61 protein-coding genes and 1 pseudogene (2 of these 62 running past the window's edge) are annotated in these 54,096 nt (G+C 63.5%); 34 read left to right on the top strand and 28 right to left on the bottom strand.

Annotation, left to right across the window (positions count from 1 at the left end; all coding sequences use genetic code 11):
• The 3 genes from ACVWVY_RS31850 to ACVWVY_RS31840 form a co-directional block, all read left to right on the top strand.
• Window positions 1-1,230 carry the 3' portion of an NAD(P)H-dependent oxidoreductase gene (locus tag ACVWVY_RS31850; protein WP_456630091.1) on the top strand. 132 nt of this gene lie to the left of the window's left edge, so 1,230 of the gene's 1,362 nt are visible here — the last part of the coding sequence; the start codon falls outside the window, past its left edge; the stop codon is at window positions 1,228-1,230.
• A gap of 88 nt (window positions 1,231-1,318) precedes the next feature.
• On the top strand, window positions 1,319-1,750 hold the full coding sequence (locus ACVWVY_RS31845) for a nuclear transport factor 2 family protein (RefSeq protein ID WP_456630090.1): 432 nt from the start codon (window positions 1,319-1,321) through the stop codon (window positions 1,748-1,750).
• 166 nt (window positions 1,751-1,916) lie between these two features.
• Window positions 1,917-2,531: a helix-turn-helix domain-containing protein gene (locus ACVWVY_RS31840; protein ID WP_456630089.1), complete on the top strand. Its 615-nt coding sequence runs from the start codon at window positions 1,917-1,919 to the stop codon at window positions 2,529-2,531.
• Between the two features lie 150 nt (window positions 2,532-2,681).
• Here ACVWVY_RS31840 and ACVWVY_RS31835 read toward each other — a convergent pair whose 3' ends face one another.
• Window positions 2,682-3,167, bottom strand: a complete 486-nt coding sequence (locus tag ACVWVY_RS31835; RefSeq protein WP_456630088.1) for an RES family NAD+ phosphorylase — start codon at window positions 3,165-3,167, stop codon at window positions 2,682-2,684.
• Window positions 3,164-3,598: an antitoxin Xre-like helix-turn-helix domain-containing protein gene (locus ACVWVY_RS31830; RefSeq protein ID WP_456630087.1), complete on the bottom strand. Its 435-nt coding sequence runs from the start codon at window positions 3,596-3,598 to the stop codon at window positions 3,164-3,166. The genes ACVWVY_RS31835 and ACVWVY_RS31830 overlap by 4 nt, the downstream gene beginning before the upstream one ends.
• Window positions 3,599-4,432: 834 nt before the next feature.
• Here ACVWVY_RS31830 and ACVWVY_RS31825 point away from each other — a divergent pair.
• The 4 genes from ACVWVY_RS31825 to ACVWVY_RS31810 all read left to right on the top strand — a co-directional run bounded on the left by ACVWVY_RS31825 (window position 4,433) and on the right by ACVWVY_RS31810 (window position 7,572).
• On the top strand, window positions 4,433-5,095 hold the full coding sequence (locus tag ACVWVY_RS31825) for an SRPBCC family protein (protein ID WP_456630086.1): 663 nt from the start codon (window positions 4,433-4,435) through the stop codon (window positions 5,093-5,095).
• The gene (locus ACVWVY_RS31820) at window positions 5,095-5,457 is read left to right on the top strand and encodes an ArsR/SmtB family transcription factor (protein WP_456630085.1); all 363 of its coding nucleotides are present in this window, start codon (window positions 5,095-5,097) and stop codon (window positions 5,455-5,457) included. Before ACVWVY_RS31825 ends, ACVWVY_RS31820 begins: the two co-directional genes overlap by 1 nt.
• 124 nt (window positions 5,458-5,581) lie before the next feature.
• On the top strand, window positions 5,582-6,976 hold the full coding sequence (locus tag ACVWVY_RS31815; protein WP_456630084.1) for an amidase: 1,395 nt from the start codon (window positions 5,582-5,584) through the stop codon (window positions 6,974-6,976).
• Window positions 6,976-7,572 (top strand): YdeI/OmpD-associated family protein, encoded by a 597-nt coding sequence (locus ACVWVY_RS31810; protein WP_456630083.1) that lies wholly within the window; start codon window positions 6,976-6,978, stop codon window positions 7,570-7,572. Before ACVWVY_RS31815 ends, ACVWVY_RS31810 begins: the two co-directional genes overlap by 1 nt.
• A gap of 484 nt (window positions 7,573-8,056) precedes the next feature.
• Here the strand turns inward: ACVWVY_RS31810 and ACVWVY_RS31805 are convergent, their stop codons facing one another.
• The 8 genes from ACVWVY_RS31805 to ACVWVY_RS31770 form a co-directional block, all read right to left on the bottom strand.
• On the bottom strand, window positions 8,057-8,554 hold the full coding sequence (locus ACVWVY_RS31805; protein ID WP_456630082.1) for a peptide deformylase: 498 nt from the start codon (window positions 8,552-8,554) through the stop codon (window positions 8,057-8,059).
• Window positions 8,555-8,567: 13 nt separating this feature from the next.
• Entirely contained in the window at window positions 8,568-9,746 is a 1,179-nt protein-coding gene (locus tag ACVWVY_RS31800) for a VWA domain-containing protein (protein WP_456630081.1), read from the bottom strand.
• Window positions 9,743-11,971: a DUF5682 family protein gene (locus ACVWVY_RS31795; protein ID WP_456630080.1), complete on the bottom strand. Its 2,229-nt coding sequence runs from the start codon at window positions 11,969-11,971 to the stop codon at window positions 9,743-9,745. Before ACVWVY_RS31795 ends, ACVWVY_RS31800 begins: the two co-directional genes overlap by 4 nt.
• 4 nt (window positions 11,972-11,975) lie before the next feature.
• Window positions 11,976-13,055, bottom strand: a complete 1,080-nt coding sequence (locus ACVWVY_RS31790; RefSeq protein WP_456630079.1) for an ATP-binding protein — start codon at window positions 13,053-13,055, stop codon at window positions 11,976-11,978.
• Entirely contained in the window at window positions 13,052-14,467 is a 1,416-nt protein-coding gene (locus ACVWVY_RS31785; protein WP_456630078.1) for a DUF5691 domain-containing protein, read from the bottom strand. The genes ACVWVY_RS31790 and ACVWVY_RS31785 overlap by 4 nt, the downstream gene beginning before the upstream one ends.
• Window positions 14,460-15,851 (bottom strand): SWIM zinc finger family protein, encoded by a 1,392-nt coding sequence (locus ACVWVY_RS31780; protein ID WP_456630077.1) that lies wholly within the window; start codon window positions 15,849-15,851, stop codon window positions 14,460-14,462. The genes ACVWVY_RS31785 and ACVWVY_RS31780 overlap by 8 nt, the downstream gene beginning before the upstream one ends.
• 184 nt (window positions 15,852-16,035) lie before the next feature.
• Window positions 16,036-16,737, bottom strand: coding sequence for a class I SAM-dependent methyltransferase (locus tag ACVWVY_RS31775; protein ID WP_456630076.1), 702 nt, complete (start codon window positions 16,735-16,737; stop codon window positions 16,036-16,038).
• Window positions 16,727-17,191 (bottom strand): Rrf2 family transcriptional regulator, encoded by a 465-nt coding sequence (locus ACVWVY_RS31770; protein WP_456630075.1) that lies wholly within the window; start codon window positions 17,189-17,191, stop codon window positions 16,727-16,729. Before ACVWVY_RS31770 ends, ACVWVY_RS31775 begins: the two co-directional genes overlap by 11 nt.
• 149 nt (window positions 17,192-17,340) lie before the next feature.
• On the opposite strand from ACVWVY_RS31770, the gene ACVWVY_RS31765 reads away from it, so the two are divergent.
• Entirely contained in the window at window positions 17,341-18,555 is a 1,215-nt protein-coding gene (locus tag ACVWVY_RS31765) for an MFS transporter (RefSeq protein ID WP_456630074.1), read from the top strand.
• A gap of 76 nt (window positions 18,556-18,631) precedes the next feature.
• On the opposite strand, the gene ACVWVY_RS31760 is transcribed toward ACVWVY_RS31765, so the two are convergent.
• From ACVWVY_RS31760 to ACVWVY_RS31740, 5 genes are all read right to left on the bottom strand, one after another.
• Window positions 18,632-19,627, bottom strand: a complete 996-nt coding sequence (locus tag ACVWVY_RS31760; RefSeq protein ID WP_456630073.1) for a thioredoxin family protein — start codon at window positions 19,625-19,627, stop codon at window positions 18,632-18,634.
• A gap of 2 nt (window positions 19,628-19,629) precedes the next feature.
• Window positions 19,630-20,331 (bottom strand): cytochrome c biogenesis CcdA family protein, encoded by a 702-nt coding sequence (locus tag ACVWVY_RS31755; RefSeq protein WP_456630072.1) that lies wholly within the window; start codon window positions 20,329-20,331, stop codon window positions 19,630-19,632.
• Between the two features lie 28 nt (window positions 20,332-20,359).
• Complete coding sequence (locus tag ACVWVY_RS31750; protein ID WP_456632357.1) at window positions 20,360-20,758, bottom strand: cupin domain-containing protein; 399 nt, start codon at window positions 20,756-20,758, stop codon at window positions 20,360-20,362.
• Between the two features lie 65 nt (window positions 20,759-20,823).
• The gene (locus ACVWVY_RS31745) at window positions 20,824-22,167 is read right to left on the bottom strand and encodes an epoxide hydrolase family protein (protein WP_456630071.1); all 1,344 of its coding nucleotides are present in this window, start codon (window positions 22,165-22,167) and stop codon (window positions 20,824-20,826) included.
• Window positions 22,168-22,238: 71 nt separating this feature from the next.
• Entirely contained in the window at window positions 22,239-22,931 is a 693-nt protein-coding gene (locus tag ACVWVY_RS31740) for a VOC family protein (protein ID WP_456630070.1), read from the bottom strand.
• A 311-nt stretch (window positions 22,932-23,242) separates the two neighbouring features.
• On the opposite strand from ACVWVY_RS31740, the gene ACVWVY_RS31735 reads away from it, so the two are divergent.
• Together ACVWVY_RS31735 and ACVWVY_RS31730 are read left to right on the top strand one after the other, a co-directional pair.
• The gene (locus ACVWVY_RS31735; RefSeq protein WP_456630069.1) at window positions 23,243-23,788 is read left to right on the top strand and encodes a MarR family winged helix-turn-helix transcriptional regulator; all 546 of its coding nucleotides are present in this window, start codon (window positions 23,243-23,245) and stop codon (window positions 23,786-23,788) included.
• Between the two features lie 121 nt (window positions 23,789-23,909).
• On the top strand, window positions 23,910-24,626 hold the full coding sequence (locus tag ACVWVY_RS31730; RefSeq protein WP_456630068.1) for a GNAT family N-acetyltransferase: 717 nt from the start codon (window positions 23,910-23,912) through the stop codon (window positions 24,624-24,626).
• A 35-nt stretch (window positions 24,627-24,661) separates the two neighbouring features.
• Here the strand turns inward: ACVWVY_RS31730 and ACVWVY_RS31725 are convergent, their stop codons facing one another.
• The gene (locus tag ACVWVY_RS31725) at window positions 24,662-25,117 is read right to left on the bottom strand and encodes an SRPBCC family protein (RefSeq protein ID WP_456630067.1); all 456 of its coding nucleotides are present in this window, start codon (window positions 25,115-25,117) and stop codon (window positions 24,662-24,664) included.
• A 114-nt stretch (window positions 25,118-25,231) separates the two neighbouring features.
• Between ACVWVY_RS31725 and ACVWVY_RS31720 the strand changes: the two genes are divergently transcribed.
• The 5 genes from ACVWVY_RS31720 to ACVWVY_RS31700 all read left to right on the top strand — a co-directional run bounded on the left by ACVWVY_RS31720 (window position 25,232) and on the right by ACVWVY_RS31700 (window position 28,328).
• A complete protein-coding gene (locus tag ACVWVY_RS31720; RefSeq protein ID WP_456630066.1) occupies window positions 25,232-26,311 on the top strand; it encodes an adenylate/guanylate cyclase domain-containing protein in 1,080 nt (359 codons plus the stop codon).
• Window positions 26,312-26,386: 75 nt separating this feature from the next.
• The gene (locus ACVWVY_RS31715) at window positions 26,387-26,740 is read left to right on the top strand and encodes an ArsR/SmtB family transcription factor (protein WP_456630065.1); all 354 of its coding nucleotides are present in this window, start codon (window positions 26,387-26,389) and stop codon (window positions 26,738-26,740) included.
• 4 nt (window positions 26,741-26,744) lie between these two features.
• Entirely contained in the window at window positions 26,745-27,278 is a 534-nt protein-coding gene (locus ACVWVY_RS31710) for an SRPBCC family protein (protein WP_456630064.1), read from the top strand.
• A 55-nt stretch (window positions 27,279-27,333) separates the two neighbouring features.
• The gene (locus tag ACVWVY_RS31705; RefSeq protein ID WP_456630063.1) at window positions 27,334-28,083 is read left to right on the top strand and encodes a DUF899 domain-containing protein; all 750 of its coding nucleotides are present in this window, start codon (window positions 27,334-27,336) and stop codon (window positions 28,081-28,083) included.
• Window positions 28,080-28,328 (top strand): hypothetical protein, encoded by a 249-nt coding sequence (locus ACVWVY_RS31700; protein ID WP_456630062.1) that lies wholly within the window; start codon window positions 28,080-28,082, stop codon window positions 28,326-28,328. Before ACVWVY_RS31705 ends, ACVWVY_RS31700 begins: the two co-directional genes overlap by 4 nt.
• A gap of 112 nt (window positions 28,329-28,440) precedes the next feature.
• On the opposite strand, the gene ACVWVY_RS31695 is transcribed toward ACVWVY_RS31700, so the two are convergent.
• The 3 genes from ACVWVY_RS31695 to ACVWVY_RS31685 form a co-directional block, all read right to left on the bottom strand.
• Window positions 28,441-29,085 carry a dihydrofolate reductase family protein gene (locus ACVWVY_RS31695; RefSeq protein WP_456630061.1) on the bottom strand — a complete coding sequence of 215 codons (645 nt, stop codon included), beginning with the start codon at window positions 29,083-29,085 and terminating at the stop codon, window positions 28,441-28,443.
• 76 nt (window positions 29,086-29,161) lie between these two features.
• Window positions 29,162-29,599, bottom strand: a complete 438-nt coding sequence (locus tag ACVWVY_RS31690) for a VOC family protein (protein WP_456630060.1) — start codon at window positions 29,597-29,599, stop codon at window positions 29,162-29,164.
• A gap of 161 nt (window positions 29,600-29,760) precedes the next feature.
• The gene (locus ACVWVY_RS31685) at window positions 29,761-30,036 is read right to left on the bottom strand and encodes a hypothetical protein (RefSeq protein WP_456632500.1); all 276 of its coding nucleotides are present in this window, start codon (window positions 30,034-30,036) and stop codon (window positions 29,761-29,763) included.
• Between ACVWVY_RS31685 and ACVWVY_RS31680 the strand changes: the two genes are divergently transcribed.
• The 3 genes from ACVWVY_RS31680 to thpR all read left to right on the top strand — a co-directional run bounded on the left by ACVWVY_RS31680 (window position 30,002) and on the right by thpR (window position 32,775).
• Complete coding sequence (locus ACVWVY_RS31680; protein ID WP_214490882.1) at window positions 30,002-30,352, top strand: Lin0512 family protein; 351 nt, start codon at window positions 30,002-30,004, stop codon at window positions 30,350-30,352. The genes ACVWVY_RS31685 and ACVWVY_RS31680 overlap by 35 nt on opposite strands.
• Before the next feature lie 79 nt (window positions 30,353-30,431).
• The gene (locus tag ACVWVY_RS31675) at window positions 30,432-32,153 is read left to right on the top strand and encodes a dihydroxy-acid dehydratase domain-containing protein (protein WP_456630059.1); all 1,722 of its coding nucleotides are present in this window, start codon (window positions 30,432-30,434) and stop codon (window positions 32,151-32,153) included.
• A gap of 79 nt (window positions 32,154-32,232) precedes the next feature.
• The gene (thpR, locus tag ACVWVY_RS31670; protein WP_456630058.1) at window positions 32,233-32,775 is read left to right on the top strand and encodes an RNA 2',3'-cyclic phosphodiesterase; all 543 of its coding nucleotides are present in this window, start codon (window positions 32,233-32,235) and stop codon (window positions 32,773-32,775) included.
• Between the two features lie 43 nt (window positions 32,776-32,818).
• On the opposite strand, the gene ACVWVY_RS31665 is transcribed toward thpR, so the two are convergent.
• Window positions 32,819-33,454 carry an HAD-IA family hydrolase gene (locus tag ACVWVY_RS31665; RefSeq protein ID WP_456630057.1) on the bottom strand — a complete coding sequence of 212 codons (636 nt, stop codon included), beginning with the start codon at window positions 33,452-33,454 and terminating at the stop codon, window positions 32,819-32,821.
• Window positions 33,455-33,465: 11 nt separating this feature from the next.
• Complete coding sequence (locus ACVWVY_RS31660; protein ID WP_456630056.1) at window positions 33,466-34,338, bottom strand: SDR family oxidoreductase; 873 nt, start codon at window positions 34,336-34,338, stop codon at window positions 33,466-33,468.
• Between the two features lie 78 nt (window positions 34,339-34,416).
• Between ACVWVY_RS31660 and ACVWVY_RS31655 the strand changes: the two genes are divergently transcribed.
• Window positions 34,417-35,121, top strand: coding sequence for a glutathione S-transferase family protein (locus ACVWVY_RS31655; RefSeq protein WP_456630055.1), 705 nt, complete (start codon window positions 34,417-34,419; stop codon window positions 35,119-35,121).
• Here the strand turns inward: ACVWVY_RS31655 and ACVWVY_RS31650 are convergent.
• Both ACVWVY_RS31650 and ACVWVY_RS31645 read right to left on the bottom strand, forming a co-directional pair.
• The gene (locus ACVWVY_RS31650) at window positions 35,118-35,675 is read right to left on the bottom strand and encodes a disulfide bond formation protein B (protein WP_456630054.1); all 558 of its coding nucleotides are present in this window, start codon (window positions 35,673-35,675) and stop codon (window positions 35,118-35,120) included. The genes ACVWVY_RS31655 and ACVWVY_RS31650 overlap by 4 nt on opposite strands.
• 7 nt (window positions 35,676-35,682) lie before the next feature.
• Complete coding sequence (locus ACVWVY_RS31645; protein WP_456630053.1) at window positions 35,683-35,841, bottom strand: DUF5993 family protein; 159 nt, start codon at window positions 35,839-35,841, stop codon at window positions 35,683-35,685.
• A 183-nt stretch (window positions 35,842-36,024) separates the two neighbouring features.
• On the opposite strand from ACVWVY_RS31645, the gene ACVWVY_RS31640 reads away from it, so the two are divergent.
• Together ACVWVY_RS31640 and ACVWVY_RS31635 are read left to right on the top strand one after the other, a co-directional pair.
• The gene (locus tag ACVWVY_RS31640; RefSeq protein ID WP_456630052.1) at window positions 36,025-37,344 is read left to right on the top strand and encodes a dicarboxylate/amino acid:cation symporter; all 1,320 of its coding nucleotides are present in this window, start codon (window positions 36,025-36,027) and stop codon (window positions 37,342-37,344) included.
• Window positions 37,345-37,372: 28 nt separating this feature from the next.
• A complete protein-coding gene (locus ACVWVY_RS31635) occupies window positions 37,373-37,753 on the top strand; it encodes an ArsC family reductase (protein WP_456630051.1) in 381 nt (126 codons plus the stop codon).
• Here ACVWVY_RS31635 and ACVWVY_RS31630 read toward each other — a convergent pair.
• Both ACVWVY_RS31630 and ACVWVY_RS31625 read right to left on the bottom strand, forming a co-directional pair.
• The gene (locus ACVWVY_RS31630) at window positions 37,737-38,357 is read right to left on the bottom strand and encodes a hypothetical protein (RefSeq protein WP_456630050.1); all 621 of its coding nucleotides are present in this window, start codon (window positions 38,355-38,357) and stop codon (window positions 37,737-37,739) included. The genes ACVWVY_RS31635 and ACVWVY_RS31630 overlap by 17 nt on opposite strands.
• Before the next feature lie 6 nt (window positions 38,358-38,363).
• Window positions 38,364-38,966, bottom strand: a complete 603-nt coding sequence (locus ACVWVY_RS31625; protein WP_456630049.1) for a PAS domain-containing protein — start codon at window positions 38,964-38,966, stop codon at window positions 38,364-38,366.
• A 366-nt stretch (window positions 38,967-39,332) separates the two neighbouring features.
• Here ACVWVY_RS31625 and ACVWVY_RS31620 point away from each other — a divergent pair, with 366 nt between their 5' ends.
• The 7 genes and pseudogenes from ACVWVY_RS31620 (at window position 39,333) to ACVWVY_RS31590 (ending at window position 45,898) form a co-directional block, all read left to right on the top strand.
• Entirely contained in the window at window positions 39,333-40,088 is a 756-nt protein-coding gene (locus ACVWVY_RS31620; RefSeq protein ID WP_212418534.1) for an ABC transporter ATP-binding protein, read from the top strand.
• Window positions 40,081-40,824 (top strand): ABC transporter ATP-binding protein, encoded by a 744-nt coding sequence (locus tag ACVWVY_RS31615; RefSeq protein ID WP_456630048.1) that lies wholly within the window; start codon window positions 40,081-40,083, stop codon window positions 40,822-40,824. The genes ACVWVY_RS31620 and ACVWVY_RS31615 overlap by 8 nt, the downstream gene beginning before the upstream one ends.
• A 38-nt stretch (window positions 40,825-40,862) precedes the next feature.
• Window positions 40,863-42,083 (top strand): ABC transporter substrate-binding protein, encoded by a 1,221-nt coding sequence (locus ACVWVY_RS31610; RefSeq protein ID WP_456630047.1) that lies wholly within the window; start codon window positions 40,863-40,865, stop codon window positions 42,081-42,083.
• Window positions 42,084-42,172: 89 nt separating this feature from the next.
• Window positions 42,173-43,112, top strand: a pseudogene (locus ACVWVY_RS31605) (branched-chain amino acid ABC transporter permease).
• A 1-nt stretch (window position 43,113) separates the two neighbouring features.
• Window positions 43,114-44,082, top strand: a complete 969-nt coding sequence (locus ACVWVY_RS31600; protein WP_456630046.1) for a branched-chain amino acid ABC transporter permease — start codon at window positions 43,114-43,116, stop codon at window positions 44,080-44,082.
• Window positions 44,083-44,234: 152 nt separating this feature from the next.
• Window positions 44,235-44,879 carry a DUF47 domain-containing protein gene (locus ACVWVY_RS31595; protein WP_456632356.1) on the top strand — a complete coding sequence of 215 codons (645 nt, stop codon included), beginning with the start codon at window positions 44,235-44,237 and terminating at the stop codon, window positions 44,877-44,879.
• 14 nt (window positions 44,880-44,893) lie between these two features.
• Window positions 44,894-45,898 (top strand): anion permease, encoded by a 1,005-nt coding sequence (locus ACVWVY_RS31590; protein ID WP_456630045.1) that lies wholly within the window; start codon window positions 44,894-44,896, stop codon window positions 45,896-45,898.
• Here ACVWVY_RS31590 and sugE read toward each other — a convergent pair whose 3' ends face one another.
• A complete protein-coding gene (gene sugE, locus ACVWVY_RS31585) occupies window positions 45,899-46,213 on the bottom strand; it encodes a quaternary ammonium compound efflux SMR transporter SugE (protein WP_456630044.1) in 315 nt (104 codons plus the stop codon). It abuts the gene before it with no gap.
• A 158-nt stretch (window positions 46,214-46,371) separates the two neighbouring features.
• Between sugE and ACVWVY_RS31580 the strand changes: the two genes are divergently transcribed.
• The 5 genes from ACVWVY_RS31580 (at window position 46,372) to ACVWVY_RS31560 (ending at window position 51,940) form a co-directional block, all read left to right on the top strand.
• On the top strand, window positions 46,372-47,991 hold the full coding sequence (locus ACVWVY_RS31580) for a peptide chain release factor 3 (protein ID WP_456630043.1): 1,620 nt from the start codon (window positions 46,372-46,374) through the stop codon (window positions 47,989-47,991).
• A gap of 207 nt (window positions 47,992-48,198) precedes the next feature.
• Window positions 48,199-48,801: a hypothetical protein gene (locus ACVWVY_RS31575; RefSeq protein ID WP_456630042.1), complete on the top strand. Its 603-nt coding sequence runs from the start codon at window positions 48,199-48,201 to the stop codon at window positions 48,799-48,801.
• An 85-nt stretch (window positions 48,802-48,886) separates the two neighbouring features.
• Window positions 48,887-49,471: an NnrU family protein gene (locus ACVWVY_RS31570; protein ID WP_456630041.1), complete on the top strand. Its 585-nt coding sequence runs from the start codon at window positions 48,887-48,889 to the stop codon at window positions 49,469-49,471.
• A gap of 1 nt (window position 49,472) precedes the next feature.
• A complete protein-coding gene (gene panB, locus ACVWVY_RS31565) occupies window positions 49,473-50,294 on the top strand; it encodes a 3-methyl-2-oxobutanoate hydroxymethyltransferase (protein ID WP_456630040.1) in 822 nt (273 codons plus the stop codon).
• Between the two features lie 11 nt (window positions 50,295-50,305).
• Entirely contained in the window at window positions 50,306-51,940 is a 1,635-nt protein-coding gene (locus ACVWVY_RS31560) for a class I adenylate-forming enzyme family protein (protein ID WP_456630039.1), read from the top strand.
• Between the two features lie 161 nt (window positions 51,941-52,101).
• Here the strand turns inward: ACVWVY_RS31560 and ACVWVY_RS31555 are convergent, their stop codons facing one another.
• Together ACVWVY_RS31555 and ACVWVY_RS31550 are read right to left on the bottom strand one after the other, a co-directional pair.
• Complete coding sequence (locus ACVWVY_RS31555; RefSeq protein WP_456630038.1) at window positions 52,102-52,404, bottom strand: hypothetical protein; 303 nt, start codon at window positions 52,402-52,404, stop codon at window positions 52,102-52,104.
• A 124-nt stretch (window positions 52,405-52,528) separates the two neighbouring features.
• On the bottom strand, window positions 52,529-53,362 hold the full coding sequence (locus ACVWVY_RS31550) for a hypothetical protein (RefSeq protein ID WP_456630037.1): 834 nt from the start codon (window positions 53,360-53,362) through the stop codon (window positions 52,529-52,531).
• Window positions 53,363-53,639: 277 nt separating this feature from the next.
• Between ACVWVY_RS31550 and ACVWVY_RS31545 the strand changes: the two genes are divergently transcribed.
• Window positions 53,640-54,096 carry the 5' portion of a tetratricopeptide repeat protein gene (locus ACVWVY_RS31545; RefSeq protein WP_456630036.1) on the top strand. Its footprint extends 197 nt past the window's final position, so only the first 457 of its 654 coding nucleotides appear in the window; the start codon lies at window positions 53,640-53,642; the stop codon falls past the right edge of the window.

Genomic DNA, 54,096 nt, shown 5'->3' with positions numbered 1-54,096 from the left:
GGAATCGCCGATCTGTCGCCATCTCGTGCGATCGAGAACCTGAGGCGCGTCGGGTGGGCCGAGGAGCGGTATGGCGCCGCTTCCCTCGATGATGCGCTCAGGAATGGCACGACGCACCTCGCCGACAACTGGGAAGCGCTCGTCAAATTCCACGGCATCGACGTGATTGCCGAGTGCACCGGCAATCCGGTGGCCGCCGTCGAACACTGCCTGGCGGCGTTTTCAGCAGGTAAGCCGATCATCAACGTGACGGTCGAGGCTGACGCGTTCTGCGGCCCGATCCTGGCCCATAAGGCCAGGCAAGCGGGTGTGATTTACAGCCTTGCCTATGGCGATCAACCGGCGTTGGCCTGTGATCTCGTTGATTGGGCGAGGGCATGCGGCTTCCCGGTGGTCGCGGCCGGTCGCGGGCACAAATGGCTGCCGCAATATCGGGAATCGACGCCCGAAACGGTTTGGGATCACTGGGGGCTGACGGCCGAGCAAGCTGCGCGCGGCGGCATGAATCCCAAGATGTTCAATGCCTTCCTCGACGGATCGAAGCCGGCAATCGAATCGGCTGCGATCGCCAATGCGACCGGCCTGGAGGCGCCCTCGCAAGGCCTTGCATTCCCTCCGGGATCAGTGGACGACATTCCCACGCTCATGCGTCCGCGCTCCGAAGGAGGCGTCCTGGAAGCTCGGGGGCAAGTCGAGGTCGTGTCCTGCCTCACCGCCGACGGCGCCCAGATCCCGAACGATATCCGGAAAGGCGTTTGGGTTTGCTTTGAAGGCGACAGTGAGTACATCCGGAATTGTTTCCAGGAGTACAATGTCGTTACGGATCCGTCCGGTCGTTACATGAGTTCCTACAAGAAATGGCACCTGATTGGTCTGGAGCTCGGAATTTCGGTCGCGGCCATTGCGCTTCGCGGTGAACCGACGGGTGTCGCAACATGCTTCAATGCCGACGTGGCAGCGACCGCCAAAAGGAATCTGCGGGTGGGAGATACGCTCGATGGGGAGGGCGGGTACACCGTGTTCGGAAAGCTGACGCCCACCAGCACGTCACTGGCAAAGGGATATCTGCCGTTGGGTCTCGCTCACGATGTGCGATTGATCCGACCGGTAGCCAAGGACTCCTGCATCACCTGGGCCGATGTGGCGATCGACGCTACACTGTCAGCTGTTCGCGTCCGCAAGGAACAGGAGGCGCTCTATTCGTCGGCGGCGGTAGCGAAGCGCGCCTGATGGATTGAATGACCACGGTCGCACGTTTGTTCAACGCGAAAGCGCGCACACGCGCTAGTTTTTCTCCCTACCCAGGGGAGGAAAACCAATGACAGCCACAGCTCTTGCAAAACACGCAACGCCGCTTCGCGATGTGTTCGAACGCTATCATGTCGGCTGGGAGACCAGGAACCCGGATCTGATCGCCTCGCTCCATTCGGAAGACACGGTCTTCCATGTCCATGACGGGTCCGATGCCGTCCACGGGCGGGCGGCCTTGCGGCAGCGCTGCATTGATACCTTCGAAAAGTTCGACTTTTCGTTCGAGATGGGCCGCAGGCTCTACGGCGACGATCACTGGGTCTTCGAATGGACAATGGTCCTTGCGCTCAAGGAGCCCGGCGGCGCGCCGTTCACGGCCAAGGTCGAGATGCTCGATGTCGTGACGCTCAATTCCCGCGGCGAGGTGGTGCGCAAGGACGTCTACATGAACGGTGGTGAAGCTCAGGCCGCGTTCGCCCGGGCCGGGATAAAGCGCTAGCAAGTGCTGGATGCATCCGACGCCGGCCATATCGTGCCGCTTGAGGATTTGCGCCAAACGACAAAGTTGCCGATAGTAGGGAGCCATGCCGTTTCGGGAAACGCCTTTCAGCAGCACGATATTGCCCATCCCGGTCACGCGTCTCGGGGCGCATCCGAATGTTGTCATGGCCGTGCTGGTGGGGCGGGCGGGGCCGATCACGGTCGAGCATACAGGCGTGAGCGTCACGGGTGATGTCCTCCTCGTCCGGCCGGGGATCGTGCACAGCGTTTGGCTCGGTGGGCGAGGTGCTGATGTCGTCTACCTCAACGGACTGACATTTCCGTTCGATGCCCCGTTGGCCGTCGCGCTGAAAGGCTATTTGGAACAGCTGGCGCGCCGATCGATTGGTGGCGATTCCTGCGCGACAGAGGAATTGCGGGAACGGCTCGCGTTCGCAACCAATCCGCTTCCGGCGAAAGTGGCGGAGATCGTACGGGCGATGCAGGCCGATCCAATGCGGCGGGTGTCGCAACACGAACTGGTACGATGCCTCGACATGGAGCGGACGCGGGCGCTGCGCTGCTTCAAGGCGGCGACGGGGCTGACATTTCGCCGGTTCAAGCTGTGGTCAGCGTTGCAGCATGCTGCGCTGAGAATGGCCGAGCGCGAGCTGGTGCGGACGGCAGCGATGGATGCCGGTTTCGCCGATACAGCCCATCTTTCGCGGGTATTCAGCAGCATGTTCGGGCTGTCACCCAGCGTGGCGATTGCAGGGCTCGACGACCGGGAACGGGAATGACGGTGACAGCGCACCTAACTGTTTGGGACGGCCGCAGCGAAAAGCCGCTGAGCGAAGTAGGGTGGAATATTCCGCCGAATCCCTCTCACCCCCAGCCGGGGGTGGGATATCTGACTATGGGGCGGATGGTCATGATCTGGTTGGCTGTTGCTACGGCTTCGAATAAAGCCGTTCATCCCACCACACCGGCTCGGGCAGCGTGTAGGTGATGCTGCTGGCGTCGGGGTGGCCCGGGTTGATTAGAAAGTTGCGTTCCAGGCGCGCCGGGATCGAGGGAACGATCAGCAGTGCCGAACGCTTCTCCTCCGACCAGTCTTGGCCGAACGTCTTGCAGATCGTTTCATTTCGCGAATCCCAGCCCGGATGCGCGGCGGTCTGAAAGACTTCGTAAGTGACGCCGTTTGGGATGGTGATTTCGATGAAGTGCTGGTTGGCGGGCATCACCAGATTGGCGTGCACCAGCTTTTCCAAGAGGGCGGTGGAATAGTGCTCCGAGGTGTAGATAACCGGGCTCGTAGGCGTGTTCCAGCGTCCGGGATACAGGCGGGCGCCTTCGGAGTCATAGATCGGGAAGGCACCGTCCGGGTCCCCGATGCGATAGCATTTCAGGACTCGGTCGGTCTTCTGAACGCTCATACGCCGCCGCTATATGCGGCGCGGCCCATCAGGTTGATCACCGCATCGGCGCCGGGACCGGTCGTCAGGGCCACTTCGAGCGGAGCCTTGTCGTCCAGCATCGGGTGCGGCCGCTCGAGAAACGCGCGGACCTTGGCTTCGTCTCGGAAGACGTCGATCCCGAAGGCGAACACCTTGGCGACGCGTGCAAGACGGTCGCTTTCCGCAGGTGTCAAAAGCTGCTTCTGCTTGCGCCGGCGTTCGAGCGTCGGCTTGGGCACGACCCGATAGGTGAAGCGGCGAATATCGTTCGGGCTGACACGGCCTGCGAATTTGTCCAGCGCCGACACCGGCAAGCCCTTCTCGACGGAATAGGCCAGCGTAAGCGTCGTCTCGGTGTTCTTCGGTTTGACGCCGAGAAGTTCGGCGGCGGTTGCAGCCCGGTAGCTCATGAAGCCTCCGTATCAGGTGAGGCAAATATATGCCTCATATGAGACTACGTCAAGATCCACGTCGCCGCGCCGTCGCGGCTGGCCGAAGCCACACCCAGGGTTAAATGCATCGGCCGGGCCGACGGGCAAATCACTTCTGATTTTCCGAAATCACGTCAAGCCCGGAAATCAAAAATATTCCGCTTTCGTTCCAATCCAAATCAGCTGCACAACTTCGCCCGTCTCACGGTAGATGAGGGGCGCTTCGCGATCGTCACGAACGTGCGGTGAGATGCGGTGGACGCTGAGGGCGCGATAGACGTACGCGCCGGAAGCGTACGGCGAAGTCGTGTGGTTCGGGCGCCGCGGTGCTGGCGCTAAGTTGGCGGTTGCGCATCGATCCAATCGGATCGAGCGCGGTATCCCGCCGACGACGGAGGCAAAAGAGCCGTTCTCCGGGGAGAGCACGAAGTAAGCCGTAAAGCCATTGCGCAGGGAAGGCCGGAGTGTTTCCGCTGCCCTGTATGCTCGTGTGCAGTTTTGTTTGCGCAAATCGCACGCGAGACCGCGGGTGCAGCAAGCACCCGGTCTTCCCTGCGCCCTCTGAACAAGAGGGCGGGAAGTTATCAAGCAAACCTCGGGCGAACGCGCCGCGAGATCGCGAAGCTGTATCCACGTCATTGCGAGCGAAGCGAAGCAATCCACTTCTCTACTTGCGGCGTGATGGATTGCTTCGCTTCGCTCGCAATGACGTGGCGAGACTGCGGTGTACGATGCATGTTCGGCAGTATTAAAAGTCTTGACTTATATAAGTTCATGCCGATATTCATCGCCGGAAAGGACAAGGAGGACGGAATGGAGATCGACGTTGCCAGGGTGCTGGGGCTTGTCACACGCTCGGTGCGCAATTTTGAGAAGGACGGGAAAGCAGCGAGCGCGGTGACGCTGACGCGGCTTTACGACACTGATGTCGACGACCTCTGGGATGCATTGACGAGCAAGGAACGCATCCCGCGCTGGTTTTTGCCGGTCGAGGGAGACCTCCAGTTGGGCGGAAAGTACCAGCTCAAGGGGAATGCGGGCGGGACCATCACGGCGTGTACGCCGCCCAGGCATTTTGCAGCGACGTGGGAATTCGGCGGTGCGACGAGCTGGATCGACGTAGCGCTGGCGGCAGAACGCGAGAGAGCGCGGTTGACGCTGGAGCACACCGCGATCCTCGAGGATCATTGGAACCAGTTCGGTCCAGGCGCGGTCGGGATCGGTTGGGACCTCGCCCTCGCGGGACTTGAGCGGTATCTTGGGACGGGGGCATCCGTCGACCACGACACAGCCGAGGCATGGATGGGCTCTCCAGACGGCAAGGAGTTCATGAGTCAGAGCGGCGAATTTTGGCGTGCGGCGCATGTCGCGAGCGGCGTCGATCCGGCCTCGGCAAAGGAGCGGTCGGACCGGACCATCGCTTTCTTTCGCGGCGAGATCCCGCCTGACATGGCGCACCCGGGCACAGGAAGCTGATGCACCTCTTCGAAGTCCTCGCCGATCCGGTGCGCCGACGCATCCTCGAACTGCTCGGCCCGGGGGAAATGACGTCTGGTGAAGTGGTCGAGGCGATCGGGGCCGAGTTCGGGATCACGCAGGCCGCCGTGTCGCAGCATCTCAAGGTGCTGCGCGAGAGCGGTTTTGCAAAGGTCCGGGCGGACGCGCAAAGACGACTTTATTCGGTGGATGTTGCCGGGCTTCAGGCGGTGGATGCATGGATCGGTCAGTTCAGGAGCTTCTGGGAACCGAAGCTCGATGCGCTGGCGACGGAGATCGCGCGAGGCAAACGGGCGCGGCGAAACGCTCCAATGACCAAACGTACCGGGAAGAGAGCTTAGGTCAGATGGCGCACGAACGTGCGGCAGATCTGCCATTCTGGTCGAGGGGCTGCGGTCCGCTGCCTGTCGTGGCATGTTCGAACGGAATGTTCGAAGGCTTCACTACATTTGCGGATCGGGCGGCATGTCTGACGACTTGAACTGGCTTTCCGCCCGCGAGATGGCGCGGCGCTTCGCCGAGGGTGAGCTGTCGCCGGTTGATGTGCTGGAAGCCACGCTGGCGCAACTGCAGAGGGTCAATCCGGCTCTCAATGCCATCTGCCTGCTGGATGAACCGCTAGCGCGGCGCCTGGCCGCAGCATCGGCGGAACGTTGGCGCAGCGGTACGCCGATCGGGCCGCTCGACGGGGTGCCTGTCGCGATCAAGGACACGGCGCATGTCGCTGGCTGGCCGATGCGCTTCGGCTCCCACGCGACGCCTGCGGCGCCGAGCACGGAGGATACGCCCGGCGTCGCCCGCCTGCGTGAGGCCGGCGCGGTGTTCTTCTGCAAGACATCAACGCCCGAATTCGGCTGGAAGGGCATCACGCACGGCCCGCTGACCGGAATCACGCGCAATCCCTGGGATGTTTCCCGCACGCCCGGCGGCTCCAGCGGCGGCTCGGCGGCCTTGGTGGCGGCCGGCGTCGTACCCCTGGCGACCGGCGGCGATGGCGGCGGCTCCATCCGGATTCCGGCGGCGTTCAGCGGCGTGTTCGGATTGAAGCCGAGCTACGGCGTGGTGCCGAATTTTCCGGGACCAATGGGCACGCTCGCAGTCTATGGCGGCTTGTCGCGCGATGTCGCTGACAGCGCCCTGATGTTGAACGCGCTCACGCGGCCGGACGCGCGTGATTCCTTCGCCATTCCCTATCGCGGCATCGATTATCTCGACGGCATCGACCGCGGCGTGGGGGACATGCGGATCGCATGGTCGCCCGATCTCGGCTTCCCGGTCGCCGATCCGGCTGTCGTGGCCGGGATGCAGCCGGCCATCGACGCGCTGGTGAAGGCTGGTGCTGATGTGCAAAGTGTTTCTCTCGATCTTTCCGGTGCGCAGCCGACGCTGGAAGTGATCTGGGGCGCATCGCATGCCGCATTGGTGCGTGATTTCGACGGTGCGCAACTGGCGGCGCTCGATCCGGGTCTGCTGCGGCTGGTGATATCAGCCCAAAACATTTCCGCGATCCAATTGCAGGCGGCCTATGCCGAGATGCGCGCGCTGAGCCAGAAGATGCAGTTGTTTCACCGGGATTACGATCTCCTGCTGACGCCGACCGTTCCCATCACCGCTTTCGCTGCCGGCGTCGACACGCCCGACGCCGCGCGCTTCCCGCAATGGTTCGATTGGACGCCGTTGACATGGCCGTTCAACCTCACCCGCCAGCCTGCGGCCTCGGTGCCTTGCGGCTTTGTCGAAGGATTGCCGATCGGGTTGCAGATCGTCGGACCGATGTTCAGTGAGCAGAACATCCTGCGGGCGAGCCGCTGCGTCGAGCAGGCCTGCGCCACCGGTGCGCGGCCGGGGCTTGACCGCTGATGGCGCCCGTCAAAATCAATCCTGGTCAAATCCGCGCGTTCAAGGACGCGGACAGCTTCTACACATGGCTCGGCAAGCACCACGACAAGGAAGCCGAAATCTGGATCAAGATCCACAAGGTGGATTCAGGATTGAAATCGATCACGCCGAAGGAGGCCATCGACGTCGTGCTTTGCTGGGGTTGGATCGATGGCCTCCGCAAAGGCTTCGACGACAACAGCTTTCTGCAGCGCTACACGCCGCGCACCGGAAAAAGCATCTGGAGCCAGATCAACGTCGATAATGTCGCGCGGCTGATCAAAGAAGGCCGGATGACCGAACACGGGGTGAGGGAAGTCGATGCGGCCAAATCCGACGGGCGCTGGGCGCGCGCCTATAACAGCAAGGACATGAAGATCCCCGACGATCTCCAGGCTGCGATCGACGCCGAGCCCAAAGCCAAGGCAATGCTGGCGAAGCTCAGTGCGCAGAACCGTTTCGCGCTGGCCTTTCGCACGCACAATATGAAAACCGAAGCCGGACGCACGAAGAAGATCGCGGCCCTTGTCGCGATGCTCAAGCGCGGCGAGACGATCTATCCGCAGGGCAAGAAGTGAGTTTTGCCCGGCACACCATGCCCCGAACTATTACCGAAACTGCGGACAACGATGTACGTAATCCCAGGGAATATCGTAGACGCAGGTGTAACGGAGATCGTCTGATTGCTTGAGCGGCGGAGCCACTGCCACGGGTTCGTCAACCGCGTCAGGTGACAGACCATAGAACACGCCCCCGGTTCCAGGAAAGAAACCGCCTCGGTTATGGTGATGATGCGATCGGGGGAATGACGGGAAAGCCGGGCGAGCCGGAGCAATCCCCGCACCGCGCCCACCTGCCGGATCGGCAAACGCCTCGCTCGCCGCAAGGACAAGCGCGACTACACTGAGAGACGCGATCAACGTCGTTTTATAGGTCATGGTACTCACCCATTGGTAGGTTACTGAGCAGCATTCCCAAAACGCTAAGCCGGACCTTTCGTGCCCGCAAAGGCATACTTAATTATTAGTTAAGACGTAATCTTAACGGGAGGGCGCATTAATCTCAACTCCGCGACATCTTCTCAAACCGCTTGATCAGCCGCTCGCGCTTGAGGCGCGACAGCCGCCTGATCCAGAAAATCCCGTTGAGCTGATCGATCTCGTGCTGGTGGCAGACGGCGCGCAGCCCCTCCGATTCCTCGGTCTGCAGGTTGCCCTCGACGTCGCGATAGCTGATCCGCACCCGCGCATGACGCTCGATCTCGTCATTGACGCCAGGCATCGAGACGCTGCCTTCCTGATGCAGGATCATCTCGGGCGATGCCCAGATGATCTCCGGATTGACGTAGGTCCGTGCGCCATCGGTCGCGTCGAGGTCGAGCACCACGACCCGCAGGGAGATGCCGATGTGCGGCGCGGTGATCCCGATCCCCGGCGCGGCGTGCATGGTCTCCAGCAGGTCGCCGGCGAGGGTGCGCAGCGCGCTGTCAAACATGGTGACGGGTTGTGCCGGGAGCGCCAGCCGAGGGTCGGGATAACGGACGATGGGGCGGATGGTCATGCGGAGATTGCCGCTACGCTTCAGGACGGATCAGCTTGATGTCCTGGTCGGCAGCCCATCCGGCGACATCTTCGCGCTTGAGGGCGGTCGCCATCAGGTCCGGAAACTGGTCGGGCGTGCAGGCGAACACCGGGATGCCGAGGGCGGCGACCTTGGCCGACAAAGCGGGATCATAGGAGGGGCGCCCGGTATCGGTCAGCGCCAGCAGCACGATCACGTTGACGCCACGCACCGACAGCCGGGCCAGCCGGTCGACCAGGGCTTCCGCGTTGCCGCCTTCATAGAGGTCGGTGATCAGGATCAGATGCGCTTTGGTCGGCCGCTCGATCCGCTCTTCGCAATAGGCGACAGCGCGGTTGATGTCGGTGCCGCCGCCGAGCTGGACACCGAACAGCACCTCGACGGGATCGGCGAGCTCCTCGGTCAGGTCGACGATCGCGGTGTCGAAACACACCAGCTTGGTCGCGACCACAGGCAGCGAGGCCATTACGGCCGCAAAGATCGAGGCATAGACGACCGACGTCGCCATCGATCCCGACTGGTCGACGCACAGCACGACTTCTTCGAGATCGACGATGCGCCGCTGCTGACGCAGAAAGCCGATCAGCCGCTCGGGCACCACAGTGCGATGCTCGGCCTGATAGTGGCGGAGATTGGCCTTGATGGTGCGCGGCCAGTCGATATCGGAAAAGCGCGGACGGTTGGTGCGTTGCGACCGGTTCAGCGCGCCGCGGATCGCGTCCGCGGTGCGCCGCTCCAGCCGCTCCATCAGCTCATTGACCACCTTGGCGATCACGATCCGCGCGGTCTCCTTGGTCTTGTCCGGCATCACGCCCCGCAACGAGACCAGGTCGGCGATCAGGTTGACGTCGGCCTCGACGGTGGCGAGGAATTCCGGCTCGATCAGCATCTGGCGCAAGCCCTTGCGCTCGAACGCGTCCTTCTGGATCACCTGCACCACGGGCGCGGGAAAGAATTCGCGGATGTCGCCCAGCCATTTCGCGACGCGCGGGGCCGACCCGCCGAGGCCGCCGCGGCCCTTCTTCGGTGCGTCATCGCCGTCGCCATAAAGCGCAGTGAGCGCGTCGGACATGCGGCGGTCGCTGTCGGACAGGGCAAAGCCGCTCTCGGCATCGGGATCGACACCGAGCGCAAGCGTCCAGCGGCGATTGCGTTCGTCGGTCTCGCTCATCGTGGCCCACCTGAGTTCAGGAGTTCGATCACCCGCGCCTGATGCTTCGGCCAGATCTCGGCTGCGCCCGCGATCAGGCGATAGCCCTTGGCGCCGCCGCCGCGGCGTTCGAACAGCGCGTCCATCAGCCGCCGCCGCTCGGCGGGATCCAGCGCCGAGAAGACCCGTCGGAACAGCGGCAGGTTGGCGGTGAAGGCCTCTTCGTCGAGCGCCATCAGCCAGCCGTCGACCGCGCCGCGCAGCGCCGCATCGTGGATCAGCCGCTGGCCGGCGCCTTCGAAGAATCCCTCGAAGAATCCGGCCGCCTCGGCGACAGGCGTACCCGGCGAGAGCATCCGTGACAGCAGCTCGGAGGCTTGCTCGGCGGTGAGCAGTTCGACCTCATAGAGCAGCCGCGCGGCGGTGCCGGCGACCAGCCGCGTCGCCTGGTTGTCGCGCAGCAGCGCCTGCAGCGCGTCGCGCCAGCCGGCCACCACGTCGGCTTCGAGCTGGGCAAGTTGTATCGCGCTGTCGGCGGCGAGGATCGCGCCGCGCAGTTGGCCCGCCGCAGCCGCATCCAGGTTGCGCGCGGCGTAGGGCAGGGCAAGCGCCGCCTGCACGACGATGCGCGGCATCAGCGAAGCGAGATGCTCGACGGTGCCGGCGCGCGCCTCGCCATAGCGCAGGATGTCGGCCATCGGCGGCAGCGCGGCGAGCAAATCCTGGCAGTCGCTGGTCAGCGCCGCCTTCTCCTCCAGTGCCGCGATGCCGAATTCGGTGGCGCGCGGCAGATCGGCGATCATTGCGTTGCGCACCAGTGTGGCCAGAGGGCCGAGTTCGGCCGCGCCGCGCATCGCTTCCATCAGCCGGCCGCCGGCGGCTTCCGCGATGGTCGAGCCGTAGATCAGCTTCTCGACCAGTTGCACCGCAAATTCGGGTTCCCAGCGCAACTGCCAGTTCTCGCGAAAGGTGCCGCGGCTGCGTCCGGCATCGGTCAGCCGTCCCCAGGGCACGTCGAGCGCGTTCAGCCGGTGCAAGAGGGTCGAGCGCATCAGCCCGCTCTCGCTGCGCAGGTCGAGCGTCAGCGCGCGCTCCAGCGCCTCGGGCTTGAGACGTGTCGCCTTCTGCTGGCGCTGCAGATCCTCGAGCAGCGGCGCGAGCGGCGTGGCGGCGGGGATCGATCCGACGCCTGCGCCGATCAAAAGCTCGGCCGCGACATCGTTCCAGAGCGCGCGCTCGCCGCCGCACAGGCAGGCGATCGCGGCCTCGCGCAATTCCTCGAAGCCGGGCGAGGGGCGGTCGCGAAGCGAGGCCAGCGCGGTGCCCAGCCGCTGCGCTTCGATCACCGAGGCGGTCGAGACGAAATGCCCGCGATCGCGCAGCACATACGCGACCCGGGCAAGCCACACCGCGCCGCGATCGGCTCCGTCGCGCGTCGCCCACAGATGCGCGCACCAGCCGGGCGCGACCACGCCCGCGCCATAGCCGCTGGAGCGCGCCAGCCGCGGCGCGGTCCAGGGCGCCCAGGTCGCCTTGATCTTCGCCTTCGGTCGCCCCTTGAGCAATTCGCGATCGGCCGCGAGGCTGCGACGCTCCGCAAGCGCCGGCACATGCCAGGCGCCGCACACGACCGCGATCGCGCCCTCGCACTCCTTCGCCGTCTTCGCGATCTCGATCCGCATATGCGCCTCGCGCGCGGCTTCGCGGGGCGAGAGGGGCTTGGATTCGGCGCGCAGCGCCGTCATCGCATCGGCAACCGCGGCGAACACAGGACCCGTGGCGGGGTTCTCCTCGATCACGTCGGACCACCAGGATTCGCCATCGTCGTAGCCTGCTGCCATTGCCAGCGCGCCAATCGGATCGCGGCTGATCGGATCGTCGTCGGCGCTCGCTGCCGTCTCGTCCTCGATGCCGCCGCCGGCCACGCCCAATCGGTCCGATGCCGGGAGGTCGATGAAGCGCAACGCTGTACCGTGGCGCACCGCCCAGCGCGCTGCCTGATATTCCGGCGAGTATTCCGCGAAGGGGAAGAAGCTGGCGTTGGCCGGGTTGTCCTCGGCATAGATGAGCAGGGCCACCGGCGTCGCCATGTCGGGATCGGCGAGCATCGGTAATAGCTCCGATGCTTCCGAGGGCCCCTCGATCAGCACCGCCGCCGGCTTGAGATCGTCAAGCGCCTGCACCAGCCGCCGCGCCGATCCCGGCCCGTGGTGGCGAATGCCGAACAGGAATATTTGGCCCGTCATGGTCTCAGATCAGGTCGGTCAACGAGGCGTAATAGCCCTCGAACCCGCGCCGCTTCTTCAGCACGGTCTCGAGATATTCGCCGAGCACCGCGGTATCCTGCACCGGGTCCTTCACGACGGCGCCGAGCATGTTGGCAGCGAGCGTCTCCGGCGTCAGCTTGCCGTCGTTGAAGAACGTCGCCTGGCTGATCCCGCCGACCATTACCGCGATCGCTTCGGCCGTCGAAAGCCCGCCCGAGGGCGACTTGAGCGCCACCTTGCCGTCCTCGGTCGCGCCCGAACGCAGCTCGCGGAAGATCGCCACCACCCGCGCCACTTCGTCGGCGACGTTCTTCGGCGCCGGCAAATCGAGGCTCTGCGCCATCTCGCTGACGCGCTTGACGATGATCTCGACCTCCTGCGCGGCATTGTCGGGCAGCGGCAGCACGACGACGTTGAAGCGGCGCTTCAACGCCGAGGACAGCTCATTGACGCCCTTGTCGCGGTTGTTGGCGGTGGCGATGATATTGAACCCACGCTGCGCATAGACCGCGGTGTTGAGCTCCGGGACCGGCATCATTTTTTCCGAGAGCACGGTGATCAGCGTGTCCTGGACGTCGCTGCCCATCCGCGTCAGCTCCTCGAAACGGCAGAGTTTGCCACCCTCCATCGCGCGCATCAGCGGGGTAGGGACCAGCGCCTCACGGCGCGGGCCGTGTGCGAGCAACTGCGCGTAATTCCAGCCATAGCGGATCTGGTTCTCGTCGGTGCCCGCCGTGCACTGGATGACGAGCGTCGAATCGCCGGTGATCCCTGCGGCGAGATGTTCCGACACCCACGACTTGGCCGTGCCCGGCACGCCGAGCAGCAGCAGTGCGCGATCGGTGGCGAGCGTCGCGATGGCGGTCTCGATCAGCCGCTTGTCGCCGACATATTTCGGCGTGATCATCGTGCCGTCGCCAGCCTTGCCGCCCATCAGGTAGGTCACGACAGACCGAGGCGACAGCGCCCAGCCCGGCGGGCGAGGCCCGCCGTCGCCGGCGGCGAGTGCCTTCAGCTCGGCCGCATAGCTCTCCTCGGCGGGCAACCGTAGTTTCTCGCTCATGGCTTCACTCCATTGTCGTCCAACGCGGCGTTGAGCCGCAGCATGTCGAGGCGCGGGTCGCCCTGCAGCAGCCCTGCGCCGTTCAACCGTTCCAGCGCCTGCCGCGCGGCTGCGCGCGAGGCGATCAGGCCGAGCGCAAAGAGCTCCGTAAGCTCATCGGAAGGCTTTGCATTATCGCGCCGAAGTGCGGCAAGCAGCGCGGTGCCTGCCGGTGCGGTCAGTGGATTTTCCAGCCGCGCGGTGCCGCCCGCGATGGTCTTCGCTACGTCGAAGCTGAAGCCGCGCGTGCGCAAAATCTCCTCGGCGAGTTCAGATCGCTGGCCGGGCGCAAGGCGCGGCGTCAGCGTGGCAAGGAAGACGCTCGCATTGTATTGGCTCGCGGCTTCGGCGGCCTGGGCAACCAGCGAGTCCGTTCCGGTGCGCGCGACCAGGCCGGTCAAGGCAGCATCCGCCTGTCGATCCACGTCCCAGCTCCAGGCGTCGACCAGCTCCTGTGGGGTAAGGGTGAGCGCCCGCGCGAGGGAAGCGATATCGGCGCTCTCGAGCAGCACCGTCCGGCGATGCGCCTGCGCTGGCGTCTTGACGTTCTCGAACTGGATCACGCGCGAGCGGCGCAGCAGGCCCTTCATCTTCACCGAGAAGAAGCCCGCGAGTTCTGCGATGTCCTCGCCAACCGCGGAGCCGCGGCCGAGCCGGGCAAGCAGCGATGCCGCGAGCGCCTTGACCTTCGGCGCGCGATCGTTCGCCGCGATGCCCTCAAGGAAGGGGATATCGGCTTCCGATAATCCAGTCGCCAACAGTGAAAGCAGCGGCAGTCGCACGTCTGCATTCTCGCTGGCCAGTTTTGCTTCCAACACGGTACGCGCCGCTTCGGGATCGTGGCGCCGAAGCTCGGTCAACGCGACCTTGCGCGCCGCCGGCCAAAAGTCCTCCCAATTGTCGGCGGTGAGCCGGTCGCCGGCCTGCCGTCGTACAACGTTGCTGGAGGCCGCGATCCCGGCCCAGTCGCGCCACGGCGCGTAGACGTCCGGCGCATCCTCGTCGTTCGCCGTGGGCATCCATTCGGCGGGATGCGAGGTCCAGCCGCGCGCGGCGAGGAAATCGAGTACCTCGGTCTTGCGCTGCGTCTCCTTGAACGCTGCCAGAATACGGCGCACGAGCGGACGCAACGCCTCCGGCACGGTCGGCAACGCAAGCGCAGGAATATCAGGCAATACGCGCAGATCCGGCGGCGGCTCGGCGGTCACCGCTATGCCGAGAAACTGCCCGGACAGCGCCAGCAGGCGCAACTCCGCTTCGGCAGGCTCAGTGCCAAGCTCGCTACTCCATACCGGAGCAGCGGGCGCGGCGGCCGATCCCATGGTCCAGCGCGTCAGGACCGAACCCATCGCATCGTAGATCGCCTCAGCCATGGCCGCCGATCCGCCCCCAGGAGGTCTGCGTGGCCAAAATCGTGAGCCGGTTGCCGGACCAGATCGCGGCCGTTTGTATCAGATCGGTGCCGCATAACAGGCCATCGGCACTGCCGGCGACCGGCAGCGTGTTCGCGCCATCAGCCGACCGCCACCAGGGATGGCCGGCGTCGTCGAGCGCGATCCGCCCCGTAGGCAGCAGCACCGGAATTTCGAGCGTCCATGGCTCAGCGAGCAGGGGCCCTGTCAGGCTATCCGCGACCGCCGCCTCCGGTGTCGGCCATTCCGCCTCGATCGCATCTTCTGCGCCTTCGCGCGCGACGAGCAAGGCGCGCAGCGGCTGGCGGGACGGATAGAATGCCAGCTCGCCTTGAAACCGTTCGCCCGGCGTAAACACCGACCCGCGGCGGCCCACGCTCGCCGGAAAAAAGTCGAGCAGCATCGCAAAGCGGGGGCCATCATTGTTGAGACCAAGCAGCCATGTGGTCTGCGACACCAATCCGTCACGCCGTGTCTGCACCTGTTCGGCGAGCACTTCCCAGCGCGCGTTCACGCGCAGCGTCTCCGGATTGCTGAGCACAGCCTCGCGCGTTTCCGATGCCGCAACCGCACGCCGGATCTCGGCGTTGCGCGGCGTGGCGCGGAAGGCGCGCGCGAGCAGCACCAGCTTGCCGAGTTCGACCACCGCGCCGCGCGGCCGGTCGCCTGGCGGAAGCGCGAGCAGCCGGCCCGGCAGTTCGTCGATCCGCCCGGCCAATACCGCCGCCTTGCCGTCGACCAGCCGCGCCGCGATCCGCCGGCAGCGCGCGGTCACGTCGTCGACAAAAGCGGAAAGCCCCATGCGCAGTTGATCGCCGATCCATTGTTCGAGCGCGTCGAGTGCATCAAGGATCGCGCGCTCGGTATCCTCGCTTCGCTTGGCCGCCGCAGCTTCACGACGCGCCGCATCCTTCGGGTCCTCGACCTGTTCCGGTTCGGCCTGTTGCGCGGCGCGCAAATCCTTGCCTGCGGCCGGCGCGACATTAGGCGGGGCTTTGGGGGTGCCGGCGCCCGCCCGCCGCCGGCCGAGCCAGTCACTGACCCAGGCAGGCGTGTCGGCCGGGGCGAACGCCATGACCGCTTCCGCCTTCATCCACAACAGAGCGAGCACGTGCTTGCATGGAAATTTCCGCGACGGGCAGGTGCATTTGTTGCCGAAATCGCGCAGATCGGCCATCACGCGATAAGGATTGGCACCGGAGCCCGCGCATTCGCCCCAAACCAGGGCGCCGTCGTGGCTCGCGCCGACCCCCGACCATTTGGCAGGCTTGGCGAGCCCCGCCGCCGCCTTGAGCGAGGATTGGTCGGTGGCGAGTTGCTCGATCGCTTTCAGATCAATCGCCACGCCGTGATCCCAACCGAATCCAAGTAAGGCAGTATATATCGGGATATAGCGGGCGACAATGAACGCCCCATGTCGGTGCCATCGCGAAAACGGCGGGCGTGTGACAGGGGCAACACCTGTCTCGAACGTTCAGTTGGTCCCAACGGGCCATCGCTGGCCTGTTCCGAGCCGCTCAGCCCCTGCTTCACGCATGGGCAATCCAGCCGCGCCAGGTAAAAGCAGCGTAGAACAGCTCCACATCCCTGAATCCGGCCTCACGCAGGATTTGCGCGTCCTGTTCCGGGCTGAACAGGTTCAGGTTTGCCTCGACCGCAGCACGCGCATTGTTGGCCAGATCCGGATCGACGCCGGAGGCCATCGCATAGGCGGCATAGCGTGACAGCCATCGCGCGCGCTCAGCGTCCTGTTGCGGAAAACTGGAATGGGCCGCGACAAACGGCGCGCCGGGCCTGAGACGGCGGTGGATTTCCCGCGCCGTCCGCCGCCGTTCGTCGGCATCGAGGAAATGAAACGTGAGCAGACACGTGGCGGCATCGAACGGCCCATCGGGCGCGTCCTCGATATAACCCTGCTGTAGCTGCACGCGCGCGTTGAACTGCCCGAGCGTCTGCTCGGCAAGCTTCAGCATCGCTAGTGCGGGATCGACGCCAACGAAGTTCCAGCGCGGCTCTGCCTCCGCTAATGCCTTCAGTTCCAGGCCGCCACCGGCGCCAAGCACTAACACTTTGGCGTCTTGCGCCGTTCGTTCCGCCAGCAGGATGCGGGTCATGCGGTGAAGGTCCGCAAACCCAGGCACGAAGCGCGGCGGTCCATCCGCATAACGCCGCACCGCCTCGGGATCGGAGAAGTGGGCCAGCCAGGGCTTGACGGCCGCGTCACGATGCATGGGCGATCTCCAGACGATGACGGTTGCGCCGGTCGCCCAGGCGCTTTTGAAAGTCAGCGCTCAACATCGCAAGCGTCACATCACCGAGGCGCGACAGCAGCAGCGCTTCCGCCTCGTCGAAAGCCCGGTCGAGCGCGGCGTTCACGGCCTGCTCGACAAGACAGCCCGGTGCTTCCGTTCGGTTCCCCATGGCGAACAGCGAAGGTTGGCCAAGCGCTTCGTAGATATCCCGCAGCGATAATTTCGTGAGGTCGCAGGCGAGGGTCCATCCGCCGCCATGCCCTTTCTCCGATCGCACATAGCCCTGATCGCGCAGCCCGGACATGATCCGCCGGATCACCACCGGATTGGTATCCATGGCCTTTGCCAGCACCTCCGATGTCACCGGCGCATCCCGCTCGGCCATGTGGAGCAGGACGTGGAGCACGCCTGACAATCGACTGTTTCGTTTCATGTAACTATCGATATTACATGATAACGCGACGGGTCAAGTCGTCGTTTCCGAGACCGCCTTGCATCCAAAGAAAAAATGTCCGTCAACCTGTCGGTTCCACCCCATCCCGTTCGTCTTCCACCCAGAGAGCGCTGTGGTGGAGATCAGGAATGGAAAATTCTCGTTACCGCTGGGTGATCGTCGCGGCCGGTGGCTTGCTCGGGTGCGTCGCAATTGGCGGCATGTTTTCGCTGCCGGTGTTTTTGCAGCCGATCGCCCGGGATACCGGCTGGTCGGTCACCGGCATATCCAGCGCCATGACCATCGGCTTTCTCGCCATGGCCTTCACCAGCATGATCTGGGGCAACTTGTCGGACCGGCTGGGGCCGTTGCCGGTGGTGCTGACGGGCTCGGTCGTGCTGGCGGCGAGCCTCGGGCTGGCCAGCCTAGCGACGTCGCTGGTCGTCTTTCAGTTCGTCTTCGGGCTGATGGTCGGCGGCTCGATCGCCGCGATCTTTGCGCCGATGATGGCCTGCGTCACCGGCTGGTTCGATACCCATCGCAGCCTTGCGGTGTCGCTGGTCTCGGCGGGCATGGGCATGGCGCCGATGACGATGTCGCCACTTGCCGCCTGGCTGATCTCGCATCATGACTGGCGGACCTCGATGCAGATCGTGGCCCTCGTCGTCGCGGCGATCATGATTCCGGTCTCGCTCCTGGTGCGCCGCCCGCCGGCGCTTGAAAGCGCGCCTTCCGCGCCATCAGGCGATCCGGCGCAGGCGGAGATGACGCTGGCGCAGGCGCTGCGCTCGCCGCAATTCATCATCCTGATCGCGACGAATTTCTTCTGCTGCGCCACGCATTCCGGGCCGATCATCCACACCGTGAGCTACGCCATCAGTTGCGGCATCCCGTTGATCGCCGCCGTCACCATCTACAGCGTGGAAGGTTTTGCCGGGATGGGCGGCCGCATCGCCTTCGGCCTGCTCGGCGACCGCTTCGGGGCCAAGCGCGTGCTCGTGTTCGGCTTGCTGGCGCAGGCGTTCGGCGCGCTCGGTTATGTCTTCGTGCGCGAGCTCGCTGCGTTTTATGCGGTCGCGGCGCTGTTCGGCTTCATCTATGCCGGCACCATGCCGCTCTATGCCGTTCTCGTGCGCGAAAACTTTCCGCTGCGGATGATGGGCACCGTGATCGGCGGCACCGCCATGGCCGGCAGCCTCGGCATGGCGACAGGCCCGCTCGCCGGCGGTCTGATCTACGACACGTTTGCCAGCTACGCCTGGCTCTATATCGGGTCGTGGATCATGGGGCTCGGCGCGTTCCTGATCATCATGACGTTCCGGCCGGTGCCGGCGGCACGGGCCGCTGCGCCGGTGCCGGCGTGAGCCTCGCCGGCTTGCCTGCGGCAAACGCGAAGCGTTGCGCAAGGGGAGCGCCCAAATTTAGGGCGCTCGCTCGCGTTCAGCCGAACGTAAAGCTGTAGGCGCTCAGGCCGGCCTTGGGCGCTTTCAGGCGTAACACGTGTTCGCCACCGGGGCCGCTGTAGAGGGAATAAAGCCTGCTTCCATCGACAGTGACTGGCGGCTGCGGCGTTCCGTCGACGATCACGGACAATGTTTGCGGCGACAGGCTGCCAGCGACCAGATTGACCTTGGGCGCATTGAAGCGGAGCAGGATTTCGTCGCCGTCTGCCGACGAGGTGGCGCGATCGTCCGTCACGTTCCAGGCTCCGGAGAGGGCGAACCGGTTCGGCGGCAAATTGTCCGGCGGCGCGTAGGACCGTTCACCCCGCGCAGCGTCTTGTGTCTCGACGATGGCGCCATCGTTCTTCTCCGAGCCGAGATACATCTCGGGCGTTGCGACGGCGCTCAAGTCCGGATCGCGCGTTGGCGCGACGGGTGCGCGATCGCCGACAAGGCGCGCGATGGCGTTTTCCATCTGCTGGTAGCCGCCTTCACCAAACTGCGTCGCAACGATCGTGCCGGACCGGTCGATCAGATACGCGGCCGGCCAGTACTGATTTCCGAAGGCGCGCCAGGTGCGGTACTGATTGTCCTGTGCCACCGGATAATGGATGCCGAGGCGCCTGATGGCGGTCTCGACATTCCCACGTTCCTTCTCGAAGGCGAATTCGGGCGTGTGCACGCCGACCACGACAAGGCCTTTGTCCTTGTATTGTTCGTACCATTTGGTGACGTAAGGCAGCGTGCGCAGGCAGTTGATGCAGGAGTAGGTCCAGAACTGAACCAGCACGACCCTGCCACGGAGGCCTTCCGTCGTCAGCGGCGGCGAATTCAGCCAGGTGGAAATCCCGGAGAACTCAGGCACGGGCCGCGAGTCCTGTCGCGTCGAGTCCTGCCGCGTCGTTTCTTCGCCGAGCAGTGCGGATGGGCCAAACTGCGCGATGGCAAGAACGGCAACGAAAACGAGGGCAATCAGGCCGAGAAGCTTGCGCATTGTCATAATCCCAGTTGAAGGTTCGGATAAAGCTTCGAAAACCAGGCAGCGACGATGCTGTCGTATTGCGTGTAGAAGGCCAACGCGACGAGGAGCACCGCCACACCGAATGTTCGCTGCAAGGCCAGGGTGTAGGGCGCAAGCTTCCGCACTTGCGTGGTCGCGTATTGCCCGCCATAGGCGATCAGCAGGATCGGGATGCTAGCGCCGGCCGCGTATGTGACGAGCAGCAGCGCAGCGTGTGCCGAGTTTTCCGACGTTGCGATCAGCGTGAGAATGGAGCCGAGCACCGGCCCGGCGCACGGTGTCCAGAGCGCGCCGAGCGCCAGTCCAATAACGAGGCCGCCTGCATTGCCCGATCCGGCGCGCGAGACGACGCCATCGGCGAAAGAGAGCAGGCCGCTCGACCTCGCCATCAGCCACTCGTACGGCTGCGGCCACAGCAGCAGAACGCCGAAGCTGCCGAGCAGGATGACGGAGACCTTCCGCAAGGTGTCGTGCGACAAGCCAAGCACGGTCGAGAACGAGCCGAACAGGATCGCAAAACCGGAAAACGTCAGGATGAAACCGGCCACGAGGAAGAGTGGTCGCCGCCGGTCTTGCTGGCCAATCGAGGCGCCCAGCAAAACCGGTAGCAACGGCAGGATGCAGGGCGCTGCCGCCGTCAGCAAGCCGGCTGAAAATGCCAACGCAATCTCGATCATGTCGGACTCTCCTCGTGGGTCGCCGCTGTCACTTCACCAGCGTGAGGAGCGGTTTGCCCTTCTCGACGATGTAGGTGGCAAGTTCACTGCCAGTGACGCTGCCGAGGTTCTTCGCCGAGTGGACCGTTCCGGCAGGAATGAAGAGCACGTCGCCGGCCTTCAGCGTCACAGGCGGCATGTCCTCGATCTGATATTCGAGCTGGCCTTCGAGGACATAAATGATTTCCTCGCCGGGATGCGTGTGTTTGCCAAACGCCACGCCGGGGGCGAGGTCGACGCGGACCTGGATGGCCTCACGCCCGGGCGCGCTGAGATCGTGCCGCTGCAGGTCGGTCCGCGTCACGCCGTTCTGCGCCTGCGCGCCAAATGGCGCCAAAACGGCTCCGGCGACAAGCGCCGCCATTGCTATGATTTGCATCCTGTTCAGCTTGCTCATGTCGAGCTCCTTGGTTGGAGATTTCATCGTACTTGCGCGGATCGGCGCCGAAGGCATCAGATCGATTTGCGCAAGGATCGGAAGCCTGCGCGAACCTCTTCTGAAAAGAGTTGCGGCTGCTCCCAGGCGGCAAAGTGCCCACCCTTGTCGAGCCTGTTGTAGTGGATGAGGTTGTGATACGCGCGCTCGGTCCAACTCCGCGGTGCCTGATAGAGTTCGCCGGGAAAGACGCTTACGGCGGCCGGAACGGATAGGTTCACGGCGTTCAGGGCGCTCATCCCCTTGTTCTCCCAATAGAAGCGCGCCGCAGAAATCGCTGTGTTGGTCAACCAGTAGAGCGTGATGTCGTCGAGAACGTCGTCGCGCGTGACATCGCCGGCGGGGTGTCCGTTGATCGTACGCCCGAGCACGGCCGAGGTGATCGTCGCCGCCGGCTGGGCATCGCCGTCACCATGGTCAAGGATCCACGCTGCCAGGCCGACTGGTGAATCCGCCAGTCCGTACAGCGTCTGCGGCCGCGTCGACATCATGGCTGCGTAAGCGAAGTGTTTCGCTCTGAAGTCCTTGACCTGTTCGTAGGCGCGCCGTTCGTCGGCCGAAAGACCTGACGGCGGCGGATCGCCGTTCTGCAGTGCCTTGCCGATGTCAGCGGGAATCGTGCCGGGGAAGTTGGTGTGAATACCGAGCAGTTCCGGTGGCGCCTGCCGGGCCATCGCGTTCGAGATGATCGCACCGAGATCGCCGCCCTGCGCCACAAACCGCGAATACCCGAGGCGCTTCATCAGCACGACCCAGGCACGGGCGACCCGATCAGGACCCCAGTCCGTCGTGGTCGGCTTGGCCGAAAAGCCGTAACCCGGAATCGAGGGGATCACGAGATGGAAGGCGTCGGATGCACTCGCGCCATGCGCTGTGGGGTTGGTCAGCGGATCAATGATCTTCAGTTGCTCGATCACCGAGCCGGGCCATCCGTGCGTGACGATGAGCGGCAACGCATTTTCATGTTTCGAACGAACGTGGATGAAATGAATGTCCAGCCCATCGATCTCGGTCATGAACTGCGGCAAGGCGTTCAGCCTCGCCTCAACCTTGCGCCAGTCGTAGTCCGTAGCCCAGTAGCGCGCGAGTTCCTGCAGCGTTGCGAGCGGCACGCCCTGGGACTCATCCGTAACCGTCTCCCGGTCGGGCCATCGGGTTGCGTTGATGCGTCTGCGCAGATCGATGAGCGCCTCTTCGGGGATGTTGATGCGGAACGGGCGGACCTCGTCAGGCGCGGCGGCCAGCGCCGGATAGGCAGGAAAGAGACTGGCGACCGCCACCGCGGCGATTCCCATCGCCGCAGTGCTCAAGAGCTGGCGACGATCCGGATTGATGGCTTCGGAAGCTGATGGGGTACGCATGGTGAATCTCCCTGGTTGGGCCGTGGCCGTCACCGGCGGTCGCCGCCGATGACGGTGATCGCTTCGCCTGCTCACGCGGCCTGCTGCTGGCCGTGCTGTTCGTTGACGATGTAGTCGGCGTACCAGTCCGGCCAGTTCTCATCGTGCTTGCCGCCGTTGCGCTTCTCGTATTCGCCATGGGCGGCCGCCGCCCGGCGGAACGCGGCGGCGAGATCGGCCGAGGAGGTGAACGAGGTGCCGCTGCCGTCGATGCGGCCGGGCAACCGCGCGGTCACTTCCTGCAGAAGCCAGCCATTGCCGTCGGGATCGTTGAACGAGGCATACGAACGGTAGCTGCCGCGTGCCGGATCCGCGCCGCTCTGCCGGACCCGTCCAAACAGATACGGCTCGTCCGGGCCAATGTGCACGTCGCCGCCGGCGTGAAACGCTTCGCTGATCGCAACGCCGCGGCCGAGCAACGCACTGCGGGCAGCCTCGATGTCGGAGACGACCAGGTACAGGCCCTGTGCGGAGCCGGGCGCGGCCGAGGTGACGTTCTTGCCGAATATCACCGAGGCGTTGGAGCCGGGTGGGGTGAACTGAATCACGCGGTAGTCGTCCGGGCCGGCGAAATCGGCGTCGAGCCGCCAACCGAGCTTTGCGTAAAACTGCTTGGCGCGTTCGACGTCGGAGACCGGGATGACGACGATTTCGAGCTTCAGGTCGACCGCCGGCGCGGCCTTCGTTTCGGCGGATGTGGTGGGGGTGTCCTTGAGGTCTGACATGGTTCTCTCCTTGCTGGTTGTGGTGGCCGGGATGTTTCCGGCGCCGTGGTTCTCGTCTTGACGGGTGCAGAGGTAGATTGCTTCGATCGCCGCGCGAATACCCTCTGTTCGGCAGACACTCTTCCGCGGCGCGAACGAATGCCTGTAATCGTCGGGATCGTGCTACCAGTCGATATTTAGATCGTATACGATGTAATCGAGTGCGGTGTATAAAGCGCTTGCGTGTCCTGAAGTCAAGCCTTCCGATTTAATCGGATGCGATATATATGGATGCGAGACTTCACATGTTCGTGTCGGAAAGGACGCGCCCAATGAGATCGAATGAGGGTTCCAAGTCCGGTTTAAGCGCTGGTTCAAGCACCGGTTCCACGGACAATTCCAAAGACAGTTCAAGGGGCACTCAGAAGCCGAAGCCGCCCTCGGGCGAGCGGCGCCTTGGCGATTTCCTGTGCTTTGCGATCTATTCGGCCAACCTCGCCTTCGGCCGGGCCTACAGGAAGGGCCTTGAGGACCTTGGCCTGACCTACCCGCAATGGATCGCGGTCGTGGCCTTGTGGGAGCAGGACGGCCAGACGGTGAGCGAGCTTGGCGAGAAGATGTTCCTGGAATCCAACACGCTGACGCCGGTCCTGAAAAAGCTTGAGACCATGGGTTATCTGCGCCGCCAGCGCGATCCCGCGGACGAACGGCAGGTGCGCATCAGTCTTACCGAGGCTGGCCGGCTGCTGCGTGAGAAGGGCATGCACATGAACCTCGTTGCCGCGACCGGATTGAAACCGGACGAGTTCGCGCGGCTACAGGAAACCGTTGTCACGGTCCGCGACAATCTGATCAAGGCGACGGCGGAGCAGCCGTGACGGTACGCTCGATCGACGTCAGGATGCGATCGGCCTCCGGCGGCGCGTGTTTCCAAGGTGGCGGGCATTGGCGACTGCCGCTAGCGTCGTGGTGCAATTGAATGGGAATGAAAGTAGTCCGATGTCTGTCCGCGACGCAAACCATCCCCTCGATTATCCGATTTGGACCGCGCTGACGACCACGCAACAGGCGTTGGCCGAAGGCGATGCCCGCGCGCGGCGCTTTCCGATAGAGATCACGCCCTTCGCCGCGACCGCAGACATGTCGCCCGAAAGCTTTGCAGCGCTTGGCGCGTTGATGGCGCCGCAGGACATCGCCGTGCTGTTCACGCCGGATGCCGTGGCGCCGCCCGCTGGGTTCAAGGTCGCGCTGGCCGATACCGGCGAGCAGTTGATCGGGACGCCGGTCGAAACGCCGGCCAATGGCGTCGACATCGTCACGCTCGGTGTCGACATCGTCACGCTCGGTGTCGACGACGTTCCAGCGATGATCGAACTGACCGCGCTCACCAAGCCCGGGCCGTTCAGCGCGCGGACCCACGAACTCGGCACCTTTCTCGGCATTCGCGTTGACGGTCAGCTTGTCGCGATGGCCGGCGAGCGGATGAAGCCCGCGGGATACACCGAGATCACCGCCGTCTGCGTGCATCCATCCCATCGCGGCCGCGGCTACGGGCAGATGCTGCTCGGCGCTGTTGCACGCCAGATCGTGTCGCGCGGCGAGATTCCCTTTCTGCATGTCTTCACCAGCAATCACTCGGCAATTGCGCTCTACCGGCGGCAGGGGATGGAAATCCGCCGCCGCCTCCATGTGACGGTGCTGAAGAAAGAGGATTGATCGTCCAGCGATGCGCGCCTTGACCGATACCCTCCTCACGCGTTGCGCGTGCCGTTCGGTCCCCGATCCGGGCCGGGATCCTGGCCGGCGACCACCTTGGTCAGCCGGTCGATATAATGGATCCAACCCTTGGCATGGCTCGCCTGGTGAGCGGCACTGGGAAGCCCGCTATGAGTCATGCGCAACAGCGTGCCGCCATCATGTTCGATCAGGTCGATCTCGATCAGGCCTGACCCCGGCGGCACCTCGTCATTGCCTTCCCAGCCAAAACTGTAGGCGAGGCGATGCACCGGCACCACCTCGCGGAATGTGCCGCGTGCCGTCGCACTGCCAACGCCCTTCAGGAGGTACAGCCCGCCCGGATGCATCTCCGTCACGGCTTCGCTGCCCATCCATTGCACGATCCTCTCAGGATCCGTCAGGAAGGCGAACACGCTGGCGCGCGGTGCGGCGATCTGGGTCTCGCGCTGGACCACAAACGATTCAGGCATCAAAAGCCTCGCTGATCGGCATGAAGGGGTTGCAACCGTGCCAACATATGCCGGCGCGGGAATTTACCAAGTGCCGATGGTGATAATGAATTGTCCCCGCCATAGGATCGGACCATGCAACTGAGTTCGACGCTGACATGGCTGGTCGATGCGGCCAGCGCTTCGCCGGGCGCTGACCGGTTCCTCGCCGAACTTGGCACGCGCTTGATCGCGGACGACATGCCGCTCGCCGGCGGTGCGCTGACGCTTGCCGTGCCGCATCCGCTCATCGCCCGCCGCACCTGGCTGTGGCGGGCCGGGAACGGCGAGGTGATCGAGGCAGTGGGATTCGCGCCCGCGGGCTTTGGAGGCGCGGAGAGTTCGTCCGGCGATGCCGGCCGAAGCTGGTTGGCCGGTCTCACTGATGGTGCCGTGCATGAAGACAGCGTTGGTGTGAGCGAAGGCGGGCCGGTCCTGGGCTGGATCGGGCCGCGCCGGTTCACCGAAACGGAAGCCAATCGATTGCGCGAGGCCGCCCGCTTTGCCGCTGCTCCGCTCGCCGCGCTGTCGGCGCGGGCGACGCTGTCGAGCGCGCTCGAAGCTTATCTCGGCCGGCGCAGCGCCGCGCGCGTGCTGGCGGGGCCCCTGCGGCGCGAAGTCGGCGAGACCATTCGGGCGGTGCTGCTCTATGGTGATCTCCGCAGCTTCACCGCGCTGTCCGAGGCCGAGCCTCCCGCCGCCGTCATCGCCGCACTCGGTGGCTGGTTCGACTGCATCGGCGGCGCGGTCCACGCGTTTGGCGGCGAGGTGTTGAAATTCATCGGCGACGGCGTGCTCGCGATCTTTCCGGTCGGCGCGAAGCCGCGCGACGCCTGCGACGCTGCGCTGCGTGCGGTTGCTTCCGCGAAAGCCGGTATGGCGCATCTCGATAGGAGCCGGCGAGAGCAGGGGCTGCAGCCGCTGTCGTTCGGCGTGGCGTTGCACCTTGGCGAAATTCTGTGGGGCAATGTCGGCGCGGCCGACCGGCTGGATTTCACCGCGATTGGTCCTGCGGTTAATCTGGTCAGCCGGCTCGAAGGGCTCTGCCGGCCGCTCGGCCGAACAGTTCTGATCTCGGGCGCCGTCGCCACCGAGACAAGCGCGACGTTGGTCCCGCTCGGAACGCATGTGCTGCGCGGCATCGCATCTCCCTGCGCCGTCTACACGGACGGCTAGCGCGGTCCGGAACCCATCACGAAAACGTTAAACCGATCGGTTGACTATTCGATCCGCGTGACTATACTAAACCACATGGTTGAGTATTCGACGCATCTCGACGCTGTCTTTCATGCGCTGGCGGACCCGACGCGCCGGGCGATGCTTGGTCATCTGGCCGAGCGGGAGCTCACGATCGGGGAACTGGCGACACCGTTTCACATGAGCTTCGCCGGTGCGTCGAAACATGTGCGGGTGCTGGAGAACGCTGGCCTGGTGAAGCGCACGATCCGCGGACGCACGCATCTGTGCCGCCTCGAGGCAGCGCGGCTGGCGGAAGCAAATGCGTGGCTCAGGCGTTACGAGCGTTTCTGGAATGCAAAGCTCGACGCGTTGGAAGCCCTGCTGCTTGAAGAAGACAAGGCGAAGGCAAAAAAGGTGAAGGAGTAGAACGATGAATTCAACGACAAGGCCCGATGCCTATGGCGAGTTGATCGAGCCGACCACGCTGAGGATCCAACGACTCCTGCCCGGTCCGATCGAACGCATCTGGGCCTATCTCACCGACAGCGAATTGCGCCGCAAATGGATGGCGGCAGGCGACATGGAGATGAAGGCCGGCGCCCCCTTTGAACTCGTCTGGCGCAACGACGAATTGACCGAGCCGCCCGGCGAATGCCCGGTCGGATTCGGCGGCGAGCATCGCATGCAGAGCCGGATAACCGAATTTGATCCGCCCCGAAAATTGTCGATCACCTGGAACAGCACGGGTGATGTGACGTTCGAACTTGAGCCCAAAGGCAAGGGCGTGCTGCTCACGGTCATCCATCGGCGCTTCCCCGATCGCGCCATGCTGCTCAAGCACATGGCCGGTTGGCACATGCATCTCGATGTCCTGGTCGCCCGTGCGAGCGGCGAAGAGCCGGCGCCGTTCTGGGACGGCTGGAGCGGCTTCATGAAGGAATATGACGGCCGTCTGCCGGCCTGATGCTGCAAGTCGAAGCACCCGAGCAACAAGCATCACAACAAACAGGAGGTTAGCTATGCAGATTCACGCCGTTTCAGCGCAGGAGTGGGAAGCCGCACGCCAGCAGTTGCTGGTGAAGGAGAAGGACTTGACCCATGCCCGCGACGCACTGGCCGCCGAGCGCCGGCGGATGCCGTGGCTGGCCGTGGAGAAAAAGTACGAGTTCGAGGGACCCAAGGGCAAGGCGAGCTTGCGCGACCTGTTCGAGGGCCGCCATCAGCTGATCGTCTACCGCGCCTTCTACGAGCCCGGCGTATTCGGCTGGCCCGACCACGCCTGCCGCGGCTGCTCGATGGTGGCCGACCAGATCGCCCACCTGGCTCACCTGAACGCGCGTGACACCACGCTCGTGTTCCTCTCACGCGCGCCGCAGGCGGACATCGCACGCCTCAAGGCGCGAATGGGATGGGAGATGATCCCCTGGTACACCGTCACGGACAGTTTTGACGCCGATTTCGGTGTGGGTGAGTGGCACGGCACCAACGTGTTCTTCCGCGACGGCGACCGGATTTTCCGCACCTACTTCATCAACAACCGCGGCGACGAGCAGATGGGGGGCACCTGGAATTATCTCGACATCACGCCGCTCGGGCGCCAGGAGGAGTGGGAGGTTTCTCCCGCAGGCTATCCGCAGACCGCGACCTACAAGTGGTGGAACTGGCACGATAGCTACGTCGAAGGCGCAGCGCCCGACAAGAGGTGGGTCGAAGTGTCGGACGCCGGAGAGGCCGCATTCCGGAACCAGCAGGCGGGCGCGAAGCCGTGAGCCAGGCCTGCTCCGGCACAGCGCCGATCGGTGCTGCCGGCTGGCTGTCGCTGGCGGCCGCACCGACCTTCGCGATCATGGCGCTGATGACAACCGTCATCGGCGCTGGGGCGCCCGAAGCGTTGTGTTCGAGTGCGTCACCGCTGAGCGGAATGGTTCCGATGTACTTGCTGATGAGCGCCTTCCATGCGGCGCCCTGGCTGAAGCTGATCGCAAGCCGGCGAAGCGCGGTCGGCCGCTCCTGATTCAGCCTTGCCGAAATTCGACAAGATGCCGCCGATGTGACGTCGCGGCCCGCCGTGGCTGCGTCAGGTGACTGACGCCAACTCCGCGGGCGACGGCGCGGCGTGATCGCGCTCAGGATTTCGTGAGCACGACATGCATTGCGGCAGCGCTGCTGGTGTGCTCGCTGCAGCGATAGCCGAGCCGCACCAGATCGAGGTCCGCCAGCAGACTTTCGCCGCTTCCGAGCAGAACAGGCGAAATCGCCAGGTGCATGGTGTCGACCAGTCCTGCTTGCAAATACTGGCGGATCGTCGCGGGGCCGCCGCCCAACCGCACGTCCAGCGGTCCAGCGGCTTGCTGCGCCCGCTGCAGCGCGGCGTGAATGCCGTCGGTCACAAAGTGAAAAACAGTGCCGCCCGCCATTTCGATCGGTGGCCGGGCGTGATGGGTGAGCACGAACACCGGCGTGTGATAGGGCGGGTTGTCGCCCCACCAGCCCTTCCACTGATCGTCCGCCCAGGGACCGCGAAGGGGGCTGAACATATTGCGGCCGAGGATCCAGGCGCCGATCCCCTCAAAACCGCGCGCGGCAAAATCGTCGTCGATCCCGATTGTCCCACCGCCATTGCCGAACATCGCCTGGAACGTGCGTGTCGGGAAAACCCATTCGTGCAACTGCTTGCCGCCGACGCCCAGCGGATGGTCGAGATCCTGACCGGGACCGGCCGCATATCCGTCGAGCGATACGCTGAAGCCGTGAATGCGAAGTTTGGTCATTCAGTTTCCTTTTGCAGCCAGACCGTGAACCCATTGATGTGCCGGGCGCACGGCTTGCTGTGAAGATTTTCGGGGATCAGCCGGCATATGCCTTGTCGAGGTCGGCGATAACGATCTTTTGCATCTTCATCATGGCCTGCATGGCGCGGTCGGCCTTTTTGCGATCGGGATCGCTCAGGTAACGGCCGAGGGCCGTGGGCACAACCTGCCAGGACAGGCCGAACTTGTCCTTCAGCCACCCGCATTGCGATTCCTCGCCGCCGTCGGCGGTCAGTCTGTTCCAGAAATAGTCCACTTCTTCCTGGGTCTCGACGCTGACGAAGAACGAGATCGCCTCGTTGAACTTATACTTCGGGCCGCCATTGAGGGCGTTGAACTTCTGCCCCTCGAGTTCGAAGCTCGCCATGAAGTCGTTGACAGTTTCGACCTTGGCATTGGGAAAAATCGATTTGTAGAAGGCGACAGCATCGGGGACGTTGTTATCGAACCAGAGGAACGGCGTGATGGAAGTCATGACGGATGTCCTTATGGGCTGGGTTCAGAAGAATTAGGTGTATTTCGTGCTTTGTCCCGAGGCGGGGGCGAGATCGACAGGCAGATTAACGGGGATTATTGGCCATCTCGTCTGGAAGACGAACGAGGGGGCCGGAGTCCGACAGGGGTCTGCTTCTTTTTTTAACCCAAGGGGTTGCGCAAGGCGCGGCCCGATGACTTGCGTTCGGCGATGTCGAGCCAACCAGGTTTGACCAGCCATATGAGGGCGACAAAAAGGAATTCGCTGTCGGCGAGCGCACGATGCATTTGCACGCCTGCGTCGGTTGCTGCGCCATGACTTGACGCCGAGGCCGCAAGCGACGATTGAGAAAGCAGGCTTTCGCCAAATAGTTGCCACACGCCAACGACAAGAGGAAACCCAATGGCACGCGTGCGCTGTATCACTGAGATGGGCATGGGCGTCGACGTTCACGGACGCGATGCCACCAAGGCTGCCAAGCGCGCCGTCTCCGACGCCATCCGCCATTCCAGCCTCGGCTTCTTTCGGATGCTGGGGAAGACCGCCAACGACATGTTCGTCGAGGTCACCGTCGCGGTGCCGGACCCGAGCGGGGTCGACACTGCGGCCGTTGCCAAGGAACTGCCGTACGGCACGGTGAACGTGACGGCGGTCAAAGGCGGGCTGGAGGTGCCTGCCGAGAGCGGAAGCGATTCCATCATCATCGCGAACGCCGCCGTGATTGTGAGTTTCGACGACGGCAAGACCGGCTAAACCAGGCCGGCTAAATTCGTTTAGTGCCAATCAGGCCGGACGCCCAGTCCGCGACCAACCAGAAGACCTGGAGCACCCCATGACGACGGAAGACAGCAGCATTTACTGGAAGCGAGGGCGGGTCGAGCTGCGCGCCGCCGGATTCGATCCGGACCGCGCGGCCCAGACCAATGCGGTGGTGACGATTGCCAGCGCCTACACCAATGCCCATCGCTGCAACAACCGCGTGCGCGCCATCACCGATTTGTTGGTCGAGATCCTGGCGGAGCGCGGCGGGCAGGGGCTGATCGTCGGCGCGCCGGCAGTGTCGGATGCCCTGACGCAGGGCACGCCGACGGCGGGCTATAGCCTTGCCTCCCGCGACACCGTCGCCGACTGCTTCGAGATCGGCCACTACGCGCATCACGGCGATGCCATGATCGTGATTTCCGGCTGCGACAAAACAGGCGCGGCCGCGCTGATGCCGCTGGCGCGCACCAATGCCTTCGGGCTCGTGCTCTATCCCGGCACCGGCACGCCGGGCCGTGTCTCGTTCGGGGCATGGGCCAGCAAGGGCAACAACATCACGATCCTCGATTACGCCGAAGCCCGCGCCGCCAACGAGTCCGGCCGCCTCTCCGGCGAGGAGCTTTTGGAAGTCGAGCGCAATGTGATGCCGGGCAGCGGCACCTGCGGCGCGATGTTCACGGCCAACACCATGAGCACGATCGCGGAATCGATCGGCATGATGCTGCCGCGCGGCGCCTCGCATCCCGCCGACTACGACGCCGGCAGCGACATCCACGCCGACGTCCGCGCGCAGGCACGGGCCTCGGTCGATGCCCTGTACCGACTGATGGAGGCCGGCATCCGGCCACGCGACATCATGACCGAGCGGGCGTTCGAGAATGCGATCACGACCGTCTATGCGATGGGCGGTTCGACCAACATGTTTCTGCATCTGCTCGCGGTCGCGCGCGAGGCGCAGGTGCCGATCACGATCGAGCGCATCCAGGAGGTCGGCGAGCGCGTCCCGCTATTGGCCAACCTGCAGCCGCATGGCCCGTTCGCGATGGGCAGCCTGCATGCGATCGGCGGCGTGCCGATTGTGATGAAGGAGCTGCTTCGCGCGGGCCTTCTGCATGGCGACGTCATGACGGTGACCGGCAAGACGCTGGCGGAAAATCTCACCGATGTGCCGACGCTGGAACAGATGCCGCCGCAGGAGATCGTTTTCCCGGTGTCGAAACCGATCGCACCGGCGAACAATCACATCAGCGTCCTGAAGGGTAACCTCGCGCCGGAGAGCTGTTTGCTCAAGCTGTCGGGCAAGGCGCTTGAGAAGGGTCAGTTCCGTGGCACCGCCCGCGTATTCGAGTCCGAAGCCGACACGATGGCCGCGATCCGCGCCGGCGAAATCGTTTCGGGCAACGTGATCGTGGTGCGCAATGTCGGCCCGGTCGGCGGACCCGGCATGCCCGAAATGGTGATGCTGACGATCCAGCTACAGGGGCGGGGCCTTGGCGAAGACGTCGCGCTGATCACCGACGGCCGTTTTTCCGGCGTGTCGCACGGCATCCTGATTGGCCACGTCTCGCCGGAAGCCGCGCGCGGCGGCCCGATCGCCGCGGTGCGCGACGGCGATACAATCGTGATCGATCCCGGCGTCCGCACCGTAAATCTCGAAGTGCCAGCGGAAGAGATTACCCGCCGCATGGCCGACTGGCGCGCACCGGCTTCGGTGTCCGCGGTGCGGCCGGGATCGGTGCACGACAAGTACATCCGGCTGGTGTCGTCTGCGCACTACGGATGCGTGTTGTGAAGCAGGGCGAGTCTACGAAAATGGCAGTTGCATTCTAGGCTTGCTACAACCTTATGTTCATGATTTGTTCTAGTCTATCATGGACAAATTTGCAAGCTGTAGTGGTGCCCGCTTATTTCTCGCAGCCGTTCCTGACGCGGGCACGGCCGAGCGAATTCACCGGCTGGCGGGGGTGCTCAAACGCGCCCATAAATTCGACGGCAAACTCATCGCACCGGAGCGCCTGCACATTTCGCTGTTCTTTCTCGGCGGCATGGCGGATCGCCATGTTCGCGCTGCTTGCGAGGCTGCCACGGAACTGCGGACCGAGCCGTTCGAGGTTTCGTTCGACCGCACCGCGAGCTTTCGCGGCAGGCCGGGCAATCGTCCGTTTGTCCTGATCGGCGCGAGTGGATTGCGCCGGTTGGAGGCATTTCGCCAAATGCTCGGCGCCGCGCTGACGCGAAGCGGGTTGAGACGGCCGGCGAACACCAATTTTACCCCGCACGTCACGCTCCTGTACGACGCGCGCAGTGCCGACGAGCATCCGATTCAGCCGATCCTCTGGACCGTGACGGAGTTCGTGCTCATCCGAAGCATGAAGGGCCACGCTTATCTCGGACGCTGGCCGTTGCGGGCATGACGGGAATTGGCACAGGAAGATCGCGTGGAAGCATTCGGCTGCGCTATTCCGCCCTGGCAAGCCGCTGCGTCATCTCTTCAACGGAATTGAACAGGTGCGTCGGTCCGGCCGCCTGCAGCGCGGCGGGGAGGGCGTAGCCCCAGGCCACCGCGCCCGAATCCATGCTGGCCGCTTTCGCGGCTTCGATGTCGCGAATCTCGTCACCGATGCAGATCGTCTCCGAAGGCTTCGCGCCAAGCCTTCGTGCGACACGTCGAAATTTCCAGTGCTTGCCGAACACCGCGGCGCCGCAGTCAAAGCGGGTGATCCGGGCGGCGGTCGGCCCGAGCACCAGCCGGACGGATGCTTCGCTGTCGGAACTGACGATGGCGGTCTTGATGCCGAGGCGTTGCAGGTCGGAAAGCATCGCCGGGATGCCGGCGAATAGCGATGTTTCGCTTGCCGCCGCGAGCTTGCGCTTGCGCATGTCGCTGACGATGGCCGGCAATTGCCACATGGATACGTTGAGCCGCGCCATGATTTCGCGTGCGGACAGGCCGCGCATTTGTTCGAGCTCTTCGGCGGTGACGGGCGTGAGATCGAACCGCGCAATCACGTCGTGAAAGGAAGTGCGAAACCAATCGAGGGAGTCGGCCAGCGTGCCGTCAAAGTCGAAAATGGCAAGGCGATAGCGGGGCATGGGGAGAGGCGTCACTTGTCGTCGCCGCCGAAATACGCCGGCTTGCCCGTGGTCCAGGTCTCGCCCCAGAGCTGGCCGCCGCCGTCTACTGTCAGCGTTTCACCGGTCACGAATTTCGCGGATGGTCCGGCGAGGAAGACGCTGGCCTCCGCTACATCCCAAGGTGAGCCCACGCGCATCATCGGGTTCGAGCGCGGGTAGGCGGCACGGGCTTCCGGCGCATAGACGTTCCAGCCTTCGGTTTCAATCGCGCCCGGTGCTACGCAATTGACCCGGATGTTCAAAGGCGCCCATTCGACGGCGACGGCGCGCGAAAGCCCGATCACGCCGGATCGTGCCGCGATGGTGTGGGCGATGCCGTAGAGGCCGTGCGTCGTCACGACCACGATGTTGACGATGCTGCCGGGATGCTTGTGGTCGCGCCAGCGTTGCGCGGCGGCCTGCATCATGTACCAGGTGCCATTCAGATTGGTGTTGATGACGGCGTTCCAGCCCTTCACCGAAAAATCGATCGCAGCTTGCGGAAACTGTCCGCCGGCGCTGTTGATAAGGCTGTCGAGGCGGCCATGCGCGGCCCAGATCGTGTCGAACAGAAGATTGACTGTATCGGGCTCCCGGATATCGGCGACGTACGCGGATGCCTTGAGACCGCGGCCCGCCAGTTGGGCGGCGAGCGCATCGAGCTTGGCTCCATCGCGCCCGACCACGGCGACATGCGCGCCCAGCCGCGCGAACAGCCAGGTGATCGCCCGCCCGATGCCGCCGGCGCCGCCCGTTACGACGACGACCTGGTCCTTCAGTGCATCGGCCGCGAACATGGTCGGGTGGGCAGCAAGCTCTTCATCAGTCAGGCCGAGCTTCGCCGGAGACGGTTGATCGGTCATGAACGGCGCGGACCCTTGTTATATGCGGCATCAACCGTACATTAGCCGCGCAACAACAACCATGCAAAACGAGTTCTGATGTCCGATCTCTCCGCTTTCCCGATCACCAAACGCTGGCCCGCCAAACATCCCGACCGCCTTCAGCTCTATTCGTTGCCGACGCCGAACGGCGTCAAGGTCTCGATCATGCTGGAAGAGATCGGACTGCCCTACGAGGTGCATCTCGTCGACTTCAACAAGGACGACCAGAAGACGCCGGAATTCCTCTCGCTGAATCCGAACGGCAAGATCCCGGCCATCCTCGATCCGGACGGGCCCGGCGGCAAGCCGCTGCCGCTGTTCGAGTCCGGGGCGATCCTGCAATATCTTGCGGACAAGACCGGCAAGCTTCTGCCGGCCGATCCGGCGCGGCGATACCAGGCCATCCAGTGGCTGCACTTTCAGATGGGCGGGATCGGACCGATGTTCGGGCAGGTCGGCTTTTTCCACAAATTCGCCGGCAAGGAGTATGCCGACAAGCGGCCGCTCGAACGCTACGTCGCCGAATCCAAACGCCTGCTCGACGTGGTGGAGACGCGCCTCGCCGGCCGGCAATGGATCATGGACGATGAGTACACCATCGCCGACATTTCCATGCTCGGCTGGGTGCGCAACCTGATCGGTTTCTACGGTGCCCGCGACCTCGTCGCTTTCGATACGCTGAAGCAGGTGCCGGCATGGCTGGAACGCGGGCTCGCCCGGCCGGCGGTGCAGCGTGGGCTCGATATACCGAAGCGACCTTAAGCCGCGCGCTTGAGCAGATCGTAGACGAGGGGGTTGTCGGCGCAAGCGCCGAAGCCGCATTCCAGCAGCGTCGTCACCACGTTCGCGGCCGTGAGCGCGATCACGAGCCACACCGCGATCTGCGCGAAGGGGCCGCCGGTGGCCGGCAGCACGGCTTTGTCTTCCTCGAACTGGCGGTCGAACAGCAGGATCGCGGCAAGCAGGACGATGGCTGTGATGAAGCCGAGCAGCGCCCACGTATAGTAGTGATAGCCGAGCAGCGCCGAACCATAGCCGGCGTCGCCGGGCATGATGTGCAGCAGCACCTGCCGGGTCGACGCTACCGCGCCTGCGACCGCTGCCAGCAGCGACATCGCATAGTGGCTGGGGCGTGGGCCGAAGCGGATATTGAGGATCGGCCCGACGGCCAGCGCCGCGAACAGGATGCGCTGCAGCAGGCAGAGCGGGCAGGGCAGCTCATGAAGGATGAACTGCGCCGCGAAGGCCGCCGCCAGCACCATTGCCACCGCATAAAGGCTGAGTGCATTCAGGGTGATGGCGCGCGTCTGGGTCATGCGTGGCTCAGAACGACAGTTTCAGCGTATCGGTCGCATGGTGCAGATAGGTCGCGACGCACGCGATCAGGACGGCCCCAAACAGTCCAAGCGCCAGTGGACGCTGACCGCGCCAGGCGATCAGCACCACGATGGCCGTGGCCAGAAACAGAATGGTGAATTCCATCGGTCGTCCCCGAGGCGAGTGACGCGCCAGTCTATGATAGATTCGCTGGCGGGCTCTGCAAAAATTCGGTCTGCTCGCGGCAAGATCGACGACGCATATAGACTGACGGCATCTGCCACATGAATGTGATTGTCATGCCGTCTCGCTCTATTCCATGCTGATCCTCCCGCCCGGAGAAATCCCATGGCTACCGAAACCGTCCGTCCCGCCGCGCATCATCAGCCCTGGTACAAAATCCTCTATATTCAGGTCCTGATCGCAATCGCGCTTGGCGTCCTGGTGGGTCGCTTCTTTCCCGATTTCGGCAAGGAGCTGAAGCCGCTCGGCGACGGCTTCATCGCCCTGATCAAGATGATGATTGCGCCGGTGATCTTCTGCACGGTGGTGCACGGCATTTCATCGATGGGCGATCTGAAGCGCGTCGGCCGCGTCGGACTGAAGGCCCTGATCTATTTCGAAGTTGTCTCGACGGTGGCGCTGGCGGTCGGTCTCATCGTCGGCGAAGTCCTACAGCCCGGCCGTGGCTTCAACATCGACCCGGCGACGATCGATCCGAATTCGGTTGCGACTTATGTTACCAAGGCGAAGGAAGAGGGCATCATCGCGCATCTGCTTGCGATCATTCCCGACAGCTATTTCGGCGCGCTCGCCCGCGGCGACCTGCTGCAGGTCCTGCTGGTGTCGATCCTGTCAGGCTTTGCCATCGCATTGCTGGGCAAGGCCGGTGAGCCGATCTCCCATGCCGTGGATCAGGCCGCGAAGATGTTCTTTCGCATCATTCGCATGATCGTGCGCATTGCGCCGATAGGAGCCTTCGGCGCGATGGCTTTCACCGTCGGCGCCTACGGCCTCAATTCGCTGTGGAATCTGTTCGCGCTGATCGCGACCTTCTATCTGACCAGTATTCTGTTCGTGTTGATCGTTCTTGGTTCGATCGCGCGGCTCTCGGGCTTCTCGATCATTCGCTTCATCCTTTTTATCAAGGACGAGCTATTGATCGTGCTCGGAACCTCGTCGTCGGAAACCGTTCTGCCACAGCTGATGCAAAAGATGGAGTATCTCGGCGCATCGCGCTCGGTGGTCGGCCTTGTCGTTCCGACCGGCTACAGCTTCAATCTCGACGGCACCAATATCTACATGACGCTGGCGACGCTGTTCCTGGCGCAGGCGACTAACACGCACCTGACGATCTGGCAGGAACTCGGTGTGCTCGGTATCGCCATCATCACTTCAAAGGGCGCCTCGGGCGTCACGGGGGCGGGCTTCATCACGCTGGCGGCGACGCTTTCGATCGTGCCTGATATACCGATCCAGTCGATCGCGATTCTAGTCGGCATCGACAAGTTCATGAGCGAATGCCGGGCGCTGACCAATCTGATCGGTAACGGCGTCGCCTGCATCGTCATCAGCCGCTCGGAAGGCGAACTTGACAAGGACAAGCTGCACGAGACGATGGCGAATCCGATCGAACTGGGTGAAGCGCTCGAGCCGGGTGCGGCGTAAACGGTAACGGATCAATTTGGCGGACGGAATGACAAAACCCATCACCATCTATGGCATCAAGAACTGTGACACCATGAAGAAGGCGCGCGCCTGGCTCGACGATGCCGGCGTGGCTTACGACTTTCACGATTACAAGCTTGCCGGGGTCGCCAAGGACAAACTCAAGCAATGGTCCGACGAAGTGGGCTGGGAAACGCTGCTCAACCGCGCGGGCACGACATTCAAGAAGCTGCCGGACGGCGACAAGGAAGGCCTGAACGAACGCAAGGCGCTGGCGCTGATGCTGGCGCAGCCCTCGATGATCAAGCGCCCGGTGCTCGATCTCGGCGGCAAATTGCTGGTCGGGTTCAAGCCGGAAGTTTACGGCAAGGAAGTGCCGGCCAACGCTAGGCCTAGTCGAGGTCGATAACTTCGTCGGCGGAATGCTGGCCCGCGCGAGCCGGCACGAAAGCGCGATCGATGATCGCTCTGACCAGAATCTCGGGCTCGGCTTTCGGCCTCAGGCCCATGAGGTTGCTGATCTTGAAGCCGCCTTCAATGCTAATGCACTTGAAGGAGCCTATGATCTGTTGGACGGCCTCGCCGCTGCCAAACGGCATCAGCAGCCGTTCATAGGACACCTCCTTGCCGTCGGCATCCTGCACCGTCGAGGTCGAATAAGCCGGCCGCTTGTGCCGAAGGCACGCGCGATAAAGCTCGACAACGTTGGCATAGCGCTCGGGCCCGACTTTTTCGTCGAGAAAGCGCGGCCGTTCGGCGGGATCGATGCGCTCGTTGCCGTAGGTGGTGGCGAGCCTGGCGCCTTGATGCGTAATCAGGAAACGTGCGCCGTCGCCCTCGCCGACAACGTCATATCCCATCATGTCGACCATCTCGTCGTCGATGCGATCGAGGTGAAAATCCCGGAGCAGAGGCATGGGCTGCCGCTTGCCGGCCGCGCGCAACCATTCGTTCAGGAGGTAGCGCTGCCTGATCGATTTGACTACCGAGGGATCCGCACCCGCGAATTCCATGGCGGCCTAACCGAATTCCAGGACGTCGCCGGACGGAATGCGACCCGGCGCGCGATGGAAGAGATCGCGGTCGATGATGGTGCGCAGCTTCGGCACCGGCAGCTTGTCGTTTCCGCGCATCAGGTTCTTGATCTCGAAGCCGCCGTCCTCACTGATGGTCTTTAGCGAAGCGATGATGTGCGTAATGCTGCCGTCATCGGAGAACGGCAGCAACAGCCGCTCATAGGCGACGATTCGTCCGTAGATGTCATCGATATTGGCGATGGTATAGGCGGGAAGGCGGCGCGCGATGCATTCATAATAGATCGGCATCACGACCGGAGCGATCCTTGCGCCGAGATACTCGTCGAGATAGCGGCCCTTGCCGGTATTCCCATAAGCCGTCGACATTCGCGTGCCATCGCTCTGGATGGTCAGGCGCGGCAGCTGCGTGCTGGTATCGACGGTGTAGATTACCAGGTCGGGAAGTTCGTCCTCGATCCGCGCCGGCTGGTATTCCGACATGCGCGGTATCGACTGTTCGGGGGCGTATAGCCGCAGCCAGTTATTGAGCAGGTCGCGCTGCTTGATCGATTTGACGATCGATGGTTGGGCGCTTTGAAATTCCAAGGCGGCAATTCCTGGCTCTCTAAATCGCGTGATGATGCGCCTGAGGCGGAAATATTGTGTGAAAAGGCCCGATTGCAGCAAAACACCGTTAACGGCGGCTTGCCGGCAGGGTCCACCGGCTGAAGCGCAGGGGTGACCGGCCGAACCGGGACTGCACCATTCGACTTATGGCGCATCGGAACCGACGCTTGTGCTTTTCCTGCGTCAGCTTTCCACCTTGCCTAATCCCCGCCATTGACGGCATATTCCGGCCGGAGGCGGCAGGTTTGGACGGATTCCAGGACGTCCGGTAGGAGCCTGCCCGAATAGGGAAAAATTGGCCACGCGCGAGGGGCTTCGCGGTGATGGCTGATGGGGGAAATTTGTTTGGCTGATGAGTTCATTCTCGAAACCCACGGATTGACCAAGGAGTTCGCGGGTTTCTTCGCCGTTCGCGACGTTGCTCTGAAGGTCCGTCGCGGTAGCATCCATGCGTTGATCGGGCCGAACGGCGCCGGCAAGACGACGTGCTTCAACCTGCTGACCAAGTTCTTGAGGCCGTCGGCAGGCCAGATCCTGTACAAGGGACAGGACATCACCGCGATGGCGCCGGCCGATGTGGCCCGCCTCGGACTGGTGCGTTCGTTCCAGATTTCTGCGGTGTTTCCGCACCTGACGGCGCTGGAAAACGTCCGCGTCGCCCTGCAGCGCCAGCACGGCAGCTCATTCGATTTCTGGCGCTCCAAAAGCGTGCTCGACCGCTTCAACGGCCGTGCGCATGAGCTTCTCAACGATGTGGGCCTGAGCGAGTTTGCCAACACGCCGGCGGTCGAAATGCCCTACGGCCGCAAGCGCGCGCTCGAGATCGCGACGACGCTGGCGCTCGACCCTGAGATGATGCTGCTCGACGAGCCGATGGCGGGCATGGGCCACGAGGACATCGACAAGATCGCGGCGCTGATCAAGCGCATCTCGGCGAAGTACACCATCCTGATGGTCGAACATAATCTCTCCGTGGTTGCCAACCTGTCCGATATCATCACGGTGCTGACCCGCGGGCAGGTGCTGGCCGAAGGCAATTATGCCGAACTGTCCAAGGACGAGCGCGTCAAGGAAGCCTATTTGGGGGCCGGTCATGCCTGAGTTGAAAATGGCCGAAGCCGCCGCCAAACCGGCGGGCGCGGAAATTCTTTCCGTTTCCGACCTGCAGGCCTGGTACGGCGAATCCCACATCCTTCACGGTATCAACTTCAATGTGAAGGCCGGCGAGGTGGTCACGCTGCTCGGCCGCAACGGCGCCGGCAAGACCACGACGCTGAAGTCGGTGATGGGAATTATCGGCAAGCGTACCGGTTCGATCCGTTTCAACGGTCAGGACATCACGCGCGCCTCATCCGACAAGATCGCACGCCAGGGCATCGCGTTCTGTCCCGAGGAGCGGGGCATCTTCGCAAGCCTCGACGTGCGCGAAAACCTGCTGCTGCCGCCAATCGTGCGCGCTGGCGGCCTGTCGCTCGACCAGATTTTTGATCTCTTTCCGAACCTCAAGGAACGTCTGAGCAGCCAAGGTACAAAACTTTCGGGCGGCGAGCAGCAGATGCTCGCGATCGCCAGAATCCTGCGCACCGGCGCGCGCTTCCTGATGCTGGACGAGCCGACCGAGGGGCTGGCGCCCGTCATCATCCAGCAGATCGGCCACACCATCGCGCGGCTGAAGTCGGAAGGCTTCACCATCCTGCTGGTCGAGCAGAATTTCCGCTTCGCCTCGACGGTTGCCGACCGCTACTACATCGTCGAGCACGGCAAGGTCATCGACGGTTTTGCGAATTCGGAGCTGTCGGCCAACATGGACAAGCTCCACACCTATCTCGGCGTTTAATCGGTATTACGGCTGCACACTGGATTAATGGAGATACTATGAAACATCGGATTTCAGCTCTTTTCCTCGGCACGGCCTTGGCGCTTGCCGCAGGCGGCGGCGCCCTGGCGCAGGACAAGACCGTCAAGATCGGCGTGCTCACCGACAATTCCGGACTCTACTCCGACCTCGGCGGCGCCGGCTCGACGCTGGCGGCGCAGATGGCGATCGAAGATTCCGGGCTGGCGGCCAAAGGCTGGAAGCTCGACTTGATCTCCGCCGACCACCAGAACAAGCCCGACATCGCCACGACCATCGCGCGGCAGTGGGTCGACGTCGAGAAGGTCGACATCTTCATGGACGTGCTGAACTCCGGCGTCGCGCTGGCGGTCAACAACCTGGTGAAGGAAAAAAACTCCATCATGATCAATACCGGCGCGGCGACGTCGGACCTCACCAATGCCCAGTGCACGCCGAACACGGTTCACTGGGTCTATGACACCTACATGCTCGCCAATTCGACCGGGCAGGCGCTGGTGAAGGCCGGCGGCGACACCTGGTACTTCCTGACCGCGGACTACGCGTTCGGTCACGCGCTGGAGCGCGATACCACGGCGGTCGTGGTGAAGTCGGGCGGCAAGGTTATCGGCACCGTCAAGCATCCGCTGAATTCGTCGGACTTCTCCTCGTTCCTGCTGCAGGCGCAGGCCTCCAAGGCCAAGATCGTCGGCATGGCGAACGCCGGCGGCGACACCACCAACACCATCAAGCAGGCATCCGAATTCGGCATCGTCGCCGGCGGCCAGAAGCTGGCCGGTCTTCTGCTGTTCATCACCGACGTGCATTCGCTCGGCCTGAAGGTGGCGCAGGGTCTCAGCTTCACCGAGACCTTCTACTGGGATCAGAATGACGATACCCGCGCGTTCTCCAAGCGCTTCTCCGAGCGCATGAAGAACAAGGCGATGCCCTCGATGGTACAGGCCGGTGTGTATTCGGGCCTGCTGCATTATTTCAAGTCGCTCGAGGCGATGGGCGGCAATCCGCATGACGGCGCCAAGGTTGTCGCCAAAATGAAGGAACTGCCGACTGACGACAAGCTGTTCGGCAAGGGCTCGATCCGCGCCGACGGCCGCAAGATTCATCCGGCCTACCTGTTCGAGGTCAAGAAGCCCTCCGAATCCAAGGGGCCGTGGGACTACTACAAGCTGATCGGCACCACCCCGGCCGACCAGGCCTTCCGGCCGCTTTCGGAAAGCGCCTGTTCGCTGGTAAAGAAGTAAATGCGATTGCCCGCCGGCCAGGTGCCGGCGGGCACACCTTCGCGTCACCACGCGATTCCGTGTCCTAAACGAGATTGAGTGCGAAACCGATGCAAGCTCTTTACGCCCAGCTCTTGGTGGGACTGATCAACGGATCGTTCTACGCGCTGCTCAGTCTCGGGCTCGCCGTGATCTTCGGCATGCTCAACATCATCAATTTCGCCCATGGCGCGCTCTACATGATGGGCGCGTTTTGCGCGTACTTCCTTTTTCGCCCATGGCGCGCTCTACATGATGGGCGCGTTTTGCGCGTACTTCCTTTTGAGCCTCACCGGCATCGGATATTGGTGGGCGCTGCTGATCGCGCCCATCGTGGTCGGCATCTTCGGCATGATCCTGGAGCGGACCATGCTGCAATGGCTCGCCGGCCTCGACCACCTCTATGGCCTGTTGCTGACCTTCGGCATCGCCCTGATCGTGCAGGGCGTATTCCAGAACTATTTCGGCTCGTCCGGGCTGCCCTATGCGATTCCCGACTACCCGCAGATCGGCGAGTGGCGCGGCCTGCAGGGCGGCATGAATCTCGGCTTCATGTTCCTGCCGGTCTATCGTGGCTGGGTGGTCATCTTCTCGCTCGTGGTGTGCATCGCGACCTGGTACCTGATCGAAAAGACGCGGCTTGGCGCCAACCTGCGCGCCGCCACCGAAAATCCGACGCTGGTGCGCGCATTCGGCATCAATGTGCCGCGCATGATCACGCTGACCTACGGGCTCGGCGTCGGTCTGGCGGCATTGGCCGGCGTGTTGTCGGCCCCGATCAACCAGGTGCGGCCACTGATGGGCGCCGACCTGATCATCGTCGTGTTCGCGGTGGTGGTGATCGGCGGCATGGGATCGATCATGGGATCGATCATCACCGGATTTGCACTTGGCGTGATCGAAGGACTGACCAAGTATTTTTATCCCGAGGCTTCCAACACCGTGGTGTTTGTCCTGATGGTGCTGGTGTTGCTGGTGAAGCCAGCGGGACTGACCGGACGGGCGGCCTGACATGAGCGCATTGACTGACGACACACTGCCGGCAACGCCGCGCGCGATGCGCGACGAGATGATCGTGTTTGCGGCGATGGCGGTGCTGCTGGGGCTGGTGCCGCTGACCGGCATCTACCCGTTCTTCGTGATGCAGGCCCTGTGCTTTGCGCTGCTCGCCTGCGCCTTCAATCTTCTGATCGGCTATGGCGGCCTGCTGTCATTCGGCCACGCGATGTTCTTAGGCACAGCGGGCTATTGCACGGCGCATGCGCTCAAGGTGTGGGGCGTGTCGCCGGAAATCGGAATTGTGGTGGGCGTCGCCGGCGCTGCCGCGCTTTCGGTCGTCACCGGCTTCATCTCGATCCGCCGGCAGGGCATCTACTTCTCGATGATCACGCTGGCGCTGTCGCAGCTCCTGTACTTCATCTACCTGCAGGCCCCGTTCACCCATGGTGAAGACGGCATCCAGGGCATTCCGCAGGGCTACCTGTTCGGGATATTCAATCTCGCCAAGCCCACGGTGCTCTACTACGTCGTGCTGGCCGGTTTCCTTGGCGGCTTCCTCTTGATCTACCGCACCATCAACTCGCCGTTCGGCGAGGTGCTGAAGGCGATCCGCGAGAACGAGCCGCGTGCGATCTCGCTGGGCTACAAGACCGACCAGTACAAGCTTCTTGCCTTTATTCTGTCCGGGACGCTTGCGGGCTTTGCCGGTTCGCTGAAGGTGTTCGTGGCGCAGAATGCCTCGCTCACCGACGTGCACTGGACGATGTCGGGAGAAATCGTGCTGATGACGCTGGTCGGCGGCCTCGGCACCGTCTTTGGCCCGGTCGTTGGCGCCTTCGTCATCATCGCCATGCAGCAATATCTGGCCGGGTTCGGGCAGTGGGTGACGGTGATCCAGGGCGTCATCTTCGTCGCCTGCGTGCTGACCTTCCGCCGCGGCGTGATCGGCGAGATCGCGCATTATTTCCGGAGATCGCTGTAAAACTGCCGGTTTTGGCACATTTTTCGGTGCCACAAAGCGGTGGATGACCCGGTTCCCGGGGCCTGCCGTCGCGCGCTTTGCCCGCGAATGGTCTATGACAACCCTGTGACGGGCTGTCAGACGGCCTCCAGAACAATGGATTTTGACCAATGCTGATGCGCTGGTTTCGTGCCTTTTTGCCGAAAGAGGAGCGATTTTTTGATCTTTTTGATCGGCATGCCCAGACGGTCGTGCAGGGGGCGCTGGCGCTGCAGGACATGCTGCGGGGCGGCGACGAAACGCCGGTGTTCTGCCAGCGCGTCAACCAGTTCGAGAATGACGCCGACGGCATTACCCGCGAGGTGCTGACGGCGGTCCGGCGCACTTTCATCACCCCGTTCGACCGCGGCGACATCAAGAACCTGATCACGGCGATGGACGATGCGATCGATCAGATGCAGCAGACCGCGAAGGCGGTGGTGCTGTTCGAGGTCCGCACGTTCGAGCCGCCGATGCGCGAGATCGGGACGTTGCTGGTCGAGTGCGCCAATCTGGTCGGCCGCGCGCTGCCGCTGATGCAATCGATCGGAAACAACGTTGCGATGCTGTCCGCCATTACCGAGGAGATCGGAAAGCTGGAGGGCCGCATCGACGATCTCCACGACATCGGGTTGAAGGAGCTGTTTCTCAAGCATCGCAGCGGCAACACGATGGATTTCGTGGTGGGGGCCGAGATCTACAAGCATCTTGAGAAAGTGTCCGACCGCTTCGACGACGTCGCCAATGAGATCAACTCGATCGTGATCGAACAGGTATAGGGCGGGGCCATCACGTGGATGCCACCCTCGGTCTTCCGGTTCTGGTCTTCTTGATCGCGGTCGCGCTGCTGTTCGACTTCCTCAACGGGCTGCACGACGCCGCCAATTCGATCGCAACGATCGTGTCGACCCGTGTGCTGCGCCCGCAATATGCGGTGATCTGGGCCGCTTTCTTCAATTTCATCGCCTTCCTGGTGTTCGGGCTTCACGTCGCCAATACCATCGGCACCGGCATCATCGAGCCGAGCGTGGTCGATGCCACCGTGATCTTCGCGGCGCTGGTGGGCGCCATCGTCTGGAACCTGATCACCTGGGCGCTCGGGATTCCCTCGTCCAGCTCGCACGCGCTGATCGGCGGGCTGGTCGGCGCGGGCATGGCGAAGGCCGGGATTTCGGCGGCGGTCTGGACCGGCCTGTCCAAGACGCTGCTGGCGATCGTGCTGTCGCCGCTGGTAGGCTTCCTGCTGGCGCTGGTCCTGGTCGCGATCGTGTCCTGGGCCTCGGTGCGCTCGACGCCGTTCGCGGTCGATCGTGCGTTTCGGATCCTGCAATTCGTGTCGGCATCGCTCTATTCGCTCGGCCATGGCGGCAACGACGCGCAGAAGACCATGGGCATCATCGCGGTGCTGCTGTACTCGCAGGGCCACATCGGCAGCGACTTCAATATCCCGTTCTGGGTGGTGCTGGCGTGTCAGGCCGCGATGGGCCTCGGCACGCTGATGGGGGGCTGGCGGATCGTTCGCACCATGGGATTGCGGATCACCAAGCTGACGCCGATGCAGGGATTTTGCGCCGAAACCGGCGGGGCGGCGACGCTCTTTATGGCGACCTATCTCGGGGTTCCCGTCTCCACCACCCACACCATTACCGGCGCGATCGTAGGCGTCGGCGCGGCCCGCCGGGTCTCGGCGGTCCGCTGGAACGTGGCGAGTTCGATCGTCTACGCCTGGGTCATCACCATTCCGGCTTCCGCGATCGTGGCGGCGCTGACCTATTGGGCGGCGGTACTGCTGCGCTGATCAGGTGACAAGTTTGAGGCCGACAATGCCGGCCACGATCAGCCCGATGCTGGCGAGACGCGCGGCGGTGGCGGGTTCACCGAACAATGCGATGCCAAGGATCGCGGTTCCGACCGCGCCGATACCGGTCCATACCGCGTAGGCCGTCCCGATCGGCAGCGTTTTCAGCGCCAGTCCGAGCAAAACGATGCTTCCGGCCATGGCCGCGAGCGTCAGTACCGAAGGTACAAGCCGTGTAAAGCCCTCGGTGTACTTCAGACCGATGGCCCAGCCGATCTCCAGTAGACCTGCGGCAAACAATACAGCCCAAGCCATGACAGACCCTCCACTTACACAGGCAGGGTCGTCCCCGCGGATGATGGACTGATGGGAAGGTCGTCCTTCCGCGCTGGATATGGGGCTTGCCCCCGGGCTGCACAATCGCCAAATCGCCCTTGATCGCGCCCGTTTTCCCTGCCAAACGCTCGAGCCTCATGTCCGACATTGCTGTTACAGCCGAATCGCCGTCCCGGTCGCCGCTTGCAGATGAAGTGGCGCGGCGGCGAACGTTTGCCATCATTTCGCACCCGGACGCCGGCAAGACCACGCTAACCGAGAAGCTGCTGCTGTTCGGCGGCGCCATCAATCTGGCAGGGCAGGTCAAGGCCAAGGGCGAGCGGCGCAATACCCGTTCCGACTGGATGAAGATCGAGCGCGAGCGCGGCATCTCGGTCGTGACCTCGGTGATGACGTTCGAGTTCGAAGGCCTGGTGTTCAACCTGCTGGACACGCCGGGCCACGAGGACTTTTCCGAGGACACCTATCGCACGCTCACGGCAGTCGATTCTGCCGTCATGGTGATCGACGCCGCCAAGGGCATCGAGGCGCGTACCCGGAAGCTCTTCGAGGTGTGCCGGCTGCGCGACATTCCGATCATCACCTTCATCAACAAGATGGACCGCGAGAGCCGCGACACGTTCGATCTGCTGGACGAGATCGAAAAGACGCTGGCGCTGGATACCACGCCGATGACCTGGCCGGTTGGCCGGGGGCGCGATTTCCTCGGTACCTATGACGTCGTCAATGGCGGCGTGCGGCTGCTTGAAGGCGGCGGGGCCAAGACCGGCGCGACCGAGCAGATCGACATCGCCGATCTCGCCGGCCGCAACGCCAGTCTCGATGTCGCCGAGATCAAGGACGAGCTCGCGCTGGTCTCTGAAGCCTGCAAGCCGTTCGAGCTGGAGGCGTTTCGCGAGGGTCATCTGACGCCGGTCTATTTCGGCAGCGCGCTGCGCAATTTCGGCGTCGGCGACCTGCTGGAAGGTCTTGGCAAGTTTGCGCCGGCGCCGCGCGCGCAGGATTCGAACCTGCGCAAGGTCGAAGCGGCCGAGCCGCGCATGAGCGCGTTCGTGTTCAAGATCCAGGCCAACATGGATCCGAACCACCGCGACCGCATCGCATTTGCGCGGCTTTGTTCCGGCAAGCTCAGCCGCGGCATGAAGGCTAAACTGGTGCGGACCGGGAAGAATATGAGCCTGTCCAGCCCGCAATTCTTCTTCGCCCAGGACCGCTCGGTGGCTGATGAGGCGTTCGCCGGCGACGTTGTCGGCATTCCCAACCACGGTACTTTAAGGATCGGCGATACGCTGACCGAGGGCGAAGACATCACCTTCGTCGGCGTTCCCAGTTTCGCGCCGGAAATCGTCCGCCGCGTGCGTCTGACGGACGCGATGAAGGCGAAGAAGCTGAAGGAAGCCCTGCAGCAGATGTCGGAAGAGGGCGTGGTGCAGGTGTTCCGGCCGCGCGACGGCGCGCCGGCGCTGGTCGGCGTCGTCGGTCCGTTGCAGCTCGACGTGCTGAAAGCACGCCTCGATGCCGAATATTCGCTGCCGGTGGAATTCGAGGTTTCTGAATTCCAGTTGGCGCGCTGGGTTTCGTCCGACGATCGCAAGAAGCTGGAAGCCTTCATCGCCGCCAACGGCTCCGGCATCGCCGATGACGTCGACGGCGATCCGGTGTTCATGGCCAAGAACGAGTTCTATCTCGGCTATACCCGCGAACGGGCCGAGGGGATCAATTTTTCCAACGTCAAGGACGTGAAGAAGAAGGCCTAAGGCGGCCCGCGCTTCTGCGCCAACCTCCGCTGTCGTCCTCCGCGAAGGCGGGGGACCCAGTACGCCGCGGCCTCTCCTTAGACCACAGCCGTTTCTGACGGATCACGGAACGATCCGCCATGAACGCGGGGAAGTGAACGTGGCCTGCCTTGATACCGGCTAAAGCGGACGTCAAGTTGGTTAGACCGTAACCCGAGGGACCGGCGTATGTCCCGTCGCTTGATTGTCTTCCTGATCGTGATGATAGCGGGGTTGGGCTCCGCCACTGCCCAGCACCGGCGTCAGATCGATGCTACGCCGTTTGCGCATGCGCCCTGTAGCGTGTTCGACCTCGAGCCGTGCACGCCGACGTTCTGCAGCGTGTTCAACCACGGCCCGTGCATCCCCGAAATTTTCTATCCGTACGGCCAGAACCTGCAGCTCACGATCCAAAGCGTGCCGCCGCAGGACCAGGCGGAAAAATACCGCAAGCCCGACCACGACCTAGATACCATCGGCGACCTGTTTGCGGCACTGCGGTCCTGCTGGGCCCCGCCGCCGGCCGACACCTCGCGCGAGGGCATGCAGATGTCGGTCCGCTTCAGTTTCAAGAAAACGGGCGAGATCATCGCCACGCCGCAGGTGACGTATGCCACAGCAGGCGTCCCGGCCGACACCCGCACCACCTATCTGAACGCGATCAACACATCGCTCACGGCCTGCATGCCGCTCAAATTCACGGCCGGATTGGGCGGCGCGCTCGCCGGGCGGCCGATCGCGATCCGCTATGTCGACAACCGCGATCTGGGAAAGCAGGCGGAGAAGCCGTGACGGCGGCCGCGTGGCGCATTGCGCTCCAAGCCCCTAAAATGATACGCGAATAATCAGCAAACCAGCCGCGCAGCGGGAGGGACATATGGGACTGCTGGTGATGATCCTGGGCCTGATCCTGTTCTTCGGCGTCCACACGCTCACCATCCAGCGCAAGCTGCGCGCGCAGGTCATCGCCGCGACGGGCGAGGGCGGTTACAAGATCGGCTATGCGCTAGCCTCGTTCGCCGGCCTTGCCCTGATCATCTGGGGTTTTGCGAAATATCGCGCGACGGGCTGGATCGACGTCTGGAACCCGCCGACGGCGCTCAAGCACATCACGGTGGCCCTGATGCTGCCCGCGGTCATCATGGTGGTTGCTTCCTACATCCGGGGCCGGATCTATACGACGCTAAAGCATCCGATGCTGACGGGCATCAAGCTGTGGGCTGCGGCGCATCTGCTGGCCAATGGCGATCTCGGCTCGATCATCCTGTTCGGCTCGTTTCTCGCCTGGGCGGTGTACGACCGCATTTCCCTGAAACACCGTTCCGACGCCGGCGCGCCGCCGATCCCTGTCGGTGGGCCCGGCAACGACCTGATCGCGATCGCGGTCGGTCTCGTCGCCTATCTGGCGCTGGCGTTCGCGTTCCACCCGGTCGTGATCGGCGTCCCCGTGGTTGGAGCCTAGCATGTCGGTTCAGTCGGCCATCAAGCGCAAGACTGCGCCGGATATTCGCGCGCGCAAGAACGGCGAGCCGATCGTCATGCTGACGTCCTATCACGCGCATACCGCAGCCCTGGTGGATCGCCACTGCGACGTCATTCTGGTCGGCGATTCCCTCGGCAATGTCATGCACGGTTTCGAGACCACCGTGCCGGTGACGCTCGACATGATGATCCTGCAGGGACACGCCGTGATGCGCGGCTCGCAGCACGCCCTGGTCGTGGTGGATATGCCGTTCGGCTCCTATGAGGCCTCGAAGGAGCAGGCATTTCATTCCGCGGTGCGGATATTGAAGGAAACCCATTGCGGCGCGGTGAAGCTCGAAGGCGGCGCGCGGATGGCTGAAACCGTCGCGTTCCTGTCCGAGCGCGGCGTGCCGGTCATGGGCCACATCGGATTGACGCCGCAATCGATCAACACGCTCGGTTCGTTTCGCGCGCAGGGCCGCGACGAGGGCAGTTGGGACCCGATCCTGCGGGATGCCCAGGCGATTTCGGACGCCGGAGCCTTCTCGGTCGTGGTCGAGGCGGTCGCCGAGCCGCTGGCGCGAAAGATCACGCAGACCATCGCCATTCCGACCATCGGCATCGGCGCCAGCTCAGCCTGCGACGGGCAGGTGCTGGTGCTGGAGGACATGCTGGGCCTGTCGCCGCGGACGCCGAAATTCGTTCGCCGCTACGGCGATCTCGGCCCCGCGATCGAAGCGGCGATCCAGGGCTACGCCAGCGACGTACGCTCGCGCGCTTTCCCGGGGCCCGAGCACGTCTACGAAATGAAAAAGAGCTGACGAGGCACGCCATGGACTGGTCGCAGCACGCCATTCCGCCAATGCGGCTGGAGCCTCGCTTCGGCGACCGTATCGTTCCGGCTTTTTGCGAGCGGCCCAAAAGCATCCCGGTAATGGTAGCCGAAGCCGTGGCACGAAACCGCGATGGCGAGGCGCTGGTCTGCGGTGACAAGCGAATGACCTGGCGCGAGGTCGCGCAGCAATCGGCGCAGATCGCTGCGGGATTTCAAAAGCTCGGCCTCAAGCGCGGCGACCGCGTCGCGGTGCTGCTCGGCAACCGGATCGAATTCGTGCTGACGATGCTGGGCGCCGCCCATGCCGGGCTGGTGACCGTGCTGCTTTCGACCCGCCAGCAAAAGCCCGAGATCGCCTACGTGCTCACCGATTGCGGCGCGCGGCTGCTGATCCACGAGGCGGCGCTGGCCGATCGCTTGCCCGATGCAGGCGACATTCCCGATGTGACGCACCGCATCGCCGTCGACGATGATCCGAAACTCTCGCGCTTTTCGGATCTGGCCGATCATGCGCCGCTGGCGGCGCCGGTCGATGTCGGCGAAGAAGACACCGCCATGATCCTCTACACCTCGGGCACGACAGGGCGACCCAAAGGTGCGATGCTCGCCCATTGCAACATCATCCATTCGGCGATGGTGTTCGTGTCGTGCCTGAAGTTGACCGAGGCCGATCGATCGATTGCCGCGGTGCCGCTCGGGCACGTCACCGGCGTGGTCGCCAACATCATGACCATGGTCCGCTGCGGCGGCGCGCTGATCATCATGACGGAGTTCAAGGCGGCCGAATATCTGAAGATGGCGGCGCGCGAGCGTGTCACCTACACCGTGATGGTGCCGGCGATGTATAATCTCTGCCTGCTGCAGCCGGATTTTGACAGCTACGATCTGTCGAGTTGGCGGATCGGCGGTTTTGGCGGCGCGCCGATGCCGATCGCCACGATCGAGAAGCTCGACGCCAAGATTCCCGGACTGAAGCTGATGAACTGCTACGGCGCGACCGAGACTACCTCGCCGTCGACCATGATGCCCGGCGAACTGACCGCCAGCCATATCGACAGCGTCGGTCTGCCCTGTCCGGGCGCGCAGATCGTCGTGATGGATGCCAACGGCCGCGAGCTGCCGCGCGGCGAGATCGGCGAAATCTGGATTCACAGTGGATCCGTCATCAGGGGCTACTGGAACAATCCGAAAGCGACAGCGGAGAGTTTTACGGCCGGCTTCTGGCATTCCGGCGATCTCGGCGCGATCGACGCCGAGAATTTCGTCCGCGTATTCGATCGCCAGAAGGACATGATCAACCGCGGCGGACTGAAGATCTATTCTGCGGAAGTCGAGTCGGTGCTTTCTGGCCATCCTGACGTGGTCGAGAGCGCGATCATCGCCAAGCCGTGCCCGGTGCTGGGCGAGCGCGTCCATGCCGTCGTGGTGACCCGCAACGCGGTCGGAGCCGAAGTGCTGCGCGCCTGGTGCGCCGAACGGCTGTCCGACTACAAGGTGCCGGAAACCATGGATGTGCGGATCGACCCGCTGCCGCGCAACGCCAACGGCAAGGTGATGAAACGGCAGCTCCGCGAGGCTTTCATGCTGGCGGTTTCGTCCGCAGCGCGAGAGCAGGCTGAGACTGGCCGCTGAAGCTATCGAGGCAGTTTAGGATGGTGTCGATCGACAACGACAGAGTCGGGATGCGACACGATTGTCATGAACCAGACAAGGCTAACGGCCAACGACCAAAATGTATTCCAATAAACCCAGTTCATTTTCCTGCCCGCCTAACCAATTTTTTCAGCCGCTGATCAAGCTGAGGTTCTGCCTACGAATTCGTCCAGGTAAACAGGCACATCGTATCCGTCGATGTCGCAACGAGAGCGGATTTCTCTCGCGATATCTTGGGACAAATCGTCGCTCCAGTGCTCCAGCGTGTTGAAAGCGACCACCTCGATCGGGTCACTGAATTGTCCCGACAGAAGATCGGCAATAACCGTCTCGATGTCATCGCGCTCGGTTTGCCGAGCGATGCCATGCTGCCCTGGACCTTCCACGACCAGATAGACCGTCTGATCGGCGCCATAGGGCACACTCTGAGGAAATTCGCGCATTGCCCGATCTCCATGTAACGGAGATTCAATGACAGCGCGGGCGAAAGGTTCCCGCCGACGTTTCAAAACGTCCGGCAGATGGCAACGATGAGCGCGTCTGCCGTCGCCGTAAAGCGCTGCAGAGCTAGAGTTTCGGTGCGCTGCCCTTGGGCATCGAGCCCTCACTCGGCCCGGCTGCGAGCGCCGCGCCGTCGATCGCGGCGGCGCTGACGAACTGCTTGACGTCAAGCAGGGTGAACTGCGCAATGCCGACGCGGTCGGCCGGCGTGCCCGGGATGAGCTGCACGCTCAACACGCCATCACAATTCGCGCCCTTGGCCTCGGCCAGCATCGCGCCCGGCTCCTTGGCCTTGGTCTGCGCGCGCTTGACGACCGCTACGCAACTACCGCGGACGGTATCGCCGTTGAGCTTGACGGCGACCCTTGGGTCAAGCGGCTTGTCGATCGCTTCCAGCGCGGTCGCTTCCTTGTACTTGCCGCCGACGGACATGATCGAGCCCTTGCGGTAGATGTAATACAGGTGTTGATCGCCGACGATGGTGGGCACGCCGTATTTGCCCATGACTTCCTTGATCATGTCCGCCTTCGACGGCTGCTGGTCCTGGGCGAAGGTGAGATTGCGCGCCACGAAATAAGCGCGGTTGGCGCTCGCGGGCGAGGAGAAGTTCGTCGAGAGCATTTCGCCGTTCTGTTTCGAACTGGCGGGGAGGCTGAAATTCAGCGCAGCGACATAGCTGGCGCCACCGAATTTCTGCTGCTGGATGTCGGTCTTGGTGTCGGTGTGGCCCTTGAACAGGGAATCAAAGACGGCGCGCGCGGATTCGGCGTTCGATTCCGTCGAGATACCCAAAATGTCGGGGCGGAGTTTGTCCGAGAACGCCGTCTCGGGTGCCTTCGGCCTGATGTCGTCGGCCATGGACGCCGCGGGGAGGGATGTCAGTCCCGCTACCAAGCTCATGGCAAGCATCGAAACCAGCGCATGGCGAGGCATGAAACACCCAGGAAATCGGGGTAAGATTCGAAATGGAAGCGGGCGGGATTACGCCAAACTTTGAACCGTGATGTCAACATTGTCAGGCGATTTCGCAGGGTCCCCGGAGCCGTTGTTAACGCTTTGATCCGCCTCGCTTTGCCTTGCCACCGCCATATCGATAGGCTACGTCGCGGCGATGCGGGGATCGGGCGCACGACGCTGCCGCCCAAGGCGCGGTTCCTCGGGGATGGGATACCTTTAAGTGTCTGAATTATTTGACGAAGTTGACGAGGAGGTCCGTCGCGATCAGCTCAAAAAGCTGTGGGACCAATACTCGCTTTATATCATTGCCGGCATGATTTTGATCATCGCCGCCGTGGGCGGCTGGCGCGGCTACCAGTACCTGGAAGCCAAGAAGGCGGCCGAGGCGGGAGCTGCGTTCGACAAGGCCGTCGAACTCTCGGACGCCAACAAGCACACCGAGGCCGAAGCGGCCTTCGCCGATCTGGTTGCGAAGGCGCCGTTCGGCTATCGCGTGCTGGCGCGGTTGCGCATGGCGGCGGAAGCCGCCAACCGTGATCCGCAGGCCGCGGCAAAGATGTTCGATGAGATCGCCGCTGATCGCAGCGTCGGCGTCGCCGAGCAGGATCTGTCGCGGATTCGCGCCGCCCAGTTGCTGCTGGAAAGCACCAGCTATCCCAACATGAAAGAGCGCCTCG

The organism is Bradyrhizobium sp. URHC0002, from assembly GCF_054059515.1.
The sequence above is the reverse complement of the archived record's forward strand: the minus strand, read 5'-3'. Positions and strand labels throughout refer to the sequence as shown.

Coding starts and splice junctions, on each gene's coding strand:
- ACVWVY_RS31845 (WP_456630090.1), top strand. CDS start 1,319: ATGACAGCCACAGCTCTTGCAAAACACGCAACGCCGCTTCGCGATGTG.
- ACVWVY_RS31840 (WP_456630089.1), top strand. CDS start 1,917: ATGGCCGTGCTGGTGGGGCGGGCGGGGCCGATCACGGTCGAGCATACA.
- ACVWVY_RS31835 (WP_456630088.1), bottom strand. CDS start 3,167: ATGAGCGTTCAGAAGACCGACCGAGTCCTGAAATGCTATCGCATCGGG.
- ACVWVY_RS31830 (WP_456630087.1), bottom strand. CDS start 3,598: ATGAGCTACCGGGCTGCAACCGCCGCCGAACTTCTCGGCGTCAAACCG.
- ACVWVY_RS31825 (WP_456630086.1), top strand. CDS start 4,433: ATGGAGATCGACGTTGCCAGGGTGCTGGGGCTTGTCACACGCTCGGTG.
- ACVWVY_RS31820 (WP_456630085.1), top strand. CDS start 5,095: ATGCACCTCTTCGAAGTCCTCGCCGATCCGGTGCGCCGACGCATCCTC.
- ACVWVY_RS31815 (WP_456630084.1), top strand. CDS start 5,582: ATGTCTGACGACTTGAACTGGCTTTCCGCCCGCGAGATGGCGCGGCGC.
- ACVWVY_RS31810 (WP_456630083.1), top strand. CDS start 6,976: ATGGCGCCCGTCAAAATCAATCCTGGTCAAATCCGCGCGTTCAAGGAC.
- ACVWVY_RS31805 (WP_456630082.1), bottom strand. CDS start 8,554: ATGACCATCCGCCCCATCGTCCGTTATCCCGACCCTCGGCTGGCGCTC.
- ACVWVY_RS31800 (WP_456630081.1), bottom strand. CDS start 9,746: ATGAGCGAGACCGACGAACGCAATCGCCGCTGGACGCTTGCGCTCGGT.
- ACVWVY_RS31795 (WP_456630080.1), bottom strand. CDS start 11,971: ATGACGGGCCAAATATTCCTGTTCGGCATTCGCCACCACGGGCCGGGA.
- ACVWVY_RS31790 (WP_456630079.1), bottom strand. CDS start 13,055: ATGAGCGAGAAACTACGGTTGCCCGCCGAGGAGAGCTATGCGGCCGAG.
- ACVWVY_RS31785 (WP_456630078.1), bottom strand. CDS start 14,467: ATGGCTGAGGCGATCTACGATGCGATGGGTTCGGTCCTGACGCGCTGG.
- ACVWVY_RS31775 (WP_456630076.1), bottom strand. CDS start 16,737: ATGCATCGTGACGCGGCCGTCAAGCCCTGGCTGGCCCACTTCTCCGAT.
- ACVWVY_RS31770 (WP_456630075.1), bottom strand. CDS start 17,191: ATGAAACGAAACAGTCGATTGTCAGGCGTGCTCCACGTCCTGCTCCAC.
- ACVWVY_RS31765 (WP_456630074.1), top strand. CDS start 17,341: ATGGAAAATTCTCGTTACCGCTGGGTGATCGTCGCGGCCGGTGGCTTG.
- ACVWVY_RS31760 (WP_456630073.1), bottom strand. CDS start 19,627: ATGCGCAAGCTTCTCGGCCTGATTGCCCTCGTTTTCGTTGCCGTTCTT.
- ACVWVY_RS31755 (WP_456630072.1), bottom strand. CDS start 20,331: ATGATCGAGATTGCGTTGGCATTTTCAGCCGGCTTGCTGACGGCGGCA.
- ACVWVY_RS31745 (WP_456630071.1), bottom strand. CDS start 22,167: ATGCGTACCCCATCAGCTTCCGAAGCCATCAATCCGGATCGTCGCCAG.
- ACVWVY_RS31740 (WP_456630070.1), bottom strand. CDS start 22,931: ATGTCAGACCTCAAGGACACCCCCACCACATCCGCCGAAACGAAGGCC.
- ACVWVY_RS31735 (WP_456630069.1), top strand. CDS start 23,243: ATGAGATCGAATGAGGGTTCCAAGTCCGGTTTAAGCGCTGGTTCAAGC.
- ACVWVY_RS31730 (WP_456630068.1), top strand. CDS start 23,910: ATGTCTGTCCGCGACGCAAACCATCCCCTCGATTATCCGATTTGGACC.
- ACVWVY_RS31725 (WP_456630067.1), bottom strand. CDS start 25,117: ATGCCTGAATCGTTTGTGGTCCAGCGCGAGACCCAGATCGCCGCACCG.
- ACVWVY_RS31720 (WP_456630066.1), top strand. CDS start 25,232: ATGCAACTGAGTTCGACGCTGACATGGCTGGTCGATGCGGCCAGCGCT.
- ACVWVY_RS31715 (WP_456630065.1), top strand. CDS start 26,387: ATGGTTGAGTATTCGACGCATCTCGACGCTGTCTTTCATGCGCTGGCG.
- ACVWVY_RS31710 (WP_456630064.1), top strand. CDS start 26,745: ATGAATTCAACGACAAGGCCCGATGCCTATGGCGAGTTGATCGAGCCG.
- ACVWVY_RS31705 (WP_456630063.1), top strand. CDS start 27,334: ATGCAGATTCACGCCGTTTCAGCGCAGGAGTGGGAAGCCGCACGCCAG.
- ACVWVY_RS31695 (WP_456630061.1), bottom strand. CDS start 29,085: ATGACCAAACTTCGCATTCACGGCTTCAGCGTATCGCTCGACGGATAT.
- ACVWVY_RS31690 (WP_456630060.1), bottom strand. CDS start 29,599: ATGACTTCCATCACGCCGTTCCTCTGGTTCGATAACAACGTCCCCGAT.
- ACVWVY_RS31680 (WP_214490882.1), top strand. CDS start 30,002: ATGGCACGCGTGCGCTGTATCACTGAGATGGGCATGGGCGTCGACGTT.
- ACVWVY_RS31685 (WP_456632500.1), bottom strand. CDS start 30,036: ATGCCCATCTCAGTGATACAGCGCACGCGTGCCATTGGGTTTCCTCTT.
- ACVWVY_RS31675 (WP_456630059.1), top strand. CDS start 30,432: ATGACGACGGAAGACAGCAGCATTTACTGGAAGCGAGGGCGGGTCGAG.
- thpR (WP_456630058.1), top strand. CDS start 32,233: ATGGACAAATTTGCAAGCTGTAGTGGTGCCCGCTTATTTCTCGCAGCC.
- ACVWVY_RS31665 (WP_456630057.1), bottom strand. CDS start 33,454: ATGCCCCGCTATCGCCTTGCCATTTTCGACTTTGACGGCACGCTGGCC.
- ACVWVY_RS31660 (WP_456630056.1), bottom strand. CDS start 34,338: ATGACCGATCAACCGTCTCCGGCGAAGCTCGGCCTGACTGATGAAGAG.
- ACVWVY_RS31655 (WP_456630055.1), top strand. CDS start 34,417: ATGTCCGATCTCTCCGCTTTCCCGATCACCAAACGCTGGCCCGCCAAA.
- ACVWVY_RS31650 (WP_456630054.1), bottom strand. CDS start 35,675: ATGACCCAGACGCGCGCCATCACCCTGAATGCACTCAGCCTTTATGCG.
- ACVWVY_RS31645 (WP_456630053.1), bottom strand. CDS start 35,841: ATGGAATTCACCATTCTGTTTCTGGCCACGGCCATCGTGGTGCTGATC.
- ACVWVY_RS31640 (WP_456630052.1), top strand. CDS start 36,025: ATGGCTACCGAAACCGTCCGTCCCGCCGCGCATCATCAGCCCTGGTAC.
- ACVWVY_RS31635 (WP_456630051.1), top strand. CDS start 37,373: ATGACAAAACCCATCACCATCTATGGCATCAAGAACTGTGACACCATG.
- ACVWVY_RS31630 (WP_456630050.1), bottom strand. CDS start 38,357: ATGGAATTCGCGGGTGCGGATCCCTCGGTAGTCAAATCGATCAGGCAG.
- ACVWVY_RS31615 (WP_456630048.1), top strand. CDS start 40,081: ATGCCTGAGTTGAAAATGGCCGAAGCCGCCGCCAAACCGGCGGGCGCG.
- ACVWVY_RS31610 (WP_456630047.1), top strand. CDS start 40,863: ATGAAACATCGGATTTCAGCTCTTTTCCTCGGCACGGCCTTGGCGCTT.
- ACVWVY_RS31600 (WP_456630046.1), top strand. CDS start 43,114: ATGAGCGCATTGACTGACGACACACTGCCGGCAACGCCGCGCGCGATG.
- sugE (WP_456630044.1), bottom strand. CDS start 46,213: ATGGCTTGGGCTGTATTGTTTGCCGCAGGTCTACTGGAGATCGGCTGG.
- ACVWVY_RS31580 (WP_456630043.1), top strand. CDS start 46,372: ATGTCCGACATTGCTGTTACAGCCGAATCGCCGTCCCGGTCGCCGCTT.
- ACVWVY_RS31575 (WP_456630042.1), top strand. CDS start 48,199: ATGTCCCGTCGCTTGATTGTCTTCCTGATCGTGATGATAGCGGGGTTG.
- ACVWVY_RS31570 (WP_456630041.1), top strand. CDS start 48,887: ATGGGACTGCTGGTGATGATCCTGGGCCTGATCCTGTTCTTCGGCGTC.
- panB (WP_456630040.1), top strand. CDS start 49,473: ATGTCGGTTCAGTCGGCCATCAAGCGCAAGACTGCGCCGGATATTCGC.
- ACVWVY_RS31560 (WP_456630039.1), top strand. CDS start 50,306: ATGGACTGGTCGCAGCACGCCATTCCGCCAATGCGGCTGGAGCCTCGC.
- ACVWVY_RS31555 (WP_456630038.1), bottom strand. CDS start 52,404: ATGCGCGAATTTCCTCAGAGTGTGCCCTATGGCGCCGATCAGACGGTC.
- ACVWVY_RS31550 (WP_456630037.1), bottom strand. CDS start 53,362: ATGAGCTTGGTAGCGGGACTGACATCCCTCCCCGCGGCGTCCATGGCC.